At 65.7% G+C, this 55156-nt stretch carries 54 protein-coding genes and 3 pseudogenes (2 of these 57 running past the window's edge); 31 read left to right on the top strand and 26 right to left on the bottom strand.

Going from position 1 to position 55156, the window contains the following annotated elements; translation table 11 throughout:
- Positions 1 to 319 carry the beginning of an NADPH:quinone oxidoreductase family protein gene (locus ACSKB9_RS23650; RefSeq protein ID WP_438076118.1) on the bottom strand. The gene continues 662 nt to the left of window position 1, outside the view, so 319 of the gene's 981 nt are visible here — the first part of the coding sequence; its start codon is at positions 317 to 319; its stop codon lies beyond the left edge, outside the window.
- 105 nt (positions 320 to 424) lie between these two features.
- Here ACSKB9_RS23650 and ACSKB9_RS23645 point away from each other — a divergent pair, with 105 nt between their 5' ends.
- From ACSKB9_RS23645 to argG, 7 genes are all read left to right on the top strand, one after another.
- Positions 425 to 1261, top strand: a complete 837-nt coding sequence (locus ACSKB9_RS23645; protein ID WP_438076116.1) for an SDR family oxidoreductase — start codon at positions 425 to 427, stop codon at positions 1259 to 1261.
- A 152-nt stretch (positions 1262 to 1413) separates the two neighbouring features.
- Entirely contained in the window at positions 1414 to 2007 is a 594-nt protein-coding gene (locus ACSKB9_RS23640) for an invasion associated locus B family protein (protein ID WP_050383624.1), read from the top strand.
- Positions 2008 to 2132: 125 nt separating this feature from the next.
- Positions 2133 to 3347: a 23S rRNA (adenine(2503)-C(2))-methyltransferase RlmN gene (rlmN, locus tag ACSKB9_RS23635; protein WP_057021293.1), complete on the top strand. Its 1215-nt coding sequence runs from the start codon at positions 2133 to 2135 to the stop codon at positions 3345 to 3347.
- A 119-nt stretch (positions 3348 to 3466) separates the two neighbouring features.
- Positions 3467 to 3952 (top strand): hypothetical protein, encoded by a 486-nt coding sequence (locus ACSKB9_RS23630; protein WP_438076114.1) that lies wholly within the window; start codon positions 3467 to 3469, stop codon positions 3950 to 3952.
- Between the two features lie 24 nt (positions 3953 to 3976).
- The gene (locus ACSKB9_RS23625) at positions 3977 to 4321 is read left to right on the top strand and encodes a hypothetical protein (protein ID WP_438076112.1); all 345 of its coding nucleotides are present in this window, start codon (positions 3977 to 3979) and stop codon (positions 4319 to 4321) included.
- Entirely contained in the window at positions 4318 to 5103 is a 786-nt protein-coding gene (locus tag ACSKB9_RS23620; RefSeq protein WP_438076110.1) for a phosphatase PAP2 family protein, read from the top strand. The genes ACSKB9_RS23625 and ACSKB9_RS23620 overlap by 4 nt, the downstream gene beginning before the upstream one ends.
- 76 nt (positions 5104 to 5179) lie before the next feature.
- Entirely contained in the window at positions 5180 to 6517 is a 1338-nt protein-coding gene (gene argG, locus ACSKB9_RS23615; RefSeq protein WP_438076108.1) for an argininosuccinate synthase, read from the top strand.
- A 168-nt stretch (positions 6518 to 6685) separates the two neighbouring features.
- On the opposite strand, the gene ACSKB9_RS23610 is transcribed toward argG, so the two are convergent.
- Positions 6686 to 7273 (bottom strand): TetR/AcrR family transcriptional regulator, encoded by a 588-nt coding sequence (locus ACSKB9_RS23610; protein ID WP_438076106.1) that lies wholly within the window; start codon positions 7271 to 7273, stop codon positions 6686 to 6688.
- A gap of 96 nt (positions 7274 to 7369) precedes the next feature.
- On the opposite strand from ACSKB9_RS23610, the gene ACSKB9_RS23605 reads away from it, so the two are divergent.
- A complete protein-coding gene (locus ACSKB9_RS23605) occupies positions 7370 to 7735 on the top strand; it encodes a hypothetical protein (RefSeq protein WP_028340880.1) in 366 nt (121 codons plus the stop codon).
- 110 nt (positions 7736 to 7845) lie between these two features.
- Complete coding sequence (locus ACSKB9_RS23600) at positions 7846 to 9603, top strand: alkaline phosphatase (RefSeq protein WP_438076103.1); 1758 nt, start codon at positions 7846 to 7848, stop codon at positions 9601 to 9603.
- A gap of 300 nt (positions 9604 to 9903) precedes the next feature.
- Here ACSKB9_RS23600 and ACSKB9_RS23595 read toward each other — a convergent pair whose 3' ends face one another.
- The 6 genes from ACSKB9_RS23595 to ACSKB9_RS23570 form a co-directional block, all read right to left on the bottom strand.
- Entirely contained in the window at positions 9904 to 11025 is a 1122-nt protein-coding gene (locus tag ACSKB9_RS23595) for an OmpA family protein (RefSeq protein WP_438076101.1), read from the bottom strand.
- A 1441-nt stretch (positions 11026 to 12466) separates the two neighbouring features.
- Complete coding sequence (locus ACSKB9_RS23590) at positions 12467 to 12700, bottom strand: hypothetical protein (RefSeq protein ID WP_438076099.1); 234 nt, start codon at positions 12698 to 12700, stop codon at positions 12467 to 12469.
- 111 nt (positions 12701 to 12811) lie between these two features.
- A complete protein-coding gene (locus ACSKB9_RS23585; protein ID WP_283089048.1) occupies positions 12812 to 13198 on the bottom strand; it encodes a VOC family protein in 387 nt (128 codons plus the stop codon).
- Positions 13199 to 13390: 192 nt separating this feature from the next.
- Positions 13391 to 14248: an FkbM family methyltransferase gene (locus ACSKB9_RS23580; RefSeq protein ID WP_438076097.1), complete on the bottom strand. Its 858-nt coding sequence runs from the start codon at positions 14246 to 14248 to the stop codon at positions 13391 to 13393.
- A 57-nt stretch (positions 14249 to 14305) separates the two neighbouring features.
- Positions 14306 to 16327 carry an ABC transporter ATP-binding protein/permease gene (locus ACSKB9_RS23575; protein ID WP_438076095.1) on the bottom strand — a complete coding sequence of 674 codons (2022 nt, stop codon included), beginning with the start codon at positions 16325 to 16327 and terminating at the stop codon, positions 14306 to 14308.
- A gap of 266 nt (positions 16328 to 16593) precedes the next feature.
- Complete coding sequence (locus tag ACSKB9_RS23570) at positions 16594 to 18738, bottom strand: ATP-binding protein (protein WP_438076093.1); 2145 nt, start codon at positions 18736 to 18738, stop codon at positions 16594 to 16596.
- A gap of 333 nt (positions 18739 to 19071) precedes the next feature.
- Here ACSKB9_RS23570 and ACSKB9_RS23565 point away from each other — a divergent pair, with 333 nt between their 5' ends.
- From ACSKB9_RS23565 to ACSKB9_RS23555, 3 genes are all read left to right on the top strand, one after another.
- On the top strand, positions 19072 to 19359 hold the full coding sequence (locus ACSKB9_RS23565) for a FeoA family protein (RefSeq protein WP_057018132.1): 288 nt from the start codon (positions 19072 to 19074) through the stop codon (positions 19357 to 19359).
- Positions 19356 to 21230 carry a ferrous iron transporter B gene (feoB, locus tag ACSKB9_RS23560; RefSeq protein WP_438076090.1) on the top strand — a complete coding sequence of 625 codons (1875 nt, stop codon included), beginning with the start codon at positions 19356 to 19358 and terminating at the stop codon, positions 21228 to 21230. The genes ACSKB9_RS23565 and feoB overlap by 4 nt, the downstream gene beginning before the upstream one ends.
- A 126-nt stretch (positions 21231 to 21356) precedes the next feature.
- Entirely contained in the window at positions 21357 to 24107 is a 2751-nt protein-coding gene (locus ACSKB9_RS23555) for a bifunctional acetate--CoA ligase family protein/GNAT family N-acetyltransferase (RefSeq protein WP_438076088.1), read from the top strand.
- 28 nt (positions 24108 to 24135) lie between these two features.
- Here the strand turns inward: ACSKB9_RS23555 and ACSKB9_RS23550 are convergent, their stop codons facing one another.
- The 5 genes and pseudogenes from ACSKB9_RS23550 to ACSKB9_RS23530 form a co-directional block, all read right to left on the bottom strand.
- The gene (locus tag ACSKB9_RS23550; RefSeq protein ID WP_028337893.1) at positions 24136 to 24921 is read right to left on the bottom strand and encodes a succinate dehydrogenase iron-sulfur subunit; all 786 of its coding nucleotides are present in this window, start codon (positions 24919 to 24921) and stop codon (positions 24136 to 24138) included.
- Between the two features lie 18 nt (positions 24922 to 24939).
- Positions 24940 to 26779, bottom strand: a pseudogene (gene sdhA / locus ACSKB9_RS23545) (succinate dehydrogenase flavoprotein subunit).
- A gap of 3 nt (positions 26780 to 26782) precedes the next feature.
- Positions 26783 to 27157, bottom strand: coding sequence for a succinate dehydrogenase, hydrophobic membrane anchor protein (gene sdhD, locus ACSKB9_RS23540; protein ID WP_085964893.1), 375 nt, complete (start codon positions 27155 to 27157; stop codon positions 26783 to 26785).
- 14 nt (positions 27158 to 27171) lie between these two features.
- Positions 27172 to 27570: a succinate dehydrogenase, cytochrome b556 subunit gene (sdhC, locus tag ACSKB9_RS23535; protein WP_028337891.1), complete on the bottom strand. Its 399-nt coding sequence runs from the start codon at positions 27568 to 27570 to the stop codon at positions 27172 to 27174.
- A 230-nt stretch (positions 27571 to 27800) separates the two neighbouring features.
- On the bottom strand, positions 27801 to 28703 hold the full coding sequence (locus ACSKB9_RS23530; protein ID WP_438080362.1) for a LysR family transcriptional regulator: 903 nt from the start codon (positions 28701 to 28703) through the stop codon (positions 27801 to 27803).
- Between the two features lie 122 nt (positions 28704 to 28825).
- Between ACSKB9_RS23530 and ACSKB9_RS23525 the strand changes: the two genes are divergently transcribed.
- On the top strand, positions 28826 to 29074 hold the full coding sequence (locus ACSKB9_RS23525; protein ID WP_253605532.1) for a hypothetical protein: 249 nt from the start codon (positions 28826 to 28828) through the stop codon (positions 29072 to 29074).
- Positions 29075 to 29087: 13 nt separating this feature from the next.
- A complete protein-coding gene (locus tag ACSKB9_RS23520; RefSeq protein WP_438076085.1) occupies positions 29088 to 29948 on the top strand; it encodes a sulfite exporter TauE/SafE family protein in 861 nt (286 codons plus the stop codon).
- Here the strand turns inward: ACSKB9_RS23520 and ACSKB9_RS23515 are convergent.
- Both ACSKB9_RS23515 and ACSKB9_RS23510 read right to left on the bottom strand, forming a co-directional pair.
- On the bottom strand, positions 29926 to 30450 hold the full coding sequence (locus ACSKB9_RS23515) for a DUF3658 domain-containing protein (RefSeq protein WP_438076083.1): 525 nt from the start codon (positions 30448 to 30450) through the stop codon (positions 29926 to 29928). The genes ACSKB9_RS23520 and ACSKB9_RS23515 overlap by 23 nt on opposite strands.
- A 26-nt stretch (positions 30451 to 30476) precedes the next feature.
- Positions 30477 to 32006: a malonate--CoA ligase gene (locus tag ACSKB9_RS23510; RefSeq protein ID WP_438076081.1), complete on the bottom strand. Its 1530-nt coding sequence runs from the start codon at positions 32004 to 32006 to the stop codon at positions 30477 to 30479.
- A gap of 86 nt (positions 32007 to 32092) precedes the next feature.
- On the opposite strand from ACSKB9_RS23510, the gene ACSKB9_RS23505 reads away from it, so the two are divergent.
- The 7 genes and pseudogenes from ACSKB9_RS23505 to ACSKB9_RS23475 all read left to right on the top strand — a co-directional run bounded on the left by ACSKB9_RS23505 (position 32093) and on the right by ACSKB9_RS23475 (position 39035).
- Positions 32093 to 32854 (top strand): SDR family oxidoreductase, encoded by a 762-nt coding sequence (locus ACSKB9_RS23505; protein WP_438076079.1) that lies wholly within the window; start codon positions 32093 to 32095, stop codon positions 32852 to 32854.
- A gap of 305 nt (positions 32855 to 33159) precedes the next feature.
- Complete coding sequence (locus tag ACSKB9_RS23500; RefSeq protein ID WP_438076077.1) at positions 33160 to 34194, top strand: IS110 family transposase; 1035 nt, start codon at positions 33160 to 33162, stop codon at positions 34192 to 34194.
- Between the two features lie 366 nt (positions 34195 to 34560).
- Positions 34561 to 35643, top strand: a complete 1083-nt coding sequence (locus ACSKB9_RS23495; protein ID WP_438076075.1) for a zinc-binding dehydrogenase — start codon at positions 34561 to 34563, stop codon at positions 35641 to 35643.
- Between the two features lie 9 nt (positions 35644 to 35652).
- A pseudogene (gene trmD, locus ACSKB9_RS23490) lies at positions 35653 to 36413 on the top strand (tRNA (guanosine(37)-N1)-methyltransferase TrmD).
- A gap of 110 nt (positions 36414 to 36523) precedes the next feature.
- Entirely contained in the window at positions 36524 to 36904 is a 381-nt protein-coding gene (gene rplS, locus ACSKB9_RS23485; RefSeq protein ID WP_018269387.1) for a 50S ribosomal protein L19, read from the top strand.
- Positions 36905 to 37247: 343 nt separating this feature from the next.
- Positions 37248 to 38654 (top strand): 3-isopropylmalate dehydratase large subunit, encoded by a 1407-nt coding sequence (gene leuC, locus ACSKB9_RS23480; protein WP_057020948.1) that lies wholly within the window; start codon positions 37248 to 37250, stop codon positions 38652 to 38654.
- Positions 38655 to 38825: 171 nt separating this feature from the next.
- Entirely contained in the window at positions 38826 to 39035 is a 210-nt protein-coding gene (locus ACSKB9_RS23475; protein WP_438076072.1) for a hypothetical protein, read from the top strand.
- A 61-nt stretch (positions 39036 to 39096) separates the two neighbouring features.
- Here the strand turns inward: ACSKB9_RS23475 and ACSKB9_RS23470 are convergent, their stop codons facing one another.
- Positions 39097 to 39633 (bottom strand): hypothetical protein, encoded by a 537-nt coding sequence (locus tag ACSKB9_RS23470; protein ID WP_438076070.1) that lies wholly within the window; start codon positions 39631 to 39633, stop codon positions 39097 to 39099.
- A gap of 158 nt (positions 39634 to 39791) precedes the next feature.
- Between ACSKB9_RS23470 and ACSKB9_RS23465 the strand changes: the two are divergent.
- Positions 39792 to 40085: pseudogene (locus ACSKB9_RS23465) on the top strand (DUF1330 domain-containing protein).
- Positions 40086 to 40160: 75 nt separating this feature from the next.
- On the opposite strand, the gene ACSKB9_RS23460 reads toward ACSKB9_RS23465, so the two are convergent.
- The 3 genes from ACSKB9_RS23460 to ACSKB9_RS23450 form a co-directional block, all read right to left on the bottom strand.
- Entirely contained in the window at positions 40161 to 40487 is a 327-nt protein-coding gene (locus ACSKB9_RS23460) for a hypothetical protein (RefSeq protein WP_438076068.1), read from the bottom strand.
- A 127-nt stretch (positions 40488 to 40614) separates the two neighbouring features.
- On the bottom strand, positions 40615 to 40848 hold the full coding sequence (locus tag ACSKB9_RS23455; protein WP_057020951.1) for a hypothetical protein: 234 nt from the start codon (positions 40846 to 40848) through the stop codon (positions 40615 to 40617).
- 554 nt (positions 40849 to 41402) lie between these two features.
- A complete protein-coding gene (locus tag ACSKB9_RS23450; RefSeq protein ID WP_057020952.1) occupies positions 41403 to 41729 on the bottom strand; it encodes a hypothetical protein in 327 nt (108 codons plus the stop codon).
- Positions 41730 to 41844: 115 nt separating this feature from the next.
- On the opposite strand from ACSKB9_RS23450, the gene ACSKB9_RS23445 reads away from it, so the two are divergent.
- The 3 genes from ACSKB9_RS23445 to ACSKB9_RS23435 all read left to right on the top strand — a co-directional run bounded on the left by ACSKB9_RS23445 (position 41845) and on the right by ACSKB9_RS23435 (position 43815).
- Positions 41845 to 42243 (top strand): metallopeptidase family protein, encoded by a 399-nt coding sequence (locus tag ACSKB9_RS23445; RefSeq protein ID WP_438076065.1) that lies wholly within the window; start codon positions 41845 to 41847, stop codon positions 42241 to 42243.
- Between the two features lie 87 nt (positions 42244 to 42330).
- A complete protein-coding gene (leuD, locus tag ACSKB9_RS23440) occupies positions 42331 to 42933 on the top strand; it encodes a 3-isopropylmalate dehydratase small subunit (protein WP_057020954.1) in 603 nt (200 codons plus the stop codon).
- A gap of 93 nt (positions 42934 to 43026) precedes the next feature.
- Positions 43027 to 43815 (top strand): hypothetical protein, encoded by a 789-nt coding sequence (locus ACSKB9_RS23435; protein ID WP_283066486.1) that lies wholly within the window; start codon positions 43027 to 43029, stop codon positions 43813 to 43815.
- A 172-nt stretch (positions 43816 to 43987) separates the two neighbouring features.
- Here the strand turns inward: ACSKB9_RS23435 and ACSKB9_RS23430 are convergent, their stop codons facing one another.
- Complete coding sequence (locus ACSKB9_RS23430) at positions 43988 to 44866, bottom strand: HpcH/HpaI aldolase/citrate lyase family protein (RefSeq protein ID WP_438076062.1); 879 nt, start codon at positions 44864 to 44866, stop codon at positions 43988 to 43990.
- A gap of 143 nt (positions 44867 to 45009) precedes the next feature.
- On the opposite strand from ACSKB9_RS23430, the gene ACSKB9_RS23425 reads away from it, so the two are divergent.
- Entirely contained in the window at positions 45010 to 45666 is a 657-nt protein-coding gene (locus tag ACSKB9_RS23425; protein ID WP_168858194.1) for a carbonic anhydrase, read from the top strand.
- 1 nt (position 45667) lies between these two features.
- Here ACSKB9_RS23425 and ACSKB9_RS23420 read toward each other — a convergent pair whose 3' ends face one another.
- Together ACSKB9_RS23420 and ACSKB9_RS23415 are read right to left on the bottom strand one after the other, a co-directional pair.
- On the bottom strand, positions 45668 to 46228 hold the full coding sequence (locus ACSKB9_RS23420) for a TIGR00645 family protein (RefSeq protein WP_092086973.1): 561 nt from the start codon (positions 46226 to 46228) through the stop codon (positions 45668 to 45670).
- Positions 46229 to 46318: 90 nt separating this feature from the next.
- A complete protein-coding gene (locus tag ACSKB9_RS23415; protein WP_028337877.1) occupies positions 46319 to 47353 on the bottom strand; it encodes an aspartate-semialdehyde dehydrogenase in 1035 nt (344 codons plus the stop codon).
- Between the two features lie 116 nt (positions 47354 to 47469).
- On the opposite strand from ACSKB9_RS23415, the gene ACSKB9_RS23410 reads away from it, so the two are divergent.
- Together ACSKB9_RS23410 and ACSKB9_RS23405 are read left to right on the top strand one after the other, a co-directional pair.
- Complete coding sequence (locus ACSKB9_RS23410) at positions 47470 to 48264, top strand: hypothetical protein (RefSeq protein ID WP_438076059.1); 795 nt, start codon at positions 47470 to 47472, stop codon at positions 48262 to 48264.
- A gap of 176 nt (positions 48265 to 48440) precedes the next feature.
- Positions 48441 to 48839, top strand: a complete 399-nt coding sequence (locus ACSKB9_RS23405; protein ID WP_438076057.1) for a hypothetical protein — start codon at positions 48441 to 48443, stop codon at positions 48837 to 48839.
- Positions 48840 to 49015: 176 nt separating this feature from the next.
- Here the strand turns inward: ACSKB9_RS23405 and leuB are convergent, their stop codons facing one another.
- Complete coding sequence (gene leuB / locus ACSKB9_RS23400; protein WP_438076055.1) at positions 49016 to 50128, bottom strand: 3-isopropylmalate dehydrogenase; 1113 nt, start codon at positions 50126 to 50128, stop codon at positions 49016 to 49018.
- A gap of 261 nt (positions 50129 to 50389) precedes the next feature.
- On the opposite strand from leuB, the gene ACSKB9_RS23395 reads away from it, so the two are divergent.
- Together ACSKB9_RS23395 and ACSKB9_RS23390 are read left to right on the top strand one after the other, a co-directional pair.
- Positions 50390 to 51253 carry an EamA family transporter gene (locus ACSKB9_RS23395; protein ID WP_438076053.1) on the top strand — a complete coding sequence of 288 codons (864 nt, stop codon included), beginning with the start codon at positions 50390 to 50392 and terminating at the stop codon, positions 51251 to 51253.
- Between the two features lie 89 nt (positions 51254 to 51342).
- Positions 51343 to 52551, top strand: coding sequence for a YbfB/YjiJ family MFS transporter (locus ACSKB9_RS23390; protein ID WP_438076051.1), 1209 nt, complete (start codon positions 51343 to 51345; stop codon positions 52549 to 52551).
- 95 nt (positions 52552 to 52646) lie between these two features.
- Here the strand turns inward: ACSKB9_RS23390 and ACSKB9_RS23385 are convergent, their stop codons facing one another.
- From ACSKB9_RS23385 to ACSKB9_RS23375, 3 genes are all read right to left on the bottom strand, one after another.
- The gene (locus ACSKB9_RS23385) at positions 52647 to 53432 is read right to left on the bottom strand and encodes a molybdopterin-binding protein (RefSeq protein WP_438076049.1); all 786 of its coding nucleotides are present in this window, start codon (positions 53430 to 53432) and stop codon (positions 52647 to 52649) included.
- Positions 53433 to 53442: 10 nt separating this feature from the next.
- Entirely contained in the window at positions 53443 to 54075 is a 633-nt protein-coding gene (locus ACSKB9_RS23380) for a cytochrome b/b6 domain-containing protein (protein ID WP_028337884.1), read from the bottom strand.
- Positions 54076 to 54256: 181 nt separating this feature from the next.
- Positions 54257 to 54811 (bottom strand): fasciclin domain-containing protein, encoded by a 555-nt coding sequence (locus ACSKB9_RS23375; protein WP_057020966.1) that lies wholly within the window; start codon positions 54809 to 54811, stop codon positions 54257 to 54259.
- Between the two features lie 326 nt (positions 54812 to 55137).
- Here ACSKB9_RS23375 and ACSKB9_RS23370 point away from each other — a divergent pair, with 326 nt between their 5' ends.
- Positions 55138 to 55156: the 5' portion of an MFS transporter gene (locus tag ACSKB9_RS23370; protein WP_172646127.1), read on the top strand. 1382 nt of this gene lie beyond the right edge of the window; only the first 19 of its 1401 coding nucleotides appear in the window; it begins with the start codon at positions 55138 to 55140; its stop codon lies beyond the right edge, outside the window.

Raw genomic sequence — 55156 nt, 5'->3', positions numbered from 1 at the left:
TCACGATCGAATTCGCCGGCAGCGCAATCTTGTCGCGCGCGCCGTTGTGGCCGCAGGACGCGACGACGCGATCGCCGACCTTCAGGTCAGTGACGCCGGCGCCGACGCTTTCGATCACGCCGGCAACTTCGGCAGCCGGCGAGAACGGGAACGGCGGCTTGATCTGGTACTTGCCCTGGATCATCAGGATGTCGAAGAAATTCAGCGCCGCCGCCTTGATCGCGATCACGGCTTCGCCGGGAGCCGCCACCGGATCGGGCACATCAGCCAGCACGAGATCGTCAGGTTGACAGTATTGCGAGCAGAGGATGGCTTTCATGGACACACCTGAGTTTCGGACGCAGAAAGAGCTGCAAGATCTTGGACTACAAGCTTCATGCCGGATTTGCGGCGGAGCGACAATACAGTGCGGAGGGATCAAACTATGTTTGAAAAAGGCCTGCTAGCGAAAAAGCGCATCCTGATCACCGGCGGCGGCTCCGGCCTCGGCGCGGCGATGGGCCGCCGCTTTGCCGAACTCGGCGCCGAACTGATCATCTGCGGACGGCGCGAGGGGCTGCTGGAGGAAACCGCAGCGAAATTCCGCAGCGAACTCGGCGCGAAGGTCTCGACCGCGCGATGCGATATCCGCGACGGCGCGGCGGTCGAAGCGATGATGGATCAGGTCTGGCAGGACGCGCCGATCGACGTGCTCGTCAACAATGCTGCCGCAACCTTTATTGCGCAGAGCGAACATTTGTCGTTCCGTGCGGCGGACGCGATCCTCGCGCCGACACTGCATGGCACGATGTACTGCACGCTCGCCGCCGGCCGCCGCTGGATCGACGGCAAGCACAAGGGCGTGGTGCTCTCGATCCTGTCGACCTCGACCATCACCGGCCGCGCGTTCACGGTGCCGTCCGCGATGGCCAAGACCGCCGTGCTGGCGATGACCAAGAGCCTGGCGGTGGAGTGGGGCCCGAAGGGCATCCGCACCGTCGCGATCGCGCCCGGCGCGTTCCCGACCGCAGGCGCGACCGGACAGTTGCGCCCCGAAGGGCGCGGCGAGAGCTGGGCGCATCGCAATCCGCTCGGCCGCGCCGGCGAGCATTCGGAGCTCGCCAATCTCGCGACCTTCCTGATCTCGGATCAGGCCGGCTACATCAACGGCGAGATGGTGGTGCAGGATGGCGGCTCGCACTTGCGCAGTTCCGGTGCCGAGGACCTGCTGCAATGGACCGATGCGCAGTGGGAGAAGCAGCGCGCTGCGCGCGCCAAATGATAACGCGTCGCGATACGCGCCCGACGGTGAGCGGCGTTCGTCTTTCGGCTAACTGCCTTCCCAAAAAAGCGTTTCCCGGTTATCCATCCGAGCCGGCGGAGGGGAATCGCCGGGCCATCTTGCAGTCACAATGATGGGGGAACCAGTTGGCCGTGCGGCAAATTCTGACATCACTGGTTGCTTGTATCCTGTGCGGGTTCATCACCCTCGCGCCGGCGCAGGCTGCGCCCAAGAAAGATACGGCCAAGGAAGCAGCCAAGCCGGCGCCTTCGGCTGCCGCGGCTGCGGCCGGCGGCGCGGAGCCGACGCTGATCGGCCAATTCGGGACCTGGGGCGCGTACACAGCATCGCCCAACGGCAAGAAGGTGTGCTTTGCGCTCGCCAAGCCGTCGTCGTCGAAGACCAATCCGGCGAACCGGCCGCGTGATCCGGCCTATGCCTTCATCTCCACCCGTCCGGCGGAGAAGGTCGTCAACGAAGTCTCGATCATGATCGGCTACACGGTGAAGCCGGGCTCCGAATCGACGCTTCAGGTCGGCGGCGGGACCTATGCGATGTACACGCAGGGCGACGGCCTCTGGATCAAGAATGCGGCCGAGGAGGAGCGGATGGTGGAATCCATGCGCAAATCGGCCGAACTGACGGTAAAAGCCGTCTCGGCCAAGGGCACCGAGACGACAGACACCTTCTCGCTGAAGGGCCTGGCGCAGGCGCTCGACCGGCTCGGGCAGGACTGCCGGCGCTAGAGCATGATCCGGAAAAGTGTGAAGCGGTTTTCCGGAAAGATCATGCTCTAAAAATCGACTTAAGGCCTGAAATCGAGGTATTTGATGGCTTTCCAGCACCGGCTGGAAGGCCTATTTGAGGTTTCATGACCGACACCGTGACCACCCATGCCGTTTCCGGCGCCAGCGCGCTGGTCGAGAAGGTTCCGCTCGAGACCTATGTGCCGCCGGCCAAGCCGTCGCTGATCGGGCTGTCGCGCGCCGAGATCGCCGATCGCCTGGGCGAGATCGGGGTGCAGGCCGGCCAGCGCAAGATGCGCACCCAGCAGCTCTGGAACTGGATGTATTTCCGCGGCGCCAAGAGCTTTGCCGAGATGACCAACGTCTCGAAGGACATGCGCGCCGAGCTCGAGAAGCATTTTACCGTCGATCGTCCCGAGGTGGTCGCCGAGCAGATCTCCAACGACGGCACCCGCAAATGGCTGCTGCGGCTGCCGAGCGGCGACAAGGTCGAGCGGCCGCACGAGGTCGAGTGCGTCTACATCCCCGAGACCGATCGCGGCACGCTGTGCGTTTCCTCGCAGGTCGGCTGCACGCTGAACTGCGCGTTCTGCCACACCGGCACGCAGCGGCTGGTGCGCAACCTCACCGCCGGCGAGATCGTCGGCCAGGTGATGGTGGCGCGCGACCGGCTGAATGACTGGGCCGACCGCGAGGACGGCACGCGCCGCGTCACCAACATCGTGATGATGGGGATGGGCGAGCCGCTCTACAATTTCGACGCGGTGCGCGATGCGCTGCTGATCGTCGCCGACAATGAAGGCATCGGCATTTCCCGCCGGCGCATCACGCTGTCGACCTCTGGCGTGGTGCCGAACATCCAGCGCACCGGTGACGAGATCGGCGTGATGCTCGCGATCTCGCTGCATGCGGTGCGCGACGAGCTGCGCAACGAGCTGGTGCCGCTGAACCGCAAATATCCGATCAAGGAATTGTTGCAGGCCTGCCGCGATTATCCCGGCGCCTCGAACGCGCGGCGCATCACCTTCGAATATGTGATGCTCAAGGGCGTCAACGATTCGCTCGATGACGCGAAACTCCTGGTGAAGCTGCTGAAGGGCATTCCGGCCAAGATCAACCTGATCCCGTTCAATCCGTGGCCGGGCACCGCCTATGAATGCTCGGACTGGGAGCAGATCGAGAAATTCTCCGAATACATCTTCAACGCCGGCTATTCCTCGCCGGTGCGCACGCCGCGCGGCCGCGACATCCTCGCCGCCTGCGGCCAGCTCAAGTCGGAGACCGAAAAGCTCTCCGCCCGCGAGCGCCAGGCGCTGCGCGCGATGGCGATGACGGATTGAGTGTGACGCCCTCCATGCAATCTGTCATTGCGAGGAGCGAAGCGACGAAGCAATCCATGCCTCGGCGAGCTGAGAGATGGATTGCTTCGCTCCGCTCGCAATGACGGGGAGGTCGTAGCATGGCCCTGATCGGCCGCCTGTTCGTCGTCGCCTTCGGCTTCCTGATGGCCTGCTTCGTGGCGGGGATCATCGTGGTCGTCGCGGTGCTGTATCCCGAGATCAGCGATTTCGGCGGGCAGATCGACCAGAGCGCCGTCAACGTCGTGCTCGGCTTCGGCTTCATCTTCATATCAGGCTTTGCGCTGCTGCCGGCGCTGATCGTGGTGCTGATCACCGAGGCGTTCTTCATCCGCAGCGTGCTGGCCTACGCCGTCGGCGGCGCGATCGTCGGCGCCGCCTGCTATCTTGGCCTGGTTCCGTTCGATCCCGATATGATGCAATTCCACGGCATCGTGCGCCGGCACATGGAGATCATGACCGGCGCCGGCATCGTCGCGGGCCTCGTCTACTGGCTGATCGCCGGCCGCACCGCCGGCGCCTGGCGCGAGCCAAGGCGTCCGTTGCCGCCGCCTCCGCCATTGCCGTCGCAATCGCGGCAGCCGTGACCCTCGTCGGGAGCTCATACCAACATGGATTCGAACCAGCGAGCAGCTTCTGCGATCTTGGGAAGCGTGATCAATGCGCAGTCGGGCAAATTGTCACTTCCCGAGCTTGAGCAAGACATCCTCGCTCAATTGCCGGCGATTGATTCGACCTTGCCCAGAGCGACCCGGGAACTTCTGGATCGGCTAGTGCTGAACGTCTTTCAGACGCAGAACAAAAATGGTGCTGCGGCCCTCAATACTCCGCGCCAGTTCAACTATAACGAAGATCAGGGTGTCGATATCCTGTTTGACCAAGCGGTAAACGCCCTCCGGGCCTACCTTGAAATGATTGCGTCGCCTCATCCGCCTCGGCTAAACCGCGCGCCATGAACCGGACCGGACTTTTCATCGCGCTGGCGCTGGCGCTCATCGTTGGAATCCTGTTCGGGATCTATCCCGAGCTCGACCTGAAGCTGGCGGCGCTGTTCTACGACGCCGCGCAGAAAACCTTCCCGCTGAAGCTCGACGCGGTGGCGTCGTTTGCGCGCGATGCGGCGATGTGGATTGCCTGGGCGCTGGTGCTGCCGGCGATCGTGACCATCGTCTGGAAGTTCATCCGGCCCGACCGGCCGATGCTGATGTCCGGCCGCGCCGCGGTGTTCCTGCTCACCACGATGCTGCTCTCGGCCGGCGTGCTCACCAACCTCACCTTCAAGAATTATTGGGGCCGGCCGCGGCCGGTGTTCGTGACGCAGTTCGGCGGCGACCTGCAATTCGTGCCGTGGTGGGACCCGCGCGGCGGCTGCCCGCGCAACTGCTCGTTCTTCTCCGGCGAGGGCGCCACCGCGTTCTGGACCTATGCACCGGCGGCGCTGATGCCGCCCGCGTGGCGGCCGCTGGCCTTTGCCGGGGCCACCGTGTTCGGCATCGTCACCAGCGGGCTTCGCATGGCCTTTGGCGGCCATTTCTTCACCGATGTGGCGATCGCGGGCCTGGTATCGTTCTTCACGGTCTGGTTTTTCTACGCGCTGATCTACCGCTGGGCAGCGACCCGGCTGACCGACGCCCAGGTCGATGCCACGCTGACCCGCCTTGCGATGCCCGGCTACCGGTGGATGCAGCGCTGGCGCCGGGGCGGTGAGGCAGAGCCGGCCAGCCCGAAGCCTGATTAAAGGCGTGCCCCGCCTTCCGAAATTTGATATTCGGCCTGCTCAATCACCACCGATTTCGACCCGATTGGACCGTTCCATGAGTACGATTTTGAAAAGCCTGCCCACCGGCGAGAAAGTCGGCATCGCGTTCTCGGGCGGGCTCGACACCTCAGCGGCGCTGCTCTGGATGAAGCTGAAAGGCGCCAAGGTCTTCGCCTATACCGCTAATCTCGGCCAGCCCGACGAAGCCGACTACGACGCGATCCCGCGCAAGGCGATGGATTTCGGCGCCGAGAAGGCCCGCCTGGTCGATTGCCGCACCCAGCTGGTCCATGAGGGCATCGCCGCGATCCAGTCCGGCGCGTTCCACATCTCGACCGGCGGCATCACCTATTTCAACACCACGCCGCTCGGCCGCGCGGTAACCGGCACCATGCTGGTCGCGGCGATGCAGGAGGACGGCGTCAACATCTGGGGCGACGGCTCGACCTTTAAGGGCAACGACATCGAGCGCTTCTATCGCTACGGCCTGCTGACCAACCCGAGCCTGCGCATTTACAAGCCCTGGCTCGACCAGCAGTTCATCGACGAGCTCGGCGGCCGCGCCGAGATGTCGGCCTTCATGACCGCGCAAGGCTTCGCCTACAAGATGAGCGCGGAGAAGGCGTATTCGACCGACAGCAATCTGCTCGGCGCGACGCATGAGGCCAAGGATCTCGAGAGCCTTGCGAGCGGCATCACCATCGTCAACCCGATCATGGGCGTGCCGTTCTGGCGCGCCGATTGCGACGTCAAGGCCGAGAAGGTCGTGGTGCGGTTCGAGGAGGGCCAGCCGGTCGCGCTGAACGGCAAGACGTTTGCCGATCCGGTCGCGCTGTTCCTCGAAGCCAATGCGATCGGCGGCCGCCACGGCCTCGGCATGAGCGACCAGATCGAGAACCGCATCATCGAAGCCAAGAGCCGCGGCATCTACGAGGCGCCCGGCATGGCGCTGCTGCACATCGCCTATGAGCGTCTCGTCACCGGCATCCACAATGAGGATACCATCGAGCAGTACCGCATCAGCGGCATGCGGCTCGGCCGCTTGCTCTATCAGGGCCGCTGGTTCGATTCGCAGGCCTTGATGCTGCGCGAGACCGCGCAGCGCTGGGTGGCGCGGGCCGTCACCGGCGAGGTGACGCTCGAGCTGCGCCGCGGCAACGACTACTCGATATCAAACACCGAGAGCCCGAACCTGACCTACGCGCCGGACCGGCTCAGCATGGAGAAGGTCGAGGACGCCGCCTTCACGCCGGCCGACCGCATCGGCCAGCTGACGATGCGCAACCTCGACATTGCTGACACCCGCGCCAAGCTCGGCCTGTACAACAAGACTGGCCTCATCTCGAGCGGCGAAGGCTCGCAGATCTTCCAGCTCGAGAACGACAAGGACTGAGGCGGCAAGTCGCGCCGCAAATTCGCTGTCGTCCCGGCGAAGGCCGGGACCCATAACCACGACCTTCAATTGTTGCGAAACGCTGGGGCCACAGCGCGCTTCGACAACGATACCCGGTGATAACGGGTCCCGGCCTTCGCCGGGACGACGTGGGCAGGGAGTCTTTGCCTACTTCACCCTCAGCGCATCGAGCAGCGAGCGGAAGGCGCGCGCGTAATCGGTGCCGGTCTTGCCGATGTCCGGCCCCGCGGAGACCGCGACCGCGGCTTCCGTCACCGCGCCGAGCAGCAGCCGCGCCAGCGGCTCGATCGGCTGCTTGGCGATCACGCCGGCCTCCATCGCGGCCGCCAGCGCGCGCGGGAACTTGCCGCCGAAATGTTTCGCGTCGATCTCGCGCCAGCGTTCCCAGCCCAGCACGGCGGGGCCGTCGCGCAAGATGATCTGGCCGGTCGGGCCTTTCGAGCACGCCGCGAAATAGCCCTGCGTGCCCGCCGCCATCGCCGCCAGCGGATCGTTCTCGGTGCGCGAGATGCGGTCGAGATCGGCGACGAGGTCGATCGACACCTGCTCGAACACCGCCTCGAACACCGCCTCCTTGGTCGCGAAGTGATGATAGACCGCGCCCTTGGCGACACGCGCGCCGGCGGCGATGTCGTCCATCGTCGCAGCGGCGAAGCCGCGCTCGCCAAAAATGCGCCGCGCCGCCTTGACGATGGCGGCTCTGGTTTTCTCGCGCCGTTCGGCCTGGGTTGCCATGGCGCATCTCTAGCCCAGTTCCAGACGCAAGCCAATTGACTTACCGACTACCAGTCGATAAATACCGACTATAAGTCGGTAAATGGAGAATGCCCGATGCCCTCGCTTAGGACGTTGCAAGCCTTCGCCGACACGGTCGAGTCCAACGACCATGTCGGCGCGATCAGGAACTTCTATTCAGTCGATGCCCGCACCCAGGAGAATGACGGCGAGTGGCGGGTCGGCCGCGAGGCGCTGGCGGCGCGCGAGGCGGCGGTGCTGGCCGCGGTCGCCGGCGTCAAGACCACGCGGCTCGGGCCGCTCCTGCTCGACGGCGATCATTCGGCGATCTGCTGGCGCTTCGAATTCACCGGCAAGGACGGCAAGGTCCGCAGCATGGAGGAGGTCGCCTGGCAGACCTGGCGCGGCGAGGAGCTCGTCGAAGAGCGCTTCTTCTACGATCCGCAGCAGATGGCGCGCTGAAATCGCGCTGGTCCTTGCGGCAATACGCCCCGGCGCGCCTCATTGCGCCGTCATCTGCCGCCACTAGCCTTCGCCCGATGCGCATGATGCGCGAGGGCGGAGCATCGATCATGATCAGGTCAGTGGCCGGTATGGCCGTCACGCTGGCGTTGTCGGCAGCGCCGGCGTTCGCCCAGACGATCTATCCGATCGATCGCGCCGATATCCTCGTCGGCGCCAAATTCGACTTCAAGGTCGAGCTTCCGGGGGTGGTCGATCAAGCAAAGCTCAAGGTCACGCTGAACGGCGCGGACTATGCCGCGGTGTTCGGCCAGGGCGGCACATTCACCGCGCGCGAGGCCGGCCGGGAGCAGTCGGCGCTGTTGCTGCGCGATGTCTCGCTCGCCAAGCCCGGGCAGGTCGCTGTCGAAGTCAGCGACGGCACGCAGAGCCGGACCGTGACCTGGACCGTCTACGACACCGGGCCGCGCAAGGCCAGGAACGTGATCCTGTTCATCGGCGACGGGATGTCGCCGTCGCATCGCGTCGCCGCACGAATCCTCTCCAAGGGAATCGCGGAGGGCAAGAGCCGCGGCAAGCTCGCGATCGACGACATGCCGCATATGGCGTTGGTCGCGACGGCGGGCTCGGACTCGATCATCACCGATTCGGCGAATGCCGCGAGCGCTTACGCCACCGGCCACAAGGCCGCGGTCAATGCGCTCGGTGTCTATGCCGATCGCACGCCCGATCAGCTCGACGATCCCAGGGTCGAGACAATCGCGAGCCTCGCCAAGCGCCGGGCGGGCCTCGCCATCGGTATCGTGACCAACACCGAGGTCGAGGATGCGACCCCGGCGGCGATCGTTGCGCATACCCGCCGCCGCGCCGCCTATGACGCGATCGTCGCGCAATATTTCGACGCGAAGCCCGACGTGCTGATGGGCGGCGGCTCCGCGAACTTCCTGCCGCAATCCACGTCCGGATCGAAACGCAAGGATAATGTCGATTATCTCGCGCGCTTCCGCGATGCCGGCTATCCGGTCGCAACCACCGCAAGCGAACTCGCCACGCTCGCGGCCAAACCTGATACCCACCAATTGCTCGGCCTGTTCGCCGCCGGCAACATGGACGGCGCGCTCGACCGCAAGTTCCTGAAGGGAGGCGGCGTCAAGAAATTCCCCGCACAGCCGGACCTGACCGAGCAGGTCCAGGCCGCGCTCACAGTGTTGTCGAAACACGAGGCCGGTTTCTTCCTGATGGTCGAGTCCGGCCTGATCGACAAATACGCCCATCTGCTCGACATGGAGCGCGCGGTCTACGACACCATCATGCTCGACAATGCGGTGCGGCTCGCAAAGGACTGGGCGAAAGCGCGCAACGACGACACGCTGATCCTGGTCGTGGCCGATCACAACCATCCGAACAGCCTGGTCGGCACCATCAATGACGACATGGCGGCGACACCCAACGTGCCGCTGCGCGAGCGCGTCGGCGTCTACGAGAAAGCCGGCTTCCCGAATTATCCGGCGCCGGACGCCGAAGGTTGTCCCTCACGCGTCGACGTCAGCCGGCGGCTTGCGATCTTCTCGGCCAGCCTGCCGGATCACTACGAGACGTTCCGCCCGAAGCTCGACGATCCGAACGAGCCGACCGTGAAGGGCGACCAGCCCGACACGTTCAAGGCCAATGACAAGTACAAGGATGTCCCCGGCGTCGTGCTGCGGTTCGGCAATCTGCCGGCGATGATCGGCGCCAGCGTGCATTCCGGCGAGGATGTCATCCTCACCGCGACCGGACCGGGCAGCGAGCGTGTCCATGGCTCGATGGACAACACCGAGGTGTTCCGCGTGATGGTCGAGGCGCTGGGACTGGGCGCGGGGAAGTAACGCATGATGAGATTGAGACGAGGCATGCCCGCTGTACCCCTCCCGCTTGCGGGGGTCGAGATGAGCAAAGTTTGCTGTTGTGGAGGGTTGGTGTGAGCGGCGAGGCTTCTCCGACCTCCCCTTGAAAAGGGGAGGTCGCTTTGCTCGCGAGAGCAAAGCGGGTGGGGATCTGCTCTCTCCGTAGACACCGTCACCTGCGGCTGACCCCCATCCCGACCTTCCCCCTTTCAGGGGGAAGGAGAACAAACAAAAATGGCCGGGATCGCTCCCGGCCATTTCGTAGCGTGATGTCGCACCGGCTCAGCGCGGCGGCGCGGCGGAGGCGGTGCCGCCGTTGAGCAGCGGGGTGATGCGGCGGACGGTGACGCGCCGGTTGATGCGGCTCGGTCCGTCGGTCTGCTCCTTCAGATATTGCGAGCCGTAACCCTGCGAGGTCAGGTTCTCCGCCGGCACGCCGAATTGCTGCGTCAGCAGTTCGGCCGCTGATTGCGCACGGCGGTCGGACAGCGACAGATTGTCGGTGTCGTTGCCGGTCGCATCCGTGTGGCCCTCGATCAGGAACACCTCGCGCGGATTGCGCTGGATGGCCCGGTTGAGGCCGTCGGCGATCACTTGCAGCCTCGCCGCCTGGTCCGGTGGGATGGTCCACGATCCGGAGTCGAAGTTGATCGTGTTGACGTCGATGCTCGGCATCTGCATGCGGATATTAGGGCTGTAGCGGATCTCGTCCAGCGAGTAGCGCCGTTCGATCCGCTGCACCGGCGGTGCCTCCATGGTCTCGTAGATCACGTCGGGCGACGCGTCCTGCGCGTCGACGATGTAGCGATCGTAGGGAATGTTGACCACCGGCGGTGGCGCGTCGACATAGAAGCCGCCGACCGCCCGCGGATCGCGATAGCTGTTGTCGATGATGACGACCTCGCGTCCGCCAGTATCCCTGCGGATCCGGCGCAACATCTGGCCGTCGGAGCCGACCACCGTGATGATCTCGCTGCCGTCAGGACGAACCACCACGGTGCGGGTTTCGCCGCCGACCGTCTCGGTGCGGATGTCACGCGCGCCATAGCGGAAACGATAGACGTCGTCGCCGCGCACATAGGCCTGGCCGCCCGGGTCGCGGATGATGACCCGGTCCGGCTCGGTGTAGATGGTGCGGCCGCCTTCGACCACCTCCTGCCGCTGGCTGTGCAGGTCGGCGATGCTGCCACCGATGATGGCGCCGGCGACCACGCCGGCACCGACCGCGGCGCCGATCGCGAGCGGCTTGATGTTGTCATGCCGCGGCGGCGGCGGCAGCGGTGCTGCGACGGCAGGCGCGGCCCGGAAGGCGGGCGCAACCGTCGGCGGGGCGTATTGCGCGCGGCCGGGCGGTGGCGTTGCGGCGGCCGAGCCGGGGACGACCGACGGTGCCGGCGCGCCCATGGCAGCTCCCTGGGCCGGCGACACGCCGGGCGCAACGCCCGGGCGTGCCGGTTGACCCGGAGCCGGGGCCGCGCCAGGCGCGCCCATTGCCGCGCCCGGGGTCGCAGGCGTTCCGGGCGGTGTCGCCGGACGTCCCTGCTGACTTGGCGCCGGTGGCGTCGGCGTCGCGCCGGCGGCCGGAGGCGTCGTTGCGGCAGGCGGGGTGCCTGGCCGTGCGGGCTGTGCGCCGGCTGCCGGAGGCGTCGGCGTCGGTGTCGCACCGGGAGCTGTCGTGGCGGGCGGCGTGCCCGGTCGTGCCCCTGCTGCCGGCGGCGTTGTCGTTGCCGAAGGCGCGGGCGTTGACGTCGCCGCGGGCGGCGTGCCGGGCGGTTGCTTGGCGCCGCCAGGACGTTCACCGCGTTCGCCACCCGGACGATCACCAGGGCGGCGTTCGGCCGGCGCCGTTGTCGGAGCGCCGGGCGTTGCGGGCGTCGGTGTCGGCGTTGCCGCTGTGGGCGGGGTGCCGGGGCGTGCTGCCGGCGCGGCATTCGGCGTGGCGCCGGGCGCGGGGGTCGGGTGCGCGGGCCCTGCGCCGGGCGGCGGGGTGCCGGGTCGCTGCGGTGCTGCGGCCGGCGGCGGTGGGGTCGGCGTCGGATGTGCGGGGCAGCCGCCGGCGGTGGCGGGGTCGGCTTCGCAGGTGCCGCTGCGGGCGGCTCCGGCCGTGCCGGCGTCGGCGATGGCGCCGGCTTCGCGGGGGCGGCCACAGGTGGGGGCGGTGCGGGACGTGCAGGCGCAGCCGCCGGCGGAGGCGTTGTCGGGCGCGCCGCAGGCGGCTCGGGCCGTGCGGGAGCCGGCGGCGGCGCCGGATGCGGTGCGGCTGCCGGAGGCGGCGTCGGCTTTGCCGGTGCAGCTGCGGGCGGTTCGGGCCGGGCAGGTGCTGCAGGCGGGGTCGGCTTTGCGGGCGCTGCGGCCGGCGGAGCAGGATGCGCGGGTGCCGCGGCGGGAGGTGGCGCCTGCGGATGCGGCGCTGCGGCCGGTGGTGCGGGACGTGCAGGAGCACCCGGCGCGCCCGGCGCTGGCCGCGCCTTCGGCTTTCCGTCAGGTCCGGTTTCTTCCTTCTGCTGCGCCTGTGCGACGACCAGCGGCGAAGTTTGGGCGTGCGACGCTGAGGTGGCGAACTGCATCACCGTCAGCGCAGTCGTGGCAAGCAGCACGAGACGAAGCTTTGTCATTGTCTAGGAGTTCCCGGCGGAAAGTCTGGGCAGGAAAGCAAAGTGAGAACCGAACAATTCGGCAGGACGATGAACCGCCAGCCGTTAGGCCGGATTGTGGCGAGCCACGAATCATCGGCGAAGTTTATTTCGACATTATAACGGGTTGCATGTGTGGTTGTTCACCGCGCGTTCAGAAGAAACGCGCCGACACATTTGCAATCGACGTGGAACTTGGGCGCAAGGGCGACTTACCGGCGGCGAGTTCGATCTGTCGCAGGTGGCGGGCCGGAGGGTCCAGGCGGTCCGCGCACCGGTGATTCGTCAGGTGTCTTGCCGGGCAACTCGTCCGGTCGCGGCGGCTCGCCGGGTTCGCGCACCGGCTCCGGAATCTCGGGGTGCGGACTGCCGGGCGGAATTCCCGGCGGCGGTTCGCTCGGTGTGCCCGGCGTCGTCGGCGGAATCTCGGGGGGCTCGATCGGCATCATATCGAGGCCCCGCGGCGGTTGCCGATGCCAGATCGCGTCGCGCGCATTGATCGCTCTCCATCGAAGTTCGCAGCGACAACGGATCGCCCGCCGCGGCGTTCCGATGTCTCACCCGGGCGTATGGCAGACCGCCTCGATATTGTGGCCGTCGGGATCGAGCACGAATGCGCCGTAATAGTTCGGGTGGTAATGCGCGCGAATGCCGGGCGCGCCGTTGTCGCGGCCGCCGGCCGCCATCGCAGCCTTGTAGAAGGCGTCGACGGTGGCGCGGTCCTTGGCCGTGATGGCGATATGCACCGGCTTGTTCATCGCGCCTTCGCCGCCGATCCAGAAATCCGGCTTGCCGTCGGCGCCGAAGCCCGCGGCGGGCGCGTGCCCGGTCACCTCCGCGGGCACTTCCATGATCAGGCCGTAGCCGAGCGGCGCCAGCGCCGTCTGGTAGAAAGCCTTCGCGCGTTGATAGTCGGAGACGGAAAAGCCGATATGGTCGATCATCGCGAGCCTCCCTTGTTGTGTGACGTTACATCCGCGGACTCCTTGCACCTCTCCCGCTCGCGGGGGAGGTCGGATTGCATCGAAGATGCAATCCGGGTGGGGGCTCTTTCCACAATATGACTCGTGGACACACCCCACCCCGGCCCTCCCCCGCAAGCGGGAGAGGGAGCCGATCTCAGCCGCGGCCACGTCTCAACTGCGCACCAGCAGCGTGTTGCTCCGCGTCCGGCCCAGCTCGACGTAACCGCGCGCATGCATGTCCGCAATGCAGTCGTCGGTCCATTCGTCCTTCGACAGATGCTCGATCACCACCGCGCGCGGCCACAGCGACTGCGGCGCGTCGCGGAAGAAGCCGATCAGCACGCGGTCCTCGAAACCCTCGACGTCGATCTTGAGCGCATCGACCTTGGTCGCGCCGGCCTCGTCGAGGATGCGTTGCAGCCGTAGCGACGGCACCTTGAACGCCTTGCCCGTCGGCGTGCCGGTGACGATGTGGCTGGCGCCGAGATTGTCGCCGTCGGTCTCGATCATCAGTTCGCCATCGGTCGGGCCGGCGGCCGCCGCAATCAGGCGCACCTGCGAAAAGCCGGAGGCCTGGGTGTTGAACTTGAGCCGCGCATGCGTCACCGGATGCGGCTCGATCGCGATCACCTTGCCACCGGGCCCGACATCGCGCGCCAGCGCCAGCGCATAGGTGCCGACATTGGCGCCGAGATCGACGAAGGTGCCATCCGCGCCGACATGAGCCCGCAGGAAGGTGAGTTCTTCAAGGTTGTAATCGGGATTGAACAGCGCGCCGCGCTCGGTCGCGCTTTGCTGATGATAGAAGCGGAACGATGCGCCCTGATAGGTCACGTCGAGCGGCCCCGCGCCGAACAGATTGACCAGTTTCGACAGCCAGGGCCGGAATGCGCCGCGCTTCAATCCTGAGCCATGCGCCAGGCGGATGATGGCGGCCTGCGCCGCATTGGGCGCGAAGGCGCCGAATGGCGCCGGCGATATGTCGTTGCTCGGGATCACGCATGGCCTCGTCAAAAGCGCGGCATGCATAGCCGGTTTTGCCGGCAGCGCCAACGCCCGTTACGCCGCCTTGCCCGCTGCCTGCCGTTACCGCAGGAAGCGGCCGAGCAGCCTTCGCTTGCCCTTGCGCGGGATCAGGTCGACGTCGCTGACCAGTTTGGCGCCGCCCTTGCGGCGCTCCAGCACGATCTTGCGGCTATGGAACGCTTCGAGCTCGACGCGGTGGGCGACGCTGACGATAGTCGCCTTCGGCAGTTCCGTCGTCACCGTCTCCATCATCTTGTCCTGGCTCTTCTCGTCGAGCGCGGACGTCGCCTCGTCGAGCACGACGATGTCGGGGGCATGCAGCAGCAGTCGGGCAAAGGCGAGCCGCTGCTTCTCGCCGCCGGAGAGGGTCTGGTCCCACGGCGCGTCCTCCTCGATCTTGTCCTTGAGATGGTCGAGGCCGACCTTGTGCAGGGCACGGCTGATCTCATCGACGCTCCAGTCCTCCGCCGCGCCGGGATAGGCCACCGCGCGCCGCAGCGTGCCCGAGGGCACGTAGGGCTTTTGCGGCAGCATGAACAGGCGGCGGTCCGCGTGCAGGCCGACACTGCCGCCGCCCCACGGCCACAGGCCGGCGATGGCGCGCACCAGCGTGCTCTTGCCGGTGCCGGATTCGCCGGCGACCAATAGCCGCTCGCCCGGTTCGATCACCACTTCGGTCTCGCCGACCACGGCAGTGCCGTCGTCCAGCGTGACGGAGAGATCGTTGAGGCTCAGCATGGCCTCGCCCTCGGTCTCGCCACGCTCGATGCGGCCGAAGCCGTCCCCGGTCTCGGCGCGTTCGAGCCCGTCGAGCGACATCATCAGCGAGGCGATGCGCCGTGCGCAGGCGTTCCAGTCGGCGAGCCGCGGATAGTTGTCGACCAGCCAGCCGAACGCGGTCTGCACGATGGTGAAGGCCGAGGCCGCCTGCATCACCTGGCCGAGCGACATGCTGCCGTCGAGGAATTTTGGCGCGCACAGCAGCAAGGGTACCACCGGCGCAATGAGATTCGATCCCTGCGACACCAGCGTCGTGCGCATGTGCTGCCCGGCGAGCCGCGCCCATTGCCGCAGCACGTTCGAGAACGTCTTGTCGATGCCGTCGCGCTCTTCGGTTTCGCCGCCGAGCAGCGCGATGCTTTCGCCATTCTCGCGCAGGCGGGTCAGGATGTAGCGGAATTCCGCTTCCGCCTGGTTCTTGTCCTCGGAGATCTGCGCGAAGCTGCGGCCGATCGCCGTGATCGAGCCCGACGCGATCGCCGCATAGATGATGGCGGCAATGACCAGGAAGCCCGGGATGCTGATCGACGAGCCGCCGAGCGTCACCGTCAGCGCGCCGCCGATGGTCCAGAGCACGACGATGAAGGTGACGGCCGAGAGCAGCGCCGACGTCACGCCGGCGATGAAGTCGACCGGAGAATCGGTCGCGATCCGCAGATCCTCCGCGATCCGGTATTCCGGATTCTTGTGATCGCCGTCGACGAGGTTGAGCTGGTAGTAGCGGCCGTTCGTCAGCCAGCGCGAGACGACGGCGTTGGTCAGCCAGGCGCGCCAGCGCCGCTGGATACCCATGCGGCCGAACACCTGCGCGACCCCCAGCAGCACGCTGCCGATCGCCAGCGGAAAGAAGATGGCCGTCAGGTGGAAGACACTGGCCGCGTCGCGCTTTTCGATCGCATCGAAGATCGCGCGATTCCAGACATTGATGCCGTACTGAACGGCGACATTGGCGACGATCAGCAGCAGCAGGCCGATCGTGAACAGCCACGCCAGCCGGTCGCCGCTCCGGCCCCAATAGCCGCGCGCGCTGATCCAGAACCGCGTCAGCAAATAGTCCTTGCGCGCCTGTTCGGCCTCTTCCGCCGACAATTCGGGATCGGGTTCGACGATTTCCGGCGGCGGTTCGACATCGTCGCCGTTCTCGGCGATCACCTCGACGAATTCCGACTTCTCGTCAGCTTCGCTTGGCGCGGGATCCTTGCGCTCTTGATCGGCCGCCTTTGCGCTCGCTTTCCGGGACGATGAAGTCCTGGCCGACGACGGCCCGCCCGACGATTTGGATCTTGCCTCAGCTTTGCCCATGGCACGATAACGCCAGGCAAATTACCCGGTTCCGCCCAGCTTCCGGCGGTCAGCCGCGTGTATTGCAACGACGAGTCCCCGCCACAACATCCGCCGCGGCGTATGGCTCCTGCTTTCGCCGGGACGACGCCTGGGAAGCAACTGTGGACTCTCATTCTCCCCGGCATGCGCGGGTGATGATACCGCGCTGTTTGATATCTTGAATTGCGACTCATCCTCACCGTCGTCCTGGCGAAAGCGTGCTTGAGATGTGCCGCGCAACTACCTCACCCCGCCGGCGCCTGATCGCGCTTCAGCCGGCGCGAGCGCGTTGCTTTGTGCAGCACGCGCGCGAGCTGCTCGGCCGAATAGGGCTTCTGCAGCAGCTCGAAGCCGCCGCTGCCCTGCTGCGACAGCACCTGGCTGTAACCGGAGGCGAGCACGATCGGAAGATCGAGGCGCTGCCGGCGGATCTCTTCCGCAAGCTCGATGCCGCTCATGCCAGGCATCACGACATCGGTGAACACCAGGTCGAACCGGTCGGCGTCGACGGCGAGCTCCTCCAGCGCGTGGGTGGCGTTGTCCACCAGCACGCAGGTGCAGCCGAGCTGGGTCAGCGTGTCCGCGGCAAACTTTCCGACCTCGGCATTGTCCTCGACGATCAGGACCGATGCGTTGGTCCGATCGACCGAGGGCGCGTCCTCGGTGCGCTGCGCTCGCGCGCCATGCCCGCCGACGACGCGCGGCAGATACAGCGTGAATGTCGCACCCTTGCCGACTTCGCTGGTGACGGTCACCTCGCCGCCGGACTGCTTGGCGAAGCCGAACACCTGCGACAGGCCAAGGCCGGTGCCGTGACCGACCTCCTTGGTGGTGTAAAACGGCTCGAAGATGCGGCCGAACAGCTCCTGTGGAATTCCGACGCCGGTGTCGGTCACCGACACCGCGACGTGGCCGGGCGAGTTCGGCGGCGTGCTGGTCGCGGACGGCAGTCTGTCCACGGCGCGGACCGCGATCGTGAGCCGGCCGACGCCGTCCATGGCGTCGCGCGCGTTCACCGCCATGTTGATGATGGCGGTCTCGAACTGGCCGGCATCGGCGTTGACGAGACAGGTCTCGTCCGGCACCTGCGCTGTGATCTCGATGCGCGCGCCGATCAGGGTTGCGATCATCTCGCTCAGGGTGCGGACATTCTGGCAGGCGTCGAACACCTCGGGCTTGAGGGTTTGCCGCCGCGCGAATGCAAGCAGCTGGTTGGTCAGCTTGGCGGCACGGTTCACGGTGTTGGAGATCGCATCGATGTAGCGCTGCCGCCGCGGCTCCGGCAGGTCCGGCCGCCGCAACATGTCGACCGACGCGCGGATCACGGTGAGCAGGTTGTTGAAGTCGTGCGCGACGCCGCCGGTGAGCTGCCCGAGTGCCTCGAGCCGCTGGCCGTGCCGCAATGCCTCCTCGGCCTCGATGCGCCGGTTGGCCTCCTCCTGCAGGCGCTGGGTTCGCCGGAAGGCGAGTGCGAGCAGGCCGAACAGCAGGGCGGTGGCCGGGATCCCGAAGATCAGGTGCTGGGCCATGGTCGACCTCCAGCGCGACTGGATCGCCGAGGTTTCGAGGCCGGCGCTGACATAGATCGGGTATCCGGCCAGCCGCTGGTAGCGCATGCGCCGCTCGATGCCGTCGGCCGGGGATTGGATCGTCATCGTCCCGGCTTCGGGATTGGCGACGATCTGCCGCCCGAGCGGGCCGTTCGGCTCGAACCGGACATCGTGGTCAACGGCAGGGAAGTGCGCCAGTACGGCGCCGTCGGTCCGGATCAGCGCCAGGAAGCTGCCGGGCTCGCGGCCGATCCTGGCGTAGAAGTTCTCGAAATATTCCGGAAGCACGGAGGCCTGGATCACGCCGGCAAAGCTGCCGTCGTCGCCGTTGCGGCGCCGGCCGACGCTGAAGAACCGCGAGCCCAGATAGGGCGGCCGCGGCGTCAGCACCTCGCCGATATAGGTGCCGATGTCGCCCTGGGCATGGATCCGGAAGTAATCCCGGTCCGAGAAGTCGACGTCGGGGGCCGGCTGCACCAGGCTGTTGACGAGGGCGCGGCCGTTGGCATCGAACACCCAGACCGATTTCACCTGGGGAAGCGCCATGGCGACCTGGCGTAGCCGCTGGTGCAGGCTCTTCTCGCGCGCGACGATATCGGCATCGCCCATGCCGCGGACGACCTCGGTGACCTCGGCGAGGCCGCGATCGATGGTCTCGAACACCTTCAGCGCGTGCTCATGGGCGACATCGAGCGTGCGCTGGATCTCCTGGTCGGCGGCCTCGCTGGTCGAGATCCAGGACATTGCGGAGGCAAAAACGAACAGCGCCAGCGGAAGGGCCAGCGCGGCGGCCATCATCCATTGCAGCAGTCTCAGCGAATTGCGTTGTGCGGTCTGCACGGGCGCTCCGGCTCCGCGCGGACCATAACGCAAACCGTTGCGCGGGAGGAAGCGAAACGGCGGTGCCGGGCGCGGCGCGGACGCTCGTTCGCCATTCCGCGATCGGTCAAGGTTACCGGAGGCCAACCCGGATCGATCAATTCGCAGCCGGCTCGCGTCCGGGGCACCACGGGGCGGCTGCGGCGCGGCGGCATCACGACCTCGTTAGCGCCTCGCCGGCAGTCAAGCGGAAAATCGGCCTGGATGGCGCCTCCGGCCGCTGTTTTTAGGAGTTCTAAAACCTCTCACGGGCAAACGCTTGACCCTGTGACTACCTGCTGAAAAACAGGCCGCATGACAGGCGATCCAAACAGCTCCCGGGATGATTTGCAGGACGTCCGGCTCGGACATGCGGATCGCGGTTTTGTCGGAAAGATCATCAGGCTCGATGCGCTCGTGACGGGCTCATCGCTGTCTCCGCAGGAGCTGGAGCAGCGCCTGGTCGAGATGGGATTTGTCGAGGGCGCGCGCGTGGAAATCCTGCATGAAGGCACGATCCGAAAGGACCCGATCGCGGTGCGCGTCGACAACATCACGATCGCGCTGCGCCGGAGCGAAGCCATGGCTGTGATCGTCGAATGACCACTGCATCCCTGCGCCTGGCGCTGGTCGGCGCGCCGAACACCGGCAAGACGTCGCTGTTCAACAGCCTGACCGGCAGCCGTCAGAAGGTCGCCAACTATCCGGGCGTGACGGTCGAGCGCAAGTCCGGCGGCTTCGTCACGCCGGAGGGCCGCAGCGTGACCGTGCTCGACCTGCCCGGTACCTATTCGTTGCGCGGCCGCAGCCCGGACGAGGAGATCACCCGCGACATCGTGCTCGGCCGCTTCGACGGTGAGGCGGTGCCCGATCTCGTGCTCTGCGTCGCGGACGCCACCAATCTGCGGCTGACCTTGCGGCTGGTGCTCGAGCTGAAGCGCGTCGGCCGGCCGATGATGCTCGTGCTCAACATGATCGATATCGCCAGGCGCCGCGGCGTCACGATCGACATCGACCGTATGTCGCAGGAGCTCGGCCTGCCGATCGTGACCTCGGTCGCGGTCCGCAAGGGCGGCATCGACGAGCTCCTGAAGCGAACCGACGAATTCCTGGCCAAGTCGCATGAGGCGGCGGCCAGCGAGTGGACGACGCCGACGATCGCCGACCTCAAGGTGGCGCAGCGCGAGGCGGACCGCATCATCGCGGCGGCGGTGACGCTGCCGACCAAGCCCGACACGCTGACCAACCGGATCGATTCGGTCGTGCTGCATCCGGTCTGGGGTCTCGTGATCCTGGCCGTGATCCTGTTCGTGATGTTCCAGGCGGTGTTCACCTGGGCACAGCCCGCGATGGAATTCCTGTCGGACAGCTTCGCCGCGCTCGGGCAGCTGATCCACAATTTGCTGCCCGAAAGCTGGAGCCTGTTGCAGAGCTTCCTGCAGAACGGCGTGATCTCCGGCGTCGGCAGCGTAATCGTGTTCCTGCCGCAGATCATCATCATCTTCCTGTTCATCCTGCTGCTGGAAGATTTCGGCTACATGGCGCGCGCCGCGTTCCTGATGGACCGCATCATGGGCGGCGCCGGGCTGCATGGCCGCGCCTTCATTCCGCTGTTGTCGAGTTTTGCCTGCGCGATTCCCGGCATCATGGCGACGCGCGTCATCGACAACCGCCGCGACCGCCTGACCACGATCCTGATCGCGCCGCTGATGACCTGCTCGGCGCGCATTCCGGTCTACACGCTGATCATCTCCGCCTTCGTTCCGGCGACCACGCTGTGGGGTTTCGTCAACCTGCAGGGGCTCGTGATGTTCGGCCTCTATGCCGCCGGCATCACCAGCGCGCTGACGGTGTCGGCGATCGCGAAATTCTTCCTGTGGCGCGATCACGCGCCGGCGCCGTTCATGCTGGAATTGCCGGACTACAAGATGCCGCGGCTGAAGAGCATCGCGATCGGCGTGTTCACCCGCGCAAAGATGTTCCTGTACCGGGCCGGCACCACGATCCTCTCGATGATGGTGCTGATCTGGTTCCTGGCCTCGTTCCCGCAGGCGCCGGCCGGCGCCGAGGGACCGGCGATCAACTACAGCTTTGCCGCGATGATCGGCCATGCGCTCGAGCCGCTGCTGCGGCCGATCGGCTTCAACTGGCAGATCGCGGTGGCGCTGATCCCCGGCATGGCGGCGCGCGAGGTCGCGGTCGCAGCCCTCGGCACCGTCTATTCGATCGAGGGCGGCAAGGAGGCGGCGGACCAGATCGGCCAGGTGCTGGCGCAGAAATGGACGCTGGCGACCGCGCTCTCGCTGCTGGTCTGGTACATCTTCGCCCCGCAATGCGCCTCGACGCTGGCGGTGATCCGCCGCGAGACCGGCGGCGCGAAGTGGATGGTGGTGACGTTCGTCTACATGCTTGCGCTGGCCTATGTCGCGAGCTTCCTGACCTTCAACCTGGCGCAGGCGCTGGGCCTGCATTGATCGGCAACGCAGTTTCATCATCTCTGTTCGAAACTGCGACAGGTGCACGCAGCCAAGCGAAGCAGTAGAGTTGGTCGAGGGCGCATGAAGCGGCGGCGCCTGCGCTTGTTCCCGCGAGACCCTGCAATGTCGACGTACGGCCTGGAGCGGCTATTTTCGCCTCGAAGCATCGCCATCGTCGGCGGCAGCCCGCGCCCGTCGTCGCTCGGCGCGGCGGTGCTCAGGAACATCAGGACGAGCGGCTTCACCGGCCGCGTCGGTGTCGTCAACCGGCAATATGCCGAGGTCGACGGCGTGCCGACTGTTCCGGACCTGAAATCGCTGCCGTTCGTACCGGATCTCGTCGTCATCAGCGCACCGGCGGCTGCGGTTCCAGAGATCGTCGCGGAGGCAGGTCACGCCGGCGTTGCCGGTGCGGCGATCCTGTCGGCCGGTCTCGGCCATGGCGCGGGCTCGCTCGCGGAGACCGCGGGGCAGATGGCGCGGCGATACGGCATGCGCCTGATCGGGCCGAATTGCCTCGGCGTCATGATGCCGCGCGCCAAGCTGAATGCGAGCTTCGCCTCGCATCAGCCGTCCGACGGGCACGTTGCCCTGATCTCGCAGTCCGGCGCGGTCGCGTCGGCGATGATCGAGTGGGCGGCGGAACGGCGGCTCGGCTTCTCCGGCATCGCGTCGATCGGCGACCAGCTCGATGTCGACGTCGCCGACCTCCTGGACTATTTCGCGCTCGACGACCACACCAGCGCGATCCTGATCTATCTCGAGGCCGTCAAGGACGCGCGCAAGTTCATGTCGGCGGCGCGCGCCGCGGCGCGGTTGAAGCCGGTCGTCATCGTCAAGTCGGGACGGATGGCGCAGGGCGCCAAGGCCGCCGCGACCCACACCGGCGCGCTGGCCGGCTCCGATGCGGTCTACGACGCCGCATTCCGCCGCGCCGGCATGCTGCGCGTCTACGACCTGCGCCAGCTGTTCGATTGTGCCGAGCTGCTCGGCCGCGGCTTCATCCCGCGCGGCAACCGGCTGGCGATCCTGACCAATGGCGGCGGGCTCGGCATCCTCGCGACCGACCGGCTGGCCGAACTCGGCGGGGTTCCCGCGACATTGACGGCGGAGACCATCGAACGGCTCGACAAGGTGCTGCCGCCGGGCTGGTCCTGCGCCAATCCGGTCGACATCGCGGGCGATGCCGATGCCGACCGCTACGTGGCGGCGCTCAACGCACTGCTCGATGATGCCAACAGCGACGCGGTGCTGGTCGCGAATGTCGAAACCGCGGTGGCGCCGGCCCAGGGGATTGCAGAGGCGGTGGCGCAATGTCTGCGCGACCGCAGGACGAAGCGGAGTGCGGTCGCCGCGCTGGTGCTCGCGGCCTGGGTCGGCGCCGACGAACGCACCGGCGCGATCTTCGAGGCGGCGCGGATTTCGCATTTCCCGACCGAGGACGATGCGGTGCGCGCCTTCATGTATCTGGTGCGCTATCGCGAGGCCTCCACCGCGCTCGCCGCAACCCCGCCGGGCGTCGCATCGGTGTTCACGCCGGAGACGGCGGCGGCGCGCCACGTCGTCGTGAACGCGCTGTCGGAAGGGCGCGCCTGGCTCGATCCGGCCGAGATCGTCGCGCTGTTCGCGGCCTATCGTATTCCGATCGCGACGACGCTCGTCGCCGACAGTGCCGAGGACGCTGCCGAGAAGGCGGCGCCGTTCCTCGCCGAGGGACATGCGATCGTGGTCAGGGTGTTCTCGCGCGACATCCGGCACGCCTCCGACGTCGGCGGCGTGATCCTCGACCTGCGCACGAAAGACAGCGTCGTTGAAGCTGCCCGGACCGTCATGGCGCGGGCACGAAGTGCCCGGCCCGATGCTATCCTGCAAGGCGTGACGATCCAGCCGATGATCGTGCGGCGCGCGGCGCGCGAACTGATCCTCGGCATCGCCGAAGATCCGACCTTCGGTCCGGTGATCGTGTTCGGGCGTGGCGGCCCCGCGGTCGAGGTGATCAACGACAAGGCGCTGGCGCTGCCGCCGCTCGACATGAATCTCGCCCGTGAGCTGATCGGACGCACCCGCGTTTCGCGGCTGCTCGGCGGCTATGGCGATGTGCCGGCGGTCCCGGCGGACGTCGTGCCGCTCACCCTCGTCAAGCTGGCGCAGATGGCGGCCGACATTCCCGAGGTCGCCGAGCTCGACATCAATCCGATGCTGGCGGACGAGAGCGGCGTGCTCGCGCTCGATGCGCGGGTCGCGATCCGCAAGCCGGCGCGGCTGTTTGCCGGCCACACCCGGCTCGCCGTCAGGCCCTATCCGTCGCAATGGGAAGGTGAGCTTGCGCTGCGCGACGGCTCGCGTGTCACGGTGCGCCCGATGCGGCCGGAAGACGAGCCGATGGTGAGCGAGTTCTTCAAGCGCGTCACCGCCGAAGACCTCAGGCTGCGCTTCTTCCATGCGATGAAGGAATTCTCGCACGCCTTCATCACGCGCCTGACCCAGCTCGACTATGCGCGGGCGATGGCGTTTGTGGCGCTCGATCCGAACACCGGCGAGATGATGGGTGCGGTCCGGCTGCATTCGGACTCGCTGTACGAGAATGCCGAATACGCGATCCTGCTGCAGTCCGATCTCAAGGGCAAAGGGCTCGGCTGGGCGCTGATGCAGCTCCTGATCCACTATGCGCGGTCGGAGGGATTGAAGCGTCTGTCCGGCCAGGTGCTGACCGAGAACACCACGATGATCGGGTTGTGCCGCGATCTCGGCTTCACCGTGACGATGGATCCGGACGATCACAGCATCGTCGATGTCGTACTCGACCTCGATCGATCCGGCGTCGATGCGGTCGGCGCCGATATCCTGATCCGGCCCGCTGCGGCTGGCCGCTGATAACAGCGCCAGCCGCGGCTGCAACGAATCAGATTTGGCGTTCGACCAGCTTGAACTTGAGCTCGGCGATCGCTTCGGAGGGGTTGAGGCCCTTCGGACACGCCTTGGCGCAGTTCATGATGGTGTGGCAGCGATAGAGGCGGAACGGATCCTCGAGATTGTCGAGCCGCTCGCCGGTCGCTTCGTCGCGGGAGTCGGTGACCCAGCGGTTTGCCTGCAGCAGCGCGGCGGGGCCGAGGAAGCGCTCGCTGTTCCACCAGTAGCTCGGGCATGAGGTCGAGCAGCAGGCGCACAGGATGCACTCGTAGAGGCCGTCGAGCTTCTCGCGGTCCTCGTGGCTCTGCCTCCACTCCTTCTGCGGCGTCGGCGTCGTGGTCTTCAACCACGGCTCGATCGAGGCATATTGGGCGTAGAAATTGGTCAGGTCCGGGACCAGATCCTTCACCACCGGCTGGTGCGGCAGCGGATTGACCTTCACCGCGCCACCGGCGCCGACGTCGTGCATCGACTTGGTGCAGGCCAGCGTGTTCTGGCCGTCGATGTTCATCGCGCAGGAGCCGCAAACGCCTTCGCGGCAGGAGCGGCGGAAGGTCAGCGTCGGGTCGATGTGGTTCTTGATCCAGATCAGGCCGTCCAGCACCATCGGACCGCAATCATTGGTGTCGACATGATAGGTGTCGACGCTCGGATTCTTGCCGTCGTCCGGGTTCCAACGATACACCCGAAATTCGCGCGTCTCGGTGGCGCCGGCCGGCTTCGGCCAGGTCTTGCCGCCGGAAATCTTCGAATTCTTCGGAAGTGCGAATTCAACCATGCTTGCTCGCCTTCGTTCTCAGTAGACCCGCGCCTTCGGCGGGATGTACTGCACGTCATTGGTCATCGTGTAGCTGTGCACCGGACGGTACTCGATCGAAGTCTTGCCGGCCGGATCGATCCAGGTCAGCGTGTGCTTCATCCAGTCCTTGTCGTTGCGGTCCGGGAAGTCCTCGCGCGCATGCGCGCCGCGGCTTTCGGTGCGGTTCGCCGCCGAATCCATCGTCACGACCGCCTGCACCATCAGATTGTCGAATTCCAGCGTCTCGACCAGATCGGAATTCCACACCAGCGAGCGGTCCGACACCGAGATGTCGCCGACGCCGCCATAAACCTTGTGGATCAGGTTCTGGCCTTCCTGCAGCACGTTGCCGGTGCGGAACACCGCGCAATTGTTCTGCATCACATGCTGCATGCTGTCGCGCAGCTTGGCGGTCGGCGTGCCGCCGGAGGCGTGGCGGAAGTGATCGAGGCGGCCGAGCGCGAGATCGGCGGAATCCTTCGGCAGCTCCGGCTGCTTGGCGTTCGCGGTCAGCTTGTCGGCAAGGCGCAGCGCGGCGGCGCGGCCGAACACCACGAGGTCGATCAGCGAGTTGGAGCCGAGGCGGTTGGCGCCGTGCACCGAGACGCAGGCCGCTTCGCCGATCGCCATCAGGCCTGGCACCACCGAATTGTCGTCGCCATTGCGCTTGGTCAGCACCTCGGCGTGATAGTTGGTGGCGATGCCGCCCATGTTGTAGTGCACGGTCGGCACGATCGGGATCGGCTCGCGGGTGACGTCGACATTGGCGAAGATCTTGGCCGATTTCGGAGATGCCCGGCAGCCGCTCGTGCAGCACCTTCGGATCGAGGTGGTCGAGGTGCAGGAAGATGTGGTCCTTCTTCTTGCCGACGCCGCGGCCTTCGCGGATCTCGATCGTCATCGCGCGCGAGACGACGTCGCGCGAGGCGAGGTCCTTGGCCGACGGCGCATAGCGCTCCATGAAGCGCTCGCCCTCGGAGTTGACGAGATAGCCGCCTTCGCCGCGGGCGCCTTCGGTGACGAGGCAGCCCGAGCCGTAGATGCCGGTCGGATGGAACTGGACGAATTCCATGTCCTGCAGCGGCAGGCCGGCGCGCAGCACCATGCCGCCGCCGTCGCCGGTGCAGGTGTGCGCCGAGGTGCAGGAAGCATAGGCGCGGCCATAGCCGCCGGTCGCCAGAATCGTGGTCTGGGCGCGGAAGCGATGCAGCGTGCCGTCGTCGAGCTTGAGCGCGATCACGCCGCGGCAGACGCCCTGATCGTCCATGATCAGGTCGATGGCGAAGAACTCGATGAAGAACTCGGCCGAGTGGCGCAGCGACTGGCCATACATCGTGTGCAGCATGGCGTGGCCGGTGCGGTCGGCGGCGGCGCAGGTGCGCTGCGCCTGGCTCTTGCCGAAGTCGATGGTCATGCCGCCGAACGGGCGCTGATAGATCTTGCCGTCCTCGGTGCGCGAGAACGGAACGCCCCAATGCTCGAGCTCGTAGACCGCGTCGGGCGCGTTGCGCACCATGTATTCGATCGCGTCCTGATCGCCGAGCCAGTCCGACCCCTTCACGGTGTCGTACATGTGCCAGCGCCAGTCGTCCTGATGCATGTTGCCGAGCGAGGCCGAGATGCCGCCCTGTGCCGCCACCGTGTGCGAGCGGGTCGGGAACACCTTGGTGATGCAGGCGGTGCGCAGCCCGGCTTCCGAACAGCCGACCACGGCGCGCAGGCCGGCGCCGCCGGCGCCGACCACGACGACGTCGTAGGTGTGGTCCTGGATCGGGTAGGCCTTGCCGTTCGTGGCCGGGCCACCGTTGGTGGCCTTGCCGTTTCCTTCACCGGCCATGGATCAGACTCCCGACGACAATTTGAGGATTGCGTAGATCGAGGCCAATGCGACCGCGACGCAGAAGAAGTTGTTCGCCATCACGCTGGCGATCTTCAGCTTCTCGTTATGGATGTAGTCTTCGATCACGACCTGCATGCCGATCTTCATGTGCCAGGTGCTGGCGATGATGAAGAGCAGCAGGATGATGGCGATCGGGATCGAGCCGAGGATCTGCGCCGCGCCGGCATGGTTGCGGCCGATCAGCGTGATTACCACGACGATCACGGGAACGATCAGCAGCGTCATCGCAACCGCGGTGAGGCGCTGGCGCCAGAAATCGCCCGTGCCGGTGTGCGCGGAGCCGAGGCCGCGGACGCGCTCCAGCGGCGTGCGCATCGAGGAGGGGCCGCTCATCGTCCACCTCCCACGGCGTAGGCAATGATCCAGACCAAAACGGTCAGCGCGATGCCGGCGACCAGCGCGCCCCAGGTCAGGGCTTCGCGCTCATTGGCCTTGAAGCCGTAGCCGAGGTCCCAGACGAAATGCCGGATGCCGCTGCACAGATGGTGCATCAGCGCCCATGTGTAGCCGAACACGATCAGCTTGCCGATCGCGCTGCCCGTGAAGGCCTGGACGTTGGCGTAAGCCGAGGGGCCGGAGGCGGCGGCGATCAGCCACCAGGCCAGCAGCAGCGTGCCGAAATAGAGGGCCAAACCCGTGGCGCGGTGGACGATGGACAGCGCCATCGTCAGCGTCCACCGGTAGGTCTGCAAATGGGGTGAAAGCGGTCGTTCGATCCTGGCGGTCATCGGCGGGCTTTATGTTGTGAGGGACCGCGGCCGGCCCATCGGGGAACGCGGTAGAGGAGTTCTGATTTACGGAGTCGGATCACCCCGCGCAACGGCCAAATAGCCTTCGGTCGAACCGAAGTTCATTGTTAGAGTTGCCGAATTCTGGTTGATCCGCAGTGTGGTATACCAGATGCAAGGTCGAGCGAACCAAGTAATGAATCAAGATGTTCGCGAATCGATCGGCGCGCTCAGCCGCCCGCAAACGGGGGTCGCAGGGCGTCGATTTTGCCCCAGCGTTCCACCAGATAATCGACAAATGCCCTGATCTTAGGCGATGCGAGACGTGAAGGTTGAAGCATCAGATGCAGCGGCGTCGGCGCCGGCTCATGGTCGATCAACAGGCGCGTCAGGCGGCCGTCGGCGAGATCGGACTGCACCTGCCAGGACGGCACGCGGACGATGCCGGCGCCCTCCCGCGCCGCGCTGACCAGGGCGTCGAGGCTATTCATCCAGAGCCGACCGGATATGCGGATTTTGCGACCCGTCTTGCTGCCGTCGGCAAAGCGCCACTCCGCGCTGCCGGGCGAATCGGAGAACACCAGGCAGTCATGCCCGGCAAGATCGTCCGGTGTCCGCGGCGCGCCGCACCGGGCCAGATAGTCCGGCGACGCGCACGCAATCATCTGCAGATCGGTGAGCTTGCGCGCCACGAGCTGCGAGTCGCGCAAGCGGCCGATGCGTATAGCCAGATGGATATCCTCCTCGACCATGTCGACGGCGCGGTCGACCAGAAGAAGGTCGACGGACAGCGCCGGATAGCGGCGCAGAAACTCGACCAGCAGCGGCGCGATCACGAGCCGTCCGATCAGACTCGGCGAGCTGACGCGGATCCGTCCCGATGGCTGATGCGGGTCGCGCGCCAGCGCCGCCTCGATCTCCCTGACTTCGCCGAGGATCGATTTCGCGCGCTCGTAGAGGATGCGTCCGTCGTCGGTCAGCGCGAGCTGGCGGGTGGTGCGCAGCAGCAGGCGAGTGCCGAAATGCTCCTCGAGCGCGCTGATCTGCCGGCTCACCGAGGTCAGCGAGCTCGGCAGCGAGCGCGCGGCCGCCGACAGGCTGCCGCTCTCGACCGCGCGGACAAAGGCCGCCATCGCCGCAAGCCGGTCCAAGCCCGATCCTTCCGCATTTCGCAAGAGAGCCTACTCATCTGCAGCAATACCCCCGTCTTTCAGAAGGGTCTAGCCTGACGGCTCCACGATTTGAGGAGTTCGACATGGCCTCAACGTCAATCCGTCCAACTTCGCTCGAGCGGCGCGGACGTGCCGGCCGCGCCGGTGCCGACGATCCGGCCATCCTGCTTGTTTTCTCCTGCGTCGGACTGTTAATCGACGTGCTGACGTTGCCGATGCAGGGCGCGACGTCCTCGATCCCACTCCGCTTTGCCTTGATTGCGGTCGCTGCTCCCGTGGCAGCGTTGGTCGCACTGTGGTTGGCCGACCGCACCGAGGCAGGCGCCTCCTGACGATGCGAAGGACATGATGGCCGGCCTCGATCCCAAGGAATTGCTCGAACTCGCGCTGCTACTGATCGCGGTCGGGGCGCTGTCGGGCTTTCTCGCCGGTCTGTTCGGCATCGGCGGCGGCGCGATCCTGGTGCCGGTGTTCTACGAATGCTTCCGCCTCGCCGGCGTGCCGCTCGAGGTGCGGATGCCGCTGTGTATCGGTACCTCGCTCGCGATCATCATCCCGACCTCGCTAAGCTCGTTCCGCGCCCATTATCGTCGCGGCGCGGTCGATATGGCGATCCTGAAGCGCTGGTGGCTGCCGATCGTGATCGGCGTTGCCGCCGGCAGCGTCACCGCGCGCTTTGCGCCGGAGCGGCTGTTCAAGATCGTGTTCGTGATGGTGGCATGGTCGGCGGCCGCGCGATTGTTACTGGCGCGCGAGACCTGGAAGTTCGGCGACGACGTGCCGAAGGGCTTCCTGATGCGCGTCTATGGCTTCTTCGTCGGCCTGCTCTCGACGCTGATGGGCATCGGCGGCGGCCTGTTCGCCAATCTCTTGATGACCTTCTACGGCCGGCCGATCCATCAGGCGGTCGCGACGTCTTCCGCGCTCGCGGTGCTGATCTCGATCCCCGGCGCGCTGGGTTATGTCTATGCCGGCTGGCCCGCCGCCGCGCGCTTCCCCGACGTCACCGCGCTGCAGCTGCCGTTCGCGCTCGGTTACGTCTCGCTGATCGGGGCGCTGCTGGTAATGCCGACCACGCTGGTCACCGCGCCGCTCGGCGTCAAGGTCGCGCACGCGCTGTCGAAGCGGGCGCTGGAGGTGGCGTTCGGGGCCTATCTCTTCATTGTCGGCGGACGGTTCGTGATCAGCTTGCTGGGCGGGCACTGATCGGCTCGTCCTTCAGCCGCACTTCGCTGTGACCCCACCGTCGGAGGTCTCCGACACCCTCGATCCGATCGGCGTGGGACAGGAATCGCAAGCGCGCTCCGATCATTTCAGGAGCTATCGGCAATTTCAGTTTCTCGCAGTCTGCCATCGCGACCCCTATAATCATCGCGACCTTCTGCCATCGCGATGTCAGGGCCGACATGATGATGTCGTCGAGCGCAGCTTCCGTAGCGTCGCGGGGGAGACGCACGTCGCTCCACTTCAGTTCGGAGGTCGGGGGAGGCAGTTCTTCATGAAGCTCCAGCTTCATCAGGTCGCGAAACTGTTCGTAGAGCGGTAGCATCACCTGCCATTCCAGCTCGAGCAGGAGGTCATAAAGCGGGCCATCCAATTCAAGCCGCTCCTGTTTTCCGAGCTCCGCAATCGCGACTCGAGCCTTCTTCATCGCCTCGTGCGCGATGACGAGTTGATCGTTAATCTGGATAGCCTGCTCCCGCTCCATCTACCCCTCACGACGTTCTTGCGGCTTCATCCCTTTGCGTAGATATCCTTATACGTATCGCGCAAAATATTCTTCTGCACCTTGCCCATCGCGTTGCGCGGCAATTCCTCGACGACGAAGACGCGCTTCGGCATCTTGAACTTCGCCAGCCGTCCGTCGAGCGCCTTCAGCACCGCGGCCTCGCTGACATCGGCGCCCTTGGCGCAGACCAGAACGGCGGTGACGCCTTCGCCGAAATCGGCATGCGGCACGCCGATCACGGCTGACTCGATCACGCCGGGCATGGCGTCGATCTCGCTCTCGATCTCCTTCGGATAGACATTGAAGCCGCCCGAGATCACAAGATCCTTGCCGCGGCCGAGGATGTGGACATAGCCCTTGTCGTCGATCTTGCCGAGGTCGCCGGTGATGAAGAAGCCGTCGGCGCGGAATTCGGCCTTGGTCTTCTCCGGCATCCGCCAGTAGCCCTGGAACACGTTCGGGCCGTTGACCTCGATCATGCCGATGGTCTCCCGCGGAAGCTCCTTGCCGGTCTCGGGATCGGTGACCCGCACCGAAACGCCGGGCAGCGCGAAGCCGACCGCGCCGGGCACGCGGTCGCCGTCATAGGGGTTGCTCGTGTTCATGTTGGTCTCGGTCATGCCGTAGCGCTCGAGCACGGCGTGGCCGGTGCGATCAGACCATTCGCGATGGGTGTCGGCGAGCAGCGGCGCCGAGCCCGAGATGAACAGCCGCATGTGCCCGGTGGCGTCCTTGTTCAGGCCGGGATTCTGCAGCAGGCGGGTATAGAAGGTAGGCACGCCCATCATCACGGTGGCGCGCGCCATCAGCTTGATGATCACGTCCGGATCGAACTTCGGCAGGAAGATCATCGAGGCGCGCGCAAACAGCGTCACGTTGCTCGCCACGAACAGGCCGTGGGTGTGATAGATCGGCAGCGCGTGGATCAGCACGTCCTTGTCGGTGAAGCGCCAGTAGTCGACCAGCGAGTACGAGTTCGAGGCCAGATTGTCGTGCGACAGCATCGCGCCCTTGGAGCGGCCGGTGGTGCCCGACGTGTAGAGGATCGCGGCGAGATCATTGTTGCCGCGCGGCACGGTGGCGAATTCCTTCGCCGCCTGGTCGGCGGCCTCGGTCAGCGAGCCGTTGCCGTTGGCACGGAGCGTCTCGACCTTGGCGCCCACCTTGGCGGCGATCGCCTTGATGCCGTCCTGTTTGGAAGGATCGCAGACCACCAGCGCCGGCTCGGCGTCGGTGATGAAGTATTCGAGCTCGTTCAGTGTATAGGCGGTGTTGAGCGGCAGATAGACGCCGCCGGCGCGCACGGTGGCGAGATACAGCACCAGGGCCGAAACCGACTTCTCGGTCTGCGCCGCGACGCGGTCGCCCGGCTTGACGCCGCGCTCGACCAGCACGTTCGCCATCTGGCCGGCGCGCGCGATCAGATCGCCATAGGAGATGCGGCTGCCGTCGAGCTGCTCGATCGCGAGCCGGCTGGGGTCGTCGAGGCCGTCGAACAGGCGGGAAAACAGGTTGGCGTTGGTGGTCGTGTTCATGCAAAGATTCCCCGAGGGGCGAAGGGCCGGAAGATTTCGGCTGGATTAGCAAAAACGCCCTTCAGAAAGCAACGGAGACAGTTTGCATGACAAATAATGGGAAACGCGTGGCCTGGGTCACCGGCGGCGGCACCGGAATCGGCGAATCCGGGGCGGAGTTCCTGGCTGCGGACGGCTGGACCGTGGTGGTCTCCGGCCGCCGCAAGGAAGAGCTCGACCGCGTGGTGGCCAACATCACCAAAAAGGGCGGCAAGGCCGAGGCGATCCCGCTCGATGTCAGCAATAAGACCGACGTCAACAAGGCCGCCGAGGCGATCGTCGGCAGGCACGACCGCATCGACCTCCTGGTCAACAGCGCCGGCATCAACGTGCCGAAGCGCAGCTGGGCCGACATGGAACTGGAAGGCTGGGACAAGCTCGTCGAGGTCAACCTCAACGGCGTGCTCTACTGCATGCGCGCGGTGCTGCCGACGATGCGCAAGCAGAAGGACGGCTGCATCATCAACGTCGCCTCCTGGGCCGGCCGCCACGTCTCGAAGATGCCGGGCCCGGCCTACACCACGACCAAGCACGCCGTGCTGGCGCTGACCCATTCCTTCAACATGGACGAATGCGTCAACGGCCTGCGCGCTTGCTGCCTGTCGCCGGGCGAGGTCGCGACCCCAATCCTGAAGCAGCGGCCGGTGGTGCCGAGCGAAGCCGAGCAGGCCAAGATGCTGCAGCCCGAGGATTGCGGCCGCACCATCGCCTTCGTCGCCAGCATGCCGGCACGGGTGTGCATGAACGAGATCCTGATCAGCCCGACCCACAACCGCGGCTTCATCCAGACGCCGGCGAACCGGGATTAGATGAGGACCGTCTTCTCCTTCCCCCTGAAAGGGGGAAGGCTAGGATGGGGGTCAGCCGCAGGCTATGCTGTATGCGGAGAGCGCTGATCCCCACCCGCTTTGCTCTGCGAGCAAAGCGACCTCCCCTTTTCAAGGGGAGGTTGGAGCTCCGTAGATGGGGTAACGGGCCGGCCGCCCGCTCGCTACGGCGCAATTTGGAAGCGCGCTCGCGAGCGGCCTGTTGGTTGGAAGGCGGTCGTCCCTCAAACTGATGGTGTCGAAACGGAGTCGGGCAAGCCCGCTCCAAGCATCATCGAGGGACGACCATGTACCACTATGCAGGAATTGATGTGTCTTTGGAATGCTCGAGCGTTTGCCTTGTCGATGGTTCGGGCAAGATTTTGCGCGAGACGAAGGTTGCGAGCGAGCCGGCGGCGCTGATTGCCTGGTTCCGATCGCTGGGGCAACTGCCGGACCGGATCGGGCTGGAAGCAGGCCCCTTGTCGCAATGGCTGTATGCGGGTCTGCGAGACGCAGGGCTTGCGGTTGAGCTGCTGGAAACGCGGCACGTTCGGGAAGCCTTCAAGTCGATGCCAGTGAAGACGGATCGCAACGATGCCCGCCGGATCGCGCAGTTGATGCGGCTCGGCTGGTTCCGACCGGTGCACTGCAAGTCGGTCGCGGCGCAGGAGACCCGCGCCATCCTGACGGCGCGCAAGCTGCTGCAATCCAAGCTTCGCGATGTCGAGAACAGCCTGCGCGGCGTGCTCCGCGGTTTTGGCCTGAAGGTCGGTGCGACAACCGAGCGCACGTTCGCCGGACGCATCCGCGAGCTCGTGACCGGCCATCCCGGACTGGAGTTGGTCGCGGCGGCGCTGCTCCAGGCCCATGCCGTGCTGCTGCGCGAGTTCAACAGCCTGGACAAGCACACCCAGAAGCTCGCCAGGACGCATCCGCAAGCGAGGCTCCTGATGACGACGCCGTCGGTGGGCCCGATCGTGGCGCTCACCTATGCTTCGGCGGTCGACGACCCGCAGCGCTTTCGCTCCTCGAAGGCCACGGGAGCCCACTTTGGGCTCACCCCGAAGAAGTACCAATCCGGCGAGACCGATTACACCGGCCGCATCAGCAAGATCGGGGATGCGTCCGTGCGCGAGGCGCTCTACCAGGCGGCTCACGTCATGCTGACCAAGCCGGTCAAGAATTGCTCGGCATTGAAGAGCTGGGCGATGCGGATCGCCAGGCGCGCAGGCATGCGCAAGGCCAAGGTAGCGCTCGCGCGCAAACTCGCCGTGATCCTGCATCGCATGCTCGCCGACGCTCGACCGTTCAATCCGACGGTCAACGCCATGGCAAGCTAAGCAAGGAGTATCGATCGGTTCTGGGCGGGCCACGACACCAGGCTCTCCCCGAGCGAGGTCCCTAGCCGGGACGATGGATCCGGTCAGGCCGCCATCCGGGAAGTGGCTCACAACCACGCTTCCGTAGATTGGCCGGCCGGCTCCTCAAATGCACCCCATCAGGCGACGGCCACCGCGCCGATCCCGTACAGAAGCAAGTGCCCGGCGACTGGATCACGCAAAAAGGGATTGACTAACCAAGGCCCGTTACAGAAGCCCGGATGAAGCGCAGCGCAATCCGGGGCCGCTCGTCATTGCTTGCACGATTCCCGGATTGCGCTTCGCTCCATCCGGGCTACCTAAGCAATGGTCTCACGGAGCATCCCAATGACAAGCACGCACAAGGCCTGGCGGCTGCACGCCCACAACGATCTGCGCTTCGAGGATGTTGCGACGCCGAGGCCCGCGCCCGATGGCGTCGTGGTGCGGATCGAGGCCGGCATGGTGCTGTCCTACACCAACAAGCTTCTGTCCGGCGCGCTGCCCTACAGCCTGCCGCCGATGCCGTTCGTGCCGGGCACCAACGCGATCGCGCGCGTCGTCGCCACCGGCGACAACGTCACGCATGTGCAAAGCGGCGACCGCGTATTCCTGAGCCCGCATCTGCGCGGCGACGTGCCGGATCGCGATCCGCCGCAGATCCTGATCGGCCTCACCGCGACGGTGACGACGCCGGAGGCGTTCGCGCTGCAGGCGCGCTGGCGCGACGGCGTGTTCGCGGAGATCGCGCACTGGCCGGCCGCCTGCGTCACGCCGCTCGCCAATCTCGACGACAAGCCGGCCACCGAACTGATCGGGCTCGCCAAACTGATCGTGCCGTTCGGCGGATTGCAGCGCTCCGGCCTGCGCGGCGGACAGACCATCATCGTCAACGGCGCGACCGGCTATTTCGGGTCGGGCGGCGTGATGCTCGCGGTCGCGATGGGCGCGGGCCGCGTCGTCGCCGTCGGACGCAAGGAGGCCGCGCTCGAGCAGTTGCGCGATGCGTTCGGCCCGCGCGTCATTCCCGCCGTCGTCAGCGGCGATGCCGCAGCCGACCTTGCGGTCATCCGCCGCGCCGCCGGCGGCACCGCCGATGTCGCGCTTGATTTGCTCGGCGCCGCCAAGAGCACCTCGACCACACTGTCCTCCCTGCGCGCGCTCAGGCGTGGCGGCCGGATGGTGCTGATGGGCAGCGCCGAGGTGCCGCTCGAACTCTCGTTCCGCGAGATGCTGGCCAACGACTGGGAGGTGGTCGGGCAGTTCATGTACGACCGCACGGCACCAGGCCAGCTCGCCGGCCTCGCCGCCGAAGGCCTGCTGGACCTGCGCAAGATCAATGTCGCGACCTTCAAGCTTGCCGACTTCCGACGCGCGGTGGACGCGGCCGCGATGATGCAGAGCCTCGACCTCACGGCCGTGGTGCCGTAACCAGAGGCCATGACATCGCAAGAGACACCCGCCCAGGCGACACCATGGCGCGCGACCGTGCTGACCCTGTTCCCGGACATGTTTCCGGGGCCGCTCGGCGTGAGCCTGGCCGGCAAGGCGCTGGCTGGCGGACTCTGGGCGCTGGAAGCGCGCGACATCCGGGCCTCGGCGACCGACAAGCACCGCAGCGTCGACGACACGCCAGCGGGCGGCGGTCCGGGCATGGTGCTGCGGGCCGATGTCCTGGCGGCGGCGATCGACGCCGCTGATATCGCGCCTGACCGTCCGCGCCTCTTGATGAGCCCGCGCGGTCGGCCATTGACCCAGACCCAGGTCGCGGAGCTGGCGGCCGGCCCCGGCCCCCTCATCGTCTGCGGCCGCTTCGAGGGCATCGACCAGCGGGTGATCGAGGCGCGGGGCCTTGAGGAGGTCTCGATCGGCGATTATGTGCTGTCCGGCGGCGAAATCGCCGCGATGGCCCTGATCGACGCCTGCGTCCGCCTGCTGCCGGGGGTGATGGGCAAGCAGGCCTCGGGAACCGAGGAAAGCTTTTCCGAAGGACTACTGGAATACCCCAATACACCCGCCCGCAGGAGTTCGAGGGCAAGCCAATCCCGGAAATCCTGATTTCCGGCGATCACGCCAAGGTCGCGGCCTGGCGGCTGGCCCAGTCCGAGGCCCTGACGGCGGCCCGGCGGCCCGATCTCTGGGCCCGCAGGGCCGGCCAAAAAGCCGCTCGGCGAGGGACAAAAAACACGACAGACGGGTGACAAACCCTGCGCTTTGCCTTATACGGGCGGCCAAATCCGCACCCGCGCAGGATAGATGGACGTTTGCGCAGCCCCCATACAGGCTGGGCGCGCCGCCGATGGAGATTTCGATGAACCTTATTCAGCAGCTCGAAAAAGAGCAGTTCGACAAGCTCGCCGCCACCAAGGATATCCCGGAATTCGGCCCCGGCGACACCGTCATCGTCAACGTGAAGGTGGTCGAAGGCGAGCGTACCCGCGTGCAGGCCTATGAGGGCGTTTGCATCGGCCGTTCCGGCCAGGGCCTCAACGAGAGCTTCACCGTGCGCAAGATCTCCTACGGCGAAGGCGTCGAGCGCGTCTTCCCGGTGATGTCGCCGATGATCGACTCGATCAAGGTCGTGCGTCGCGGCAAGGTTCGTCGCGCCAAGCTTTATTATCTGCGCAACCTGCGCGGCAAGTCGGCCCGCATCGTCGAGAAGCAGGACCGCCAGACCGCCGTCGGCGAGTAACGTTTCCCTCAGGGGATGTGACCAAAAGCGCGGGGCCTGCCCCGCGCTTTTTGTTGCGGCATACCTATCTGACTTGCAGGCCCGCGCATGGATCGATTGTCGCGGGCGCGAGCCCTGTGTTAGAAATTTAGAATGGTTCCGGATCAAGCAAGCCAGCCCTGCCAGCGCGTCGTGATCGACGATCGCTCGCGGCTGCCCGGCCGCTTCTTCGGGCGCTTTGCGACGTCGGCAACGTCCGAGCTTAGACGCGCAGCGTAGCGCTGCCTGGACGCTTTCGCCTGTCCGCTCGCTTAAGACGCGCTCATGCCATTCCACTACTGAATTTCTTCTGGAGCTGAAGCTCATGTCCAAACCGACAACGCTGTACGACAAGATCTGGAACGACCATCTGGTCCACGAGGCCGACGACGGCACCTGCCTGCTCTATATCGATCGCCATCTGGTGCACGAGGTGACCTCGCCGCAGGCGTTCGAAGGGCTGCGCGCCGCCGGCCGCAAGGTGCACGCGCCCGAGAAGACGCTCGCCGTAGTCGACCACAACATCCCGACCACCGACCGTTCGAAGCCGAACCCCGACCCTGAAAGCATCGAGCAGATGCGGGTGATGGCCGAGAACGCCAAGGAATTCGGCATCGAGTATTACAACGAGTTCGACAAGCGCCAGGGCATCGTTCACGTCATCGGCCCGGAGCAGGGTTTTACGCTGCCCGGCACCACCATCGTCTGCGGTGACAGCCACACCTCGACGCATGGCGCGTTCGGCGCGCTCGCGCACGGCATCGGCACCTCCGAGGTCGAGCACGTGCTGGCGACGCAGACGCTGATCCAGAAGAAGGCCAAGAACATGCGCGCGATCGTCGACGGCAAGTTGCCCGAAGGCGTGACCGGCAAGGACATCATCCTGGCGATCATCGGCGAGATCGGCACCGCCGGCGGCACCGGCTACGTGCTGGAATATGCCGGCGAGGCGATCCGTGCGCTCTCGATGGAAGGCCGCATGACGGTCTGCAACATGTCGATCGAAGGCGGCGCGCGCGCCGGCCTGGTCGCGCCCGACCAGAAGGCGTTCGACTTCCTGCGCGGCCGCCCGAAGGCGCCGAAGGGCGCCGCCTGGGACGCCGCGATGCGCTACTGGGAGACGCTGCGCTCCGACGAGGGCGCGCATTTCGACCACGAGATCCGGCTCGATGCGGCCAAGCTGCCGCCGATCGTCACCTGGGGCACGAGCCCTGAGGACGTCATCTCGGTGACCGGCTTCGTGCCCGATCCCGACAAGATCGCCGATGAGGCCAAGCGCATCTCCAAGCATCGCGCGCTGAAATATATGGGCCTGACCGCCGGCACGAAGATCACCGACATCAAGCTCGACCGCGTCTTCATCGGCTCCTGCACCAACGGCCGCATCGAGGACCTGCGCGCTGCCGCGAAGATCGCCGAGGGCAAGACCGTCAACGGCAATGTCAACGCGATGATCGTGCCGGGCTCCGGCATCGTGAAGGAGCAGGCGGAAGCCGAAGGCCTCGACAAGATCTTCATTGCGGCCGGCTTCGACTGGCGCGAGCCAGGCTGCTCGATGTGCCTTGCGATGAACCCGGACAAGCTGAAGCCGGAAGAGCGCTGCGCCTCGACCTCGAACCGCAATTTCGAGGGCCGCCAGGGCTTCAAGGGCCGCACCCATCTGGTGTCGCCCGCGATGGCCGCGGCCGCCGCGATCGCCGGCCACTTCGTCGACGTCCGCGACTGGCGCTAAGGCAAGCGCCAGATTCTTTTTTGACGCGCTTTCTTCACGCGAACCGGGGCCACTTCGCTCGAAAACGCTATTGCTTCGTCTCAAGCTCGAGCCGTTTCGGAAACGGCTCGTTAACGGGGCGCACGCACACTGCCTCCTTGCGAAAACAAGCCTTCGCAAGGAGCGCGTGCCGTGGCCGATAAACCCGAATTCGTCGACATGATCAGCGACGCGACGCGCCAGAAGCGCCGTCGTGCCGTGACGCGCATCATCGATCCGCTTCCCGAGGCGAAGGAAACCTCGCGCCTCAGCCACTGGCCGCCGGAGCGCTGGACGCAATGGCGGATGGAAAACCTGACGCCGTGGAAGATAAAGTCCTGGAAGCTGAAGAACTGGGACTAGCACCGCCGCGAGCGAGAGGAGCAAGACGGGCGCCGTGAGGCGCCCGCTGTCATTTCAAACTTTACCAATAGACCCGGTACGACCGCCAGTAGTGGCGGTGGGGCCACCACGGCCGGCAGATCCTTCGCGGTCCGTAATAGGTCCAGACCACCCGGCAACGGCGGTGATGATAATAGGCCGGGTAATAGTAGGACGATCCGTAGAAGAAGCGCCGGTGATGGAAGTGCCGGCGGTAATAGGGCCGATAGCCGTAGCGGTAACCGCCGCCGTAGAAGCGGTGGTAGCCACCATAATGGCGATGGAAGCCGCCATAGCGATAGCCGCCATGGAACGCCGGCGCGGCGCGGAAGCCGCCACCATGGAAGCCACGGCCGTGAAATCCGCCGCCGTGGAATCCACCACCGCGGAAGCCGCCACCGCCGTGCCGGACCTGGGTGGTCATGGCATCGGCGGCAGACTTTGCCGCGGGCGCGGTGCCCGGGCTCACCAGCGACAGCGCTTCGGCGCGCTGCTGCGAAGCGACCGACAATGCGAAGACCGCGGCCGCCGCAACGCCGAGACGGCGCACCAATCCGCGCCGCAAATAGCTCTCCCTCATCTCTGAACCTCCCTGACAACGGCAACGAGCACCATGCCGCATGGCAGCCGGTTTCATTGCGTTCATTGCAGTCGCTCCCGGCATGACGCTAGAAATGCCGACGTGAATGCGCCATGAACGCGCAAAACGCTGCGGCGAAACGTCCGGGAGGAAGCTCAGTGACTGTCTATGTGGTCGTGCAACTCAAGATGACCGATCGCGCCGCCTATGATCGGTATCAGGCGCGCTTCTTCGAGGTGTTCAGGTAGTTCGACGGACGCCTGCTGTCGGCAGACGAAGAGCCCGCGGTGCTCGAGGGCAGCTGGGATCGCGACAAGCTGGTGCTGATGTCGTTCCCTGACGAAGCCGCATTCCGTGCCTGGTCGGAGTCGGCCGAATATGTCGAGATCTCCAGGGATCGCAAGGCGGGCGCGCAAGGCATTGTGCTGCTGGCGAAGGGCTTCGCGCCCTGAGACGGATGGAGCAGCTCCGATCGGAGGTGCTCTCTCGTTGCAGCGCTGGTGTCGCGCATAGCGCGACTGCACGCATCACCAGAACGGGCCGAAGCCGAAGCCGAAGGTGAATGGCGCCGGCGCGGCATATGGGTACGGCCGATAGTGATAGGGCCGCCCGTAATAATAGGAGCCGTACGGCCGATAATAGGAATAGGGCCGGTAGTACGGCCGGTAGCCGTAGTGATAGTGGCGACGATGGTAATGGTGATGATGGCGCTGCGCGCTGATATCCGTTGCCTTGCCTGCTTGCCGCTGCGGTGCCGCGGCCTGCGGCGTGGCTGATGCCGCGGCGGTTGCCGATGCCGGCGCTGTCAACGCGAATGCACAAGCGACAGCCGCGACACCGATCCATCTCATCATGATCAACTCCTGCAGATTGCGATGGATATCATCTCGCGTGGGCGAATCTGCCGGTTTGATGGCTGAGAACGACAACAGGCCCGCTGCTCACGGGCCTGTGTCTCAACTGCGCTAATACGCCGCGCGATCAACGGCGCCAGTGGCGACGATGCCCCCAGCCGCGGTGATGTCCGCGATGCCAGCCACGATGCCAGCCGCGCCCACCCCAGCGTACCTGCGTGGTCGCCTGGTTCGCGTTGTCCTGAACCGTGGCGGCTGTGCCTGGCGTAGCGAGCGACATCGCGCTTGCACGCTCGGCCGGCGCCGCCAACACCAACACGGCACCGACAGCCGCGAGCCCCAGAACCTTCATCGCCTTCATGAATTGTCTCCTTGATCCTTTGATGTCACGTCTTGCAGCGACGACTTGAACTTCTGCTTGACGCGTTTTCCTCACGCGAACCGGTGTCCGTCCCGCATCACGCGCGGGACAGGCTCCGCTGGAAAACGCTTCAGCTTTCGAATCGACGCCGTTGCCGCGACGCAGATCGCTAGCAGAATGCGGACGACGTGAATGGGAAGTGAATGACTGCGCCACGAACATGAATGCTGCCGGCGCGCTTCAGGTTCCGGCACTGCGCGCGATTTTTCGCGTTGGTGTGCAAACGACATAGACGATGGTCGTATCTCGCGTTCTGTCCGTTGCAGGATTGCCATGACACAAACGCGCACGCAGGTGGCTGCTTCGAACAGCCCTCGCGGCGCTCAGCTGTTCCATCATGCTCGGCGATGTCGCGCTCGCCGCCAAGGACCGGGCGACGACATCGGCACCGCAAGCCATCGCACGCGGATGCTGATGGCGGCGGCGGTCTATGGGGCGACAGGATTGATTGCGGCTATTGCGATGATCGGCACGGCGCGCCGACATACGCATAACTAGCCCGGCCGCCAGAAGCAGTTCATGCGCGGCGTGATCACGGTACCGCTCGGCCGGTGCTCCTGCACATAGGTCGCGGTGCAGTCGCGCACGGCGTTCGGACCGGGGTTGTAGCGCGGGATGACATCGGGTTCCCAATGATCGGGCCGGGACCGGTAGATCGGCACGCGCTTCAGCCGGCGGCGCTCGACGACGCGCGTGCGCGCGACCGGTGCCGCCTCGCCGACGCGCGCCTCAGCCGCCGCGCTCTGTGCCTGCGCCTTTGTCGCCGGGAGCGAGAGCCCGACTGCTACAGCCAACAGCGCTGTCGCCACGATCCGTTTCATTACGCCCACCCAAGCTCGATTCTTGAGCCCCATTCGTGGGCGGCACGGTCTCCCATTGCGCCGCCAAGGTCAACTGCGCTGGCGCCGCCGATAGCACTCGCGCTAAAGGAGTGTCATGTGGACCACAGAAAAAGCCCCCTCGCTGGCCGAGATGGAGGCCATGGCGCACGAGGTTTTCGAGCGCCTGCCCAAGACGTTCCGGGCCCTCTGCCAGGGCCTGATCATCCGCGTCGACGACTTTCCGACCGACGAGGTGCTCGACGAGATGCAGGCCGAGAGCGAGTTCGACCTGCTCGGCCTGTTTCAGGGCATCGGCCTGCCGCAGCAGAGCCATAGCGATGTGGCCCGACTGCCCAACCTGGTCTGGCTGTACCGCCGGCCGATCCTGGATTACTGGGCGGAGCACGACGAGACCCTCGGCCACATCGTTCGCCACGTGCTGATCCATGAGATCGGGCACCATTTCGGCCTCTCCGACGCCGATATGGAGGCGATTGAGGCCGATGCGGGCTAGCCCTGCAGAAATGGCCCTTTTACCGCTGTCACATTCGCGATAAACATCCGGCCGATATCCGCTATTTTTTGCCCGGGAAGAGCACCGATGGACAAGTTCACCACGCTGGAAGGCGTCGCGGCGCCGCTGAAGATCATCAATGTCGACACCGACATGATCATTCCGAAGCAATACCTCAAGACCATCAAGCGCACCGGCCTTGGCAAGGGGCTTTTCTCCGAGCAGCGCTACAAGGATGACGGCAGCGAGAACCCCGATTTCGTCCTCAACCAGCCCGCCTATCGCAATGCGAAGGTGCTGGTCGCCGGCGACAATTTCGGCTGCGGCTCGAGCCGCGAGCACGCGCCCTGGGCGCTGCTCGACTTCGGCATCCGCTGCGTGATCTCGACCTCGTTCGGTGACATCTTCTACAACAACTGCTTCAAGAACGGCATCCTGCCGATCCGCGTGTCGCAGGAGGACCTCGACAAGCTGTTCGACGACGCCGAGCGCGGCGCCAACGCGACGCTGACCATCGACCTCCCCAACCAGGAGATCCGCGGTCCCGACGGCGGCAAGGTCAAGTTCGAGATCGACCCGTTCCGCAAGCACTGCCTGATCAACGGCCTCGACGACATCGGCCTGACGATGGAAAAGAAATCGTCGATCGACAGCTACGAGACGAAGCTCAAGGAACGCGCCTGGGCTTGAGGCTCAGCGCATCATCGTGCCCCGGTGCCGTCAGGCGCCGGGGCTTTTCTTTGCCGAATTCGCTCGCCGCAAACCCGCTGATAGCTGACGCGCATGCTGCCTGACATCGTCACCTTCTGGCACGGCTCGATGGACGCGCTGCGCCAGACCTGCCTGCGCTCGCAGGCGGCGGCGGGGCACAAGGTCACCGTCTACAGTTTCGATCCGATTCCCGGCCTGCCCGACGGTATCGGCAACGCCGAAGCCGAAGCCGTGCTGCCGCATTCGTTCGCGGAGAAGCTGCGCCCGGCGGAGCCCGACGGCTCGTGGCGCGACTGGACCATGCTGCAGTTCAGCGACTTCTTCCGCATGCGGCTGATGGCGCGGCGCGCCGGTCTCTGGCTCGACGCTGACGTGCTGCTGCTGAAGGGCGTCGAGCTCGATCCGGCCAAGCCCTATTTTGCCTGGGAGCGGCCGCGGCAGCTCGGCAACTCCGTGCTGTATCTGCCGCCCGACGATCCGATCGTGCGCGCCTTCGATGCGCTGATGCAGCAGGACGAGCTGATCCCGGACTGGCTGGCGCTGCGCCATCGCCTGACCTTCGCGATGCGCCGGCTGCGCGGCAAGTCCAATCGCCTCGCCGACATCCGTGTCGCGATCTACGGCCCGGCGGCGCTCACCGCGCTGGCGCGCCGCGCAGGCGAATTGCAGCACGCGCTGCCGAAGCGATCATTCTACGCCGTGCATGCCGAGCCGAAGCTGTTCTTCGAGCCGTCGGATTTTTCGCGCTACCTGAACGATCCCGGCATCATCGGCCTGCACATCTCGCCGAAAGGGCGCGGCAAGGAGGCGCCGATCCCGGGCAGCCTCTACGCGTGGGCGGCGGAGAGGTTTGGAGCGTAACGCAAACACCGCTGCACCCTCTCCCCTTGTGGGAGAGGGTGGCTTCGCGAAGCGAAGCCGGGTGAGGGGTTCTCTTCCACGGGAGAATCCCGGAAGCGGAGACAACCCCTCATCCGGCGCTTCGCGCCACCTTCTCCCACAGGGGGGAGGAGAAGGAAGACGCTTCGCTGGGCTAATGCCCCATCGCGGCGATCGCATCGGCGATCGCGATCGTGCGCCTGGCCATCTCGGCGTGCAGGCGCTCGACCATGCGGCCGTCGAGCTGGATCGCGCCGCGCGAGGCGTTCTCCGGCTTCTCGAAGGCGGCAATGATCTTGCGCGCCTCGGCGACCTCGGCCTCGGGCGGCGTGAAGATCGCGTTGCAGGCATCGATGTGGCTCGGATGGATCAGCGTCTTGCCATCGAAGCCGAGATCGCGGCCCTGCGCGCATTCCTCCGCGAAGCCGTCGACATTGCTGATGTCGCTGTAGGGCCCGTCGAGGATCTCGAGCCCGTGCGCGCGGGTCGCCAGGATGCAATGCGTGATCATCGGAATCATTGCCGCGCGGCCCGGCTTCATCCGGATCCGGGTTTCGCGCGCAATGTCGTTCGGCCCGAACACGAAGCCGGCGAGCCGGGTTTCGGAATCCTTCGATGCCGCAGCCAGCTTGTCGGCGTCGAGCACAGCGCGCGCGGTCTCGATCATTGCCCAGACCCGGATCGAGGCAGGCGCATTGATGTCGCTGAGGCGATCGGCGACGGCGTTGAGATCGTCGACGGTCGAGATCTTGGGAACCAGGATCCCGTCCGGCTGCGACTTGCCGGCCATGCCGATGTCGTCGACCCACCAAGGCGTGTCGAGCGCGTTGATGCGGATCAGCACCTCGCGCTTGCCAAAGCCCTTGGCCGCGACCGCCGTGGCGATCTGCTCCCGCGCCGTGGGCTTGGCGTCAGGGGCGACCGAATCCTCAAGGTCGAGGATAATGCCGTCCGCCGGCAGCGTCCGGGCCTTTTCCAGCGCCCGTGCATTCGATCCCGGCATGAACAACAAGCTGCGGCGCGGACGGGTCATCGACATTCTCCTGGGGGCTCGGGCTCCGCCGGTGTCCATTGTTTGGGCATCGGGCGGGAACCATTCTTCAACGCTGCCCTATCATCTCAGGCCACACGCCGAAAGTCTTGTTCCCGTTACCCGCATGTGGTTAGCCAGAGGCTATGAAATTCTTTCCGAAGCAGTTGATCGACGGCTACCGGACGTTCGCGACCCAGCGGCTGCCGACCGAGCAGTCGCGCTACCAGGACCTCTCGGAGCGCGGCCAGTTTCCCGAGACCATGGTGATCGGCTGCTGCGACTCCCGCGTCTCGCCGGAAGTGATCTTCGACGCCGGCCCCGGCGAGTTGTTCGTGGTCCGCAACATCGCCAATCTGGTTCCGGTCTATCAGCCCGACAGCAACGCCCACGGCGTCTCGGCCGCGCTGGAATATGCCGTGACCGTTTTGAAGGTGAAGAACATCGTGGTGCTGGGCCACGCGCAGTGCGGCGGCATCCGCGCCTTCGTCGACAAGATCAAGCCGCTCACGCCCGGCGACTTCATCGGCAAATGGATGCAGATGTTCATCAAGCCCGGCGAAATCGTCGAGCAACGCGAGCATGAGACCATGCAGGATTTCGTCGTCCGCATCGAGAAGGCCGCGGTGTTCCGCTCGCTGGAGAACCTGATGACCTTCCCGTTCGTGCGCGAACGCGTCGAGAGCGGCGAGATGCAGCTGCACGGTGCCTATTTCGGCGTCGCCGAGGGCTCGCTGTTCGTGCTCGACCGGGTCGCGAAGGAATTCATCAGCGTCCGCGACGAGCTGAAATCAGACCAGTAATCTACTCGTTGCCGTGATGGCCGCTGCCCCAGCGGTCGGAGATCGCGAGCATGAAGGACGACACCACGAATACCAGGTGCACGCCGACCAGCCAGGCGAGCTTGCTGGGGTCGAACGCGGTATCGAGGTTCATGAACGCCTTCAGCACCTGAATCGCCGAGATCGCGACGATCGACGCCAGCAGTTTTTGCTTCAGGCCGCCGAAATCGACCTTGGTCATCCAGTCCGGCCAATCCGGATGCCCTTCCGGATCGATCTTCGAGACGAAGTTCTCGTAGCCCGAGAACACCACGATCAGGATCAGATTGCCGGTCAGCGAGATGTCGATCAGCGCCAGCACGCCCAGAATGATGTCGGATTCCTTGGCATCCGGCACATGCAGGATGAAGTGCCACAGCTCCATGCAGAACTTGAACAGCAACGCCGCGAGGCTGATGACGAGGCCGAAATAGAACGGCGCCATCAGCCAGCGGCTGTTGAACAGCAGGTTCTCGAAACGGCGTTCAACGCGCTTCAGCGTCGGATTGGGCCGATAGGTCGCCGGTTGTTCCGCTTCCGCCATGCCACGCGCTTCCTGACGCCGTATTCCCGCGCTCGCCGCTAAAGCATGATCTTTTCGGAAAACCGCTTCGCACTTTTCCGGATCATGCTGCTACGCCGCCTTCTGCTTGGCGGTGATCAGCTTGCGGTTGATCAGGACTTCGGCGATCTGCACGGCATTGAGCGCCGCGCCCTTGCGCAGGTTGTCCGACACGCACCAGAACGACAGGCCGTTCTCCACCGTCGCGTCCTCGCGGATGCGGCTGATATAGGTCGCGTCTTCGCCGGCCGCCTCATAGGGCGTGACGTAGCCGCCCGGCTCGTGCTTGTCGATCACGAGGCAGCCCGGCGCGCGGCGCAGGATGTCGCGCGCCTCGTCCGGCGTGATCGGATTGGCGAACTCGACATTGACGGCTTCGGAGTGACCGACGAAGACCGGCACGCGTACGCAGGTGGCGGCGAGCTTGATCTTCGGATCGAGGATCTTCTTGGTCTCCGCCATCATCTTCCACTCTTCCTTGGTGTAGCCGTCTTCCATGAAGACGTCGATCTGAGGAATGACGTTGAAGGCGATGCGCTTCGGAAACTTCTTATTGACCAGCTCGTCATTGGTGTAGACGGCCTTGGTCTGCGAGAACAATTCGTCCATCGCGTCCTTGCCGGCGCCCGACACCGATTGATAGGTCGAAACCACGACGCGCGTGATCGTCGCCTTGTCGTGCAGCGGCTTCAGCGCGACCACGAGCTGCGCGGTCGAGCAGTTCGGGTTGGCGATGATGTTCTTCTTGGTGAAGCCGGCGGTCGCATCCGCGTTCACTTCGGGCACGATCAGCGGCACGTCGGGGTCCATGCGCCAGGCCGAGGAGTTGTCGATCACGACCGCGCCGGCGGCGCCGATCTTGGGCGACCATTCCTTGGAGACCGAGCCACCGGCCGACATCAGGCAGATGTCGATGTCGGAGAAGTCATAGTGCTCGAGCGCCTTCACCTTCAGCGTGCGGTCGCCATAGGAGACCTCGATGCCGACGCTGCGGCGCGAGGCCAGCACGACGACCTCGTCGGCGGGGAATTTGCGCTCGTCGAGAATGTTGAGCATCTCGCGCCCGACATTGCCGGTCGCTCCGACCACCGCGACTTTGTAACCCATCGTTCACTCTCCGACGAAAAATGCCCGTTCCCCCGCAAGCTGCGGAAAGGGAAGAGGCAGCGCTTCTATGCGAGAAACCCCGTCAAGACAACGTTGCGTAGCTTTTGAGCGTTTTGATGCGTTTATTTCGGGCCGATCCGGCCGCGCCCCATCATACGAGAATTCCGTCAGCACTGACGAGCTTCGTCGACGAGGTGTACGCCACGCTCTCCCGGCTATTCGCCTATGTCGCCGTGCTCGCGCTGTTCGTTGTCCTCGGCAACTATCTATGGAAGCAACTGCCCGACGCAACGGCGATGGCGGCCCCTGCCGCCGCAGGCTGGAGCCCGGCCGGCCGCACGGCGCCGGCCTTTGCCGTGAGCCGGCTCGATCTGCGAGATAGAACAGAGACTTACGAGATCCTCCGGCACTCCGAGGGCGGCCGCAAGGACGTCTTCCGCTGGGCCGATGCCAACGGTGCAGCGGTCGCCGAGCTGGAAATCTACCGCCCCGGCGGCGAGACCATGGGGCCTGCGGTCACCGAGATCGCCGGGCGGCTCGCCCCTGGCGGCGTCCGCGAGCTCGAGGCTGCCGGCATCATCGACAGCAAGTTCGGCAGCGTCACCCTGCTGCGCCCGGCGCGGCAGGACGGCGGCCGGGCCTGCCTCGGCTTCCTCAAGCAGGCCGACGCGCCTGACCTTCGGATCTCCGGCTGGACCTGCCAGGGCACCAGCCTGCCGGCGCGGCGCGCCGCGATCGTCTGCATGCTGAACCGCCTGACCCTGCTGGCCGCGGGCAACGATCCGCGGCTCGCCGCCCTGTTCGCTCATGCCGAGCTCAAGCGCACCGACTGCGTTACCTCCGGCGCGCCCGCCCTGTCGGCCGACTGGGTCATGGGCAGCGAGAACCCGCGCCTGCGCGGCGCGCTTTGATGGCGAGACCGTGGCAAGGCACTGGTTTTCATGAAACTTTTGCGCTTGGACACGCATTATCTCGGCCGGTGTGGCGCAATTGACCTAGTGACGGCCTCCCCACCATGGCTACAATGTGTTCTGAGTGATTTTGGCGGACGCGCCAGCCCCGACGGGGCCGTAATGACGAGGATGCGATGACCTTGAAATTCCCTGCCGCGAACAAGCTCGTGGTGTTGCTTGCCGCGGCTGCCGTCACCGCAACCGCGTTCGGCATGACCGCGGCCAGCGCGCAGAGCCCGAGCAAGCAGCAGGAGCAGTACGACCGCGACGGCCGCCGCTACTACGGCGCGCAGGGTCCGAACCGGGTCTATCAGCAGGGTCCGCGCACCCGCGTTTACGTCACCACGCGCTCGTGGCTCGACGCCGGCACCGAAGTGCTGCCGGGCGACCGCAAGTTCAACGACTACGCCTACCCGCCGGAGATCGGTTATCCCTCGTTCGCGCGCGAGAACAACAACCGCCCGATCGATCGCCAGCCGCTCAGCCCGCCGGCCGACCTCGGCGGCTATCCGCGGAATTTCCCGCTGTACTGAGAATTTCGGCGAGCAGCCGATACGAAAATGCCCGGCCCTGGCCGGGCATTTTTGTTTTTGGTGCTGTCATTCCGGGGCATCGCGCAGCGATGAACCCGGAATCTCGAGATTCTCAGGTGCGCAAGCGCGCACCATAGTTCGATGCTACGCATCGCCCCGGAATGACGGCGCGAGCGTCACGCGTGCAGCTTCTGCAATTCCTTCAGGATCGCCTCGCCCATCTGGCTCGTGCTGGCCGGCGTGGTGCCTTCCGACTTGATGTCGGCGGTGCGCAGGCCCGAGGCGAGCACCGCTGCGATCGCGGCATCGACCTTGTCGGCGAGCTCACCCATGTCGAACGAATAGCGCAGCGCCATGCCAAACGACGAGATCATCGCGATCGGATTGGCGAGGCCTCGGCCTGCGATGTCGGGCGCCGAGCCGTGCACCGGCTCGAACAGCGAGCGCCGCTTCTTCGTCTTCGAGTCGACTTCGCCGAGCGAGGCCGACGGCAGCATGCCCAGCGAGCCGGTCAGCATCGCCGCGATGTCGGACAGCATGTCGCCGAACAGATTGTCGGTCACGATGACGTCGAACTGCTTCGGCGCCTTGACGAGGTTCATGCCGCCGGAATCGGCGAGCTGGTGCTCCAGCGTGACGTCCTTGTATTCGCGCGCATGGACCTGGGTCATGACCTCGTTCCAGAGCACGCCCGACTTCATGACGTTGCGCTTCTCCATCGACGTCACCTTGTTGCGGCGCTTGCGCGCCAGGTCGAAGGCGACGCGGCCGATGCGCTCGATCTCGTAGGTGTCGTAGACCTGGGTGTCGATCGCGCGCTTCTGGCCGTTGCCGAGATCGGTGATGGTCTTCGGCTCGCCGAAATAGACGCCGCCGGTGAGCTCGCGCACGATCATGATGTCGAGGCCCTCGACCACGTCGCGCTTCAGGCTCGAGGCCTCGGCGAGCGCCGGGTAGCACACCGCCGGACGCAGATTGGCGAACAGGCCGAGATCCTTGCGCAGCCGCAGCAGGCCCGCCTCGGGACGAACCTCATAGGGCACGCTGTCCCACTTCGGGCCGCCGACCGCACCGAAGATCACGGCGTCCGCCGCCGTCGCCTTGGCCATGTCGCCCTCGGAGATCGACACCTTGTGGGCGTCATAAGCGGAGCCGCCGACCAGGCCCTGCTCGGTCTCGAACTTCGCGATGCCCTGCGCATTCAGCCAGTCGATCAGGCGCTGCACCTCGGCCATCACTTCGGGGCCGATGCCGTCGCCGGGGAGAAGCAGCAGTTTATGGGTCGCCATGGTGTTACCTCGAGCTAATCGTTGTTGTCATTGCCGGGCAAGAGCGCGAAGCGCGTCCTCGCACAGATGACCCGGCAATCCATCCCGCTTCGAAAGGCCTCTGAAGATGGATGGATGCCCGGGTCGAGCCCGGGCATGACGAGCGGGGAAATCCGGCCGGAGTGCTAAAACGCCGGAGCCGGATTGGCAAGGCACCCCGGATCGGCCCAGAATGGTCCCAACGGGCAACCCGCGCCTTCAGAAGCCAACAAGACGGATCCCATGACCGCAGCCATCGTCTACGCCTTCGCCTCGGCGATTTTCCTCGGCGCCGGGGTGGTGCTGGCGCAGCTTGGCCTGCGCACGATCGAGCCGCTGTCGGGCGCCGCGATCAGCGTGCCCTCTTTCACCCTGTTGTTCCTGGGGCTGTCGCCACTGATCCTGCATGGCGAGCCGGTGGTCTGGCGGGCCCTGCCGATCTTCATGGCGATCGGGCTGTTCTTCCCGGCCTCGCTGACGCTCCTGACCTTTGCGTCGAACCGGGCGCTGGGGCCGGTCATCACCTCGACGCTCGGCAATCTGGCACCGCTGTTTGCGGTCACCGCCGCCGTGGTGCTGCTGCACGAGCCGTTGCTGCCGCAGCAGCTCATCGGCCTCGTCGTCGCGGTCGCGGGCGCCGCCATCATCACCGTGACGAGGCCGCGCGACCTCGGCCATTGGCGCAGCTGGGCGCTGCTGCTGCCGCTCGCGGGCGCACTGGTGCGCGGCATCGTGCCGCCGATCGCCAAGCTCGGCCTTGCGATCTGGCCGAGCCCGCTATGGGCCTGCCTGGTCGGCTACGTCATGTCCTCGCTGGTGGTGCTGACCGTGCAACGGGTCCGCAAGGGCAGCTTCTTGGTGCAGGCGCCGCGCGAGGGCCGATTCTGGTTCGCGCTGACCGGGATCAGCAACGGGCTCAGCGCGCTCAGCCTGTTCGCCGCGGTCCGCAACGGCCCGATCACGCTGGTGGCGCCGCTCGCCGCGATCTATCCGCTGGTCACCGTGGCGATGAGCGCTGTCATGCTCAAGCATGTCGAGATCACGGCGCGGATCGTCGGCGGAACCCTGCTGACCGTGGTCGGCGTCGCGCTGGTCCTGATCGCCTGATTGCCTGATACGCAAGACAGTGTTGCCGGCATCGGCGCTGGGCAGCGCCGGCGCGGCCTGTCACAATGGCCGCATTGCCGGAGTGAATTGTGAGAGCCCCCGCCCCGTCCTACCCGCATCCCGCGCGGCTGATCCTTATTCTGTCGCTTGCACCGACGGTCGGTCTCGGCATCGGCCGGTTTGCCTATTCGCTGGTGCTGCCCGACATGCGCGACTCGCTGGCCTGGTCCTATTCGGCCGCCGGCTTCATGAACACGATCAACGCCGCCGGCTATCTGGTCGGCGCGCTGCTCGCCTCACGCCTGATTGAACGCTTCGGACTTGCCGCGTCCGTGCGCTGGTCGACGCTGGCCTGCGCGCTGTCGCTGGCGCTTTGCGCCCTCTCGGGCAATTTCGCGGTGCTGAGCTTTGCCCGCCTGCTGGTCGGCTTCGCCGCCGCGATCGGCTTTGTCGGCGGCGGCGCGCTTGCGGCGACCATCGCGCAATCGCGACCCGAACGCGCGAACTTCCTGCTCAGCCTGTTCTATGCCGGGCCGGGCGTCGGCATCCTCGCATCGGGCTTGATCGCGCCCTTCGTGCTGCAGGGCTTCGGCGCCGGCTCGTGGTGGATCGTGTGGTGGGCGATGACGCTGCTTTCCGCGATCATGACCGTGCCGCTGATGCTGGCGCCGCTCCACGCCAACGCCGCCGCCGGCGGCATCTTGCGGACCCAATTCGCTGTCATGCCGGTCCTGATCTACCTCGCCGCCTACTTCCTGTTCGGCGCCGGTTACATCGCCTACATGACTTTCATGATCGCCTATGTCCGGGACGGCGGCGGCGGCGCAGCTGCACAGAGCGCGTTCTGGAGCCTGATCGGCGTCAGCGCATTCGTGACGCCCTGGGTCTGGGGGCGGGTGCTGGCGCTCGACCGCGGCGGGCTCGCCACCACCATCATCCTCGGCGTCAACGCGCTCGGCGCCAGCCTGCCGATCTTCGGGCATTCGCCGCTGCTGCTGGCGATCTCGGCGCTGGTGTTCGGCGTCGCGTTCTTCGCCGTGGTCGGCTCGACCACCGCCTTCGTGCGTTTCAACTACCCGCCGCAATCCTGGCCGACCGCAATCGCGGCGATGACCATCGCGTTCGGCATCGGCCAGACGCTCGGACCGATCGTGGTCGGCGCCATCACCGACGCGGTCGGCAGCCTGTCATTTGCGTTGAACGTCTCGGCCGCGATGCTCGCGCTCGGCGCGCTGCTGTCGGCGTTTCAAAGGAAGGTCCCCTCCCAGCGTCGTCCCGGCGAAGGCCGGGACCCATAACCACAAGCGGTTGCGATGGAAGGGAGCGTCTCCCCTCGTACCTATTCCCGCGGCCGCGGGGTATGGGTCCCGGCCTTCGCCGGGACGACAGCGAGTTAACTTCCGCTGAACGAATTGTAGCCCTGGTCTTCCCAGTAGCCGCCCTTGTAGTCGTTGGTGACTTCCATCGAGAGCACGTATTTCGGGTTCTTGAAGCCGAGCTTGGTCGGCACCCGGATCTTCATCGGGAAACCGTAGGCGCGCGGCAGGATCTCGTCGGCGAATTTGAACGTCATCTGGGTCTGCGGGTGCAGCGCCGAGCGCATGTCGAGCGGCGAGTTGTAGCCGTCCTTGTCGGCGCACTGGAACCAGACGATCTTGGCACGCGTGTCGGCGCCGACCAGCTTGAGGAAATCGCGCAAGGGCGTACCGGTCCAGCTGCCGATCGCGCTCCAGCCCTCGACGCAGATGTGGCGCGTCACCTGCTTGACCTGTGGCAGCTTGTACAATTCGTCGAGCGTCCAAGACTTCTTGTTCTCGACCAGCCCGCGCACCTCGAGCTTCCAGTCCGCTGCCGCAATCTCCGGCGCGTCGTCGAGATCGTAATAGGCGTTGAACGGGAACGGCTTGGTGATCATGCTCTCGGGGAAGGTCGGCGCCAGCGCATCCGGATTGAACATCCAGGCCTGCACCGCATCGTTGAACTTCGAGACCTGCTTCAGCATTTCCTCGGCCGACGACGAATCGACCACATCGCAGCCGGTGAGCAGCGTCAGCGCGCCGAGGCTGGTGCCCGCCGTGATGAAGCGACGGCGCGTCAGCTCCGGCATCGTCTTCACTGCATCGCGAACGAGCAGCTTCTTGTCGACACCGGGGATCAGGAGCTTGCGGAGACGACCCATGACTACCTCCCTAGCGTCCGATGATCATGGCGCGCAGGCTCTTCGGCACCAGCAGCGCGAGCGCGACATGGATCACCAGGAAGGCGACGATCAGCGCCATGCAGGTGAAGTGAACATAGCGGGCGAAATCGTAGCCGCCGAACAGCGACACCAGCCAGTGCAACTGCACCGGCTTCCACATCGACAGGCCGGACAGCACGATGACGACGCCGACAACAATGATGCCGGCATAGAGCAGCTTCTGCACCGAATTGTATTTGCTGAGATCGTCATGCGACAGCTTGAAGGTCAGCGCCGCCTTGGTATCGGCAATCACGCCGCCGGGGGTGATCGGCAGCAGCTTCTTGCGGAAGCGGCCGGTGGCGAAACCCAGCGCCAGATAGACCAGGCCGTTGACCATCAACAGCCACATCGCGGCGAAATGCCAGAGCAGCGCACCGCCGAGCCAGCCGCCGAGCGTGATGCTCCGCGAGAAGGTGAAGCCAAATAGCGGCGAGGCGTTGTAGATCTGCCAGCCGGACATGATCATCAGGATCATCGCGAAGGCGTTGATCCAGTGCACCATGCGCACCCAGACCGGCTGGATCGCCTTCGCGGGCGTCGCGGTCTCTGCCTGGTGGTCGCTGACGGCAAGGCTCGTCATGGGATGTCTCTGCTCGTGGTCGTTACCGGGTTATACGCCCGGAACCGGCGTTCCGTTACGGGGGCAGGCATTATCAGTTTGATATAGGCTGCTTCACATGGTCACAAAAATGCGAGCCGGGGCGAGGCGCCGGCTCGCTATGTCGCGGGTCCTTTGAGGGACTAAATCAGGCCGCCAGGTGTTACGTCGCCGGCATCAGCACGGTGTCGACCACATGGATGACGCCGTTCGACTGGTTGACGTTGGAGATCGTCACCATCGAGCTGCCGCCCTTGGCATCGACGATCCAGACCTTGCCGTCCTGCTTCTTGACGGTCAGTTCCTCGCCCTCGGCGGTCTTCAGCTTTTTGCCGTCGGTGAGGTCGGAGGCCTCGAGCTTGCCCGGCACCACATGGTAAGTGAGGATCTTGGTCAGCGTCGCCTTGTTCTCGGGCTTGACGAGGGTGTCGACGGTTCCGGCCGGCAGCTTGCCGAACGCGGCATTGGTCGGCGCGAACACCGTGAACGGGCCCTTGCCTTCCAGCGTGCCGACCAGGCCCGCGGCCTTCACCGCGGCGACGAGCGTGGTGTGATCCTTCGAGTTGACGGCGTTCTGCACGATGTTCTTCGACGGGAACATCGCGGCGCCGCCGACCATCACGGTCTTTTCCTCGGCACGGACCGGCGCCACGACAGTGGCGGTGATCGCAAGCGCGCTGAAGGCGGCGGCGGCGAGATAGGCAATACGCTTCGACATGGTTTCATCTCCCGATGAGTAGGCCGACCGGCGAGGCTTCGCCGGCGTTGAAGGGGCAACAACGGCGCGCGCTGGTTGATGAGTGCGTCGTCGTTGGCCGAGCTACGGCAGGTTTTGCCGATGGTTTCCGGAAATAATTCTTTGTGATTGTTGAAACCGGCCGACGCGCGCTGCGTACACGCGACACCTCGCGCAGCCCGCCAGGCATTCCATTCAGCGGAATGGACGCGTGCGCTGCCGCGAGCAATTTGCTTGCCGCAGTCAGCTGATTGGTTCAGCTTGAGGTTGCGGCACGGCTTCGCAGAAAGCGGCCGCGGGGAGGCATCATGAGCAGCATCACGGCTG

The sequence above is a fragment of the Bradyrhizobium sp. BR 1433 genome, assembly GCF_051547665.1.
GTDB lineage: Bacteria > Pseudomonadota > Alphaproteobacteria > Rhizobiales > Xanthobacteraceae > Bradyrhizobium > Bradyrhizobium australafricanum.
Note: the sequence above shows the minus strand (reverse complement) of the source record. Positions and strands in the feature narration are given on the sequence as shown.

Coding starts and splice junctions, on each gene's coding strand:
- ACSKB9_RS23395 (WP_438076053.1), top strand. CDS start 50,390: ATGACCGCAGCCATCGTCTACGCCTTCGCCTCGGCGATTTTCCTCGGC.
- rplS (WP_018269387.1), top strand. CDS start 36,524: ATGAACCTTATTCAGCAGCTCGAAAAAGAGCAGTTCGACAAGCTCGCC.
- sdhC (WP_028337891.1), bottom strand. CDS start 27,570: ATGACCGCCAGGATCGAACGACCGCTTTCACCCCATTTGCAGACCTAC.
- ACSKB9_RS23595 (WP_438076101.1), bottom strand. CDS start 11,025: ATGGGCGCGCCGGCACCGTCGGTCGTCCCCGGCTCGGCCGCCGCAACG.
- ACSKB9_RS23445 (WP_438076065.1), top strand. CDS start 41,845: ATGTGGACCACAGAAAAAGCCCCCTCGCTGGCCGAGATGGAGGCCATG.
- sdhD (WP_085964893.1), bottom strand. CDS start 27,157: ATGCGCACGCCGCTGGAGCGCGTCCGCGGCCTCGGCTCCGCGCACACC.
- ACSKB9_RS23380 (WP_028337884.1), bottom strand. CDS start 54,075: ATGACGAGCCTTGCCGTCAGCGACCACCAGGCAGAGACCGCGACGCCC.
- ACSKB9_RS23520 (WP_438076085.1), top strand. CDS start 29,088: ATGATGGCCGGCCTCGATCCCAAGGAATTGCTCGAACTCGCGCTGCTA.
- ACSKB9_RS23495 (WP_438076075.1), top strand. CDS start 34,561: ATGACAAGCACGCACAAGGCCTGGCGGCTGCACGCCCACAACGATCTG.
- leuC (WP_057020948.1), top strand. CDS start 37,248: ATGTCCAAACCGACAACGCTGTACGACAAGATCTGGAACGACCATCTG.
- ACSKB9_RS23630 (WP_438076114.1), top strand. CDS start 3,467: ATGGCCCTGATCGGCCGCCTGTTCGTCGTCGCCTTCGGCTTCCTGATG.
- ACSKB9_RS23375 (WP_057020966.1), bottom strand. CDS start 54,811: ATGTCGAAGCGTATTGCCTATCTCGCCGCCGCCGCCTTCAGCGCGCTT.
- ACSKB9_RS23435 (WP_283066486.1), top strand. CDS start 43,027: ATGCTGCCTGACATCGTCACCTTCTGGCACGGCTCGATGGACGCGCTG.
- rlmN (WP_057021293.1), top strand. CDS start 2,133: ATGACCGACACCGTGACCACCCATGCCGTTTCCGGCGCCAGCGCGCTG.
- leuB (WP_438076055.1), bottom strand. CDS start 50,128: ATGGCGACCCATAAACTGCTGCTTCTCCCCGGCGACGGCATCGGCCCC.
- ACSKB9_RS23430 (WP_438076062.1), bottom strand. CDS start 44,866: ATGACCCGTCCGCGCCGCAGCTTGTTGTTCATGCCGGGATCGAATGCA.
- ACSKB9_RS23415 (WP_028337877.1), bottom strand. CDS start 47,353: ATGGGTTACAAAGTCGCGGTGGTCGGAGCGACCGGCAATGTCGGGCGC.
- ACSKB9_RS23420 (WP_092086973.1), bottom strand. CDS start 46,228: ATGGCGGAAGCGGAACAACCGGCGACCTATCGGCCCAATCCGACGCTG.
- ACSKB9_RS23605 (WP_028340880.1), top strand. CDS start 7,370: ATGCCCTCGCTTAGGACGTTGCAAGCCTTCGCCGACACGGTCGAGTCC.
- ACSKB9_RS23530 (WP_438080362.1), bottom strand. CDS start 28,703: ATGGCGGCCTTTGTCCGCGCGGTCGAGAGCGGCAGCCTGTCGGCGGCC.
- ACSKB9_RS23510 (WP_438076081.1), bottom strand. CDS start 32,006: ATGAACACGACCACCAACGCCAACCTGTTTTCCCGCCTGTTCGACGGC.
- ACSKB9_RS23405 (WP_438076057.1), top strand. CDS start 48,441: ATGACCTTGAAATTCCCTGCCGCGAACAAGCTCGTGGTGTTGCTTGCC.
- ACSKB9_RS23590 (WP_438076099.1), bottom strand. CDS start 12,700: ATGCCGATCGAGCCCCCCGAGATTCCGCCGACGACGCCGGGCACACCG.
- ACSKB9_RS23470 (WP_438076070.1), bottom strand. CDS start 39,633: ATGAGGGAGAGCTATTTGCGGCGCGGATTGGTGCGCCGTCTCGGCGTT.
- ACSKB9_RS23575 (WP_438076095.1), bottom strand. CDS start 16,327: ATGGGCAAAGCTGAGGCAAGATCCAAATCGTCGGGCGGGCCGTCGTCG.
- ACSKB9_RS23610 (WP_438076106.1), bottom strand. CDS start 7,273: ATGGCAACCCAGGCCGAACGGCGCGAGAAAACCAGAGCCGCCATCGTC.
- ACSKB9_RS23385 (WP_438076049.1), bottom strand. CDS start 53,432: ATGGGTCGTCTCCGCAAGCTCCTGATCCCCGGTGTCGACAAGAAGCTG.
- ACSKB9_RS23515 (WP_438076083.1), bottom strand. CDS start 30,450: ATGGAGCGGGAGCAGGCTATCCAGATTAACGATCAACTCGTCATCGCG.
- ACSKB9_RS23580 (WP_438076097.1), bottom strand. CDS start 14,248: ATGCATGCCGCGCTTTTGACGAGGCCATGCGTGATCCCGAGCAACGAC.
- ACSKB9_RS23555 (WP_438076088.1), top strand. CDS start 21,357: ATGTCGACGTACGGCCTGGAGCGGCTATTTTCGCCTCGAAGCATCGCC.
- ACSKB9_RS23500 (WP_438076077.1), top strand. CDS start 33,160: ATGTACCACTATGCAGGAATTGATGTGTCTTTGGAATGCTCGAGCGTT.
- ACSKB9_RS23425 (WP_168858194.1), top strand. CDS start 45,010: ATGAAATTCTTTCCGAAGCAGTTGATCGACGGCTACCGGACGTTCGCG.
- ACSKB9_RS23460 (WP_438076068.1), bottom strand. CDS start 40,487: ATGATGAGATGGATCGGTGTCGCGGCTGTCGCTTGTGCATTCGCGTTG.
- ACSKB9_RS23505 (WP_438076079.1), top strand. CDS start 32,093: ATGACAAATAATGGGAAACGCGTGGCCTGGGTCACCGGCGGCGGCACC.
- ACSKB9_RS23625 (WP_438076112.1), top strand. CDS start 3,977: ATGGATTCGAACCAGCGAGCAGCTTCTGCGATCTTGGGAAGCGTGATC.
- ACSKB9_RS23410 (WP_438076059.1), top strand. CDS start 47,470: ATGCGTTTATTTCGGGCCGATCCGGCCGCGCCCCATCATACGAGAATT.
- ACSKB9_RS23600 (WP_438076103.1), top strand. CDS start 7,846: ATGATCAGGTCAGTGGCCGGTATGGCCGTCACGCTGGCGTTGTCGGCA.
- ACSKB9_RS23565 (WP_057018132.1), top strand. CDS start 19,072: ATGACAGGCGATCCAAACAGCTCCCGGGATGATTTGCAGGACGTCCGG.
- feoB (WP_438076090.1), top strand. CDS start 19,356: ATGACCACTGCATCCCTGCGCCTGGCGCTGGTCGGCGCGCCGAACACC.
- ACSKB9_RS23645 (WP_438076116.1), top strand. CDS start 425: ATGTTTGAAAAAGGCCTGCTAGCGAAAAAGCGCATCCTGATCACCGGC.
- ACSKB9_RS23550 (WP_028337893.1), bottom strand. CDS start 24,921: ATGGTTGAATTCGCACTTCCGAAGAATTCGAAGATTTCCGGCGGCAAG.
- ACSKB9_RS23455 (WP_057020951.1), bottom strand. CDS start 40,848: ATGAAGGCGATGAAGGTTCTGGGGCTCGCGGCTGTCGGTGCCGTGTTG.
- ACSKB9_RS23620 (WP_438076110.1), top strand. CDS start 4,318: ATGAACCGGACCGGACTTTTCATCGCGCTGGCGCTGGCGCTCATCGTT.
- ACSKB9_RS23525 (WP_253605532.1), top strand. CDS start 28,826: ATGGCCTCAACGTCAATCCGTCCAACTTCGCTCGAGCGGCGCGGACGT.
- argG (WP_438076108.1), top strand. CDS start 5,180: ATGAGTACGATTTTGAAAAGCCTGCCCACCGGCGAGAAAGTCGGCATC.
- leuD (WP_057020954.1), top strand. CDS start 42,331: ATGGACAAGTTCACCACGCTGGAAGGCGTCGCGGCGCCGCTGAAGATC.
- ACSKB9_RS23450 (WP_057020952.1), bottom strand. CDS start 41,729: ATGAAACGGATCGTGGCGACAGCGCTGTTGGCTGTAGCAGTCGGGCTC.
- ACSKB9_RS23585 (WP_283089048.1), bottom strand. CDS start 13,198: ATGATCGACCATATCGGCTTTTCCGTCTCCGACTATCAACGCGCGAAG.